This window comes from Streptomyces sp. NPDC015125, assembly GCF_043080045.1.
GTDB lineage: Bacteria > Actinomycetota > Actinomycetes > Streptomycetales > Streptomycetaceae > Streptomyces.
On sequence record NZ_JBIBVF010000010.1, the window covers coordinates 114,715 to 171,234 of the forward strand.

The 56,520-nt window shown below is 71.5% G+C and carries 54 protein-coding genes and 2 pseudogenes (2 of these 56 cut by a window edge); 41 read left to right on the forward strand and 15 right to left on the reverse strand.

Going from position 1 to position 56,520, the window contains the following annotated elements; translation table 11 throughout:
- From ACF088_RS22060 to tatC, 10 genes are all read left to right on the forward strand, one after another.
- Positions 1-534, forward strand: partial view of an MFS transporter gene (locus tag ACF088_RS22060; RefSeq protein WP_392377476.1) — the 3' end only. The gene continues 726 nt to the left of window position 1, outside the view; 534 of the gene's 1,260 nt are visible here — the last part of the coding sequence; the start codon falls outside the window, past its left edge; its stop codon occupies positions 532-534.
- A gap of 9 nt (positions 535-543) precedes the next feature.
- Complete coding sequence (gene pafA / locus ACF088_RS22065; protein WP_129297219.1) at positions 544-1,905, forward strand: Pup--protein ligase; 1,362 nt, start codon at positions 544-546, stop codon at positions 1,903-1,905.
- A 229-nt stretch (positions 1,906-2,134) separates the two neighbouring features.
- Positions 2,135-3,043, forward strand: coding sequence for an FKBP-type peptidyl-prolyl cis-trans isomerase (locus ACF088_RS22070; RefSeq protein ID WP_392377477.1), 909 nt, complete (start codon positions 2,135-2,137; stop codon positions 3,041-3,043).
- A gap of 57 nt (positions 3,044-3,100) precedes the next feature.
- Complete coding sequence (locus ACF088_RS22075; protein WP_392377478.1) at positions 3,101-3,475, forward strand: FKBP-type peptidyl-prolyl cis-trans isomerase; 375 nt, start codon at positions 3,101-3,103, stop codon at positions 3,473-3,475.
- A 229-nt stretch (positions 3,476-3,704) separates the two neighbouring features.
- Positions 3,705-4,673, forward strand: a complete 969-nt coding sequence (locus tag ACF088_RS22080; RefSeq protein WP_392377479.1) for a helix-turn-helix transcriptional regulator — start codon at positions 3,705-3,707, stop codon at positions 4,671-4,673.
- Positions 4,674-4,689: 16 nt separating this feature from the next.
- Positions 4,690-5,640, forward strand: coding sequence for a WYL domain-containing protein (locus tag ACF088_RS22085; protein ID WP_328388332.1), 951 nt, complete (start codon positions 4,690-4,692; stop codon positions 5,638-5,640).
- Positions 5,641-5,698: 58 nt separating this feature from the next.
- A complete protein-coding gene (locus tag ACF088_RS22090; RefSeq protein ID WP_392377480.1) occupies positions 5,699-5,959 on the forward strand; it encodes a hypothetical protein in 261 nt (86 codons plus the stop codon).
- Between the two features lie 16 nt (positions 5,960-5,975).
- Positions 5,976-6,179, forward strand: coding sequence for a hypothetical protein (locus ACF088_RS22095; protein WP_392377481.1), 204 nt, complete (start codon positions 5,976-5,978; stop codon positions 6,177-6,179).
- A 222-nt stretch (positions 6,180-6,401) separates the two neighbouring features.
- Positions 6,402-6,701, forward strand: a complete 300-nt coding sequence (tatA, locus tag ACF088_RS22100) for a Sec-independent protein translocase subunit TatA (RefSeq protein ID WP_392377482.1) — start codon at positions 6,402-6,404, stop codon at positions 6,699-6,701.
- 70 nt (positions 6,702-6,771) lie between these two features.
- Positions 6,772-7,737: a twin-arginine translocase subunit TatC gene (gene tatC / locus ACF088_RS22105; protein ID WP_392377483.1), complete on the forward strand. Its 966-nt coding sequence runs from the start codon at positions 6,772-6,774 to the stop codon at positions 7,735-7,737.
- A gap of 117 nt (positions 7,738-7,854) precedes the next feature.
- Here the strand turns inward: tatC and ACF088_RS22110 are convergent, their stop codons facing one another.
- Positions 7,855-8,205 (reverse strand): hypothetical protein, encoded by a 351-nt coding sequence (locus ACF088_RS22110; RefSeq protein WP_392377484.1) that lies wholly within the window; start codon positions 8,203-8,205, stop codon positions 7,855-7,857.
- Positions 8,206-8,409: 204 nt separating this feature from the next.
- On the opposite strand from ACF088_RS22110, the gene ACF088_RS22115 reads away from it, so the two are divergent.
- Both ACF088_RS22115 and ACF088_RS22120 read left to right on the forward strand, forming a co-directional pair.
- Complete coding sequence (locus ACF088_RS22115; RefSeq protein ID WP_392377485.1) at positions 8,410-11,226, forward strand: DEAD/DEAH box helicase; 2,817 nt, start codon at positions 8,410-8,412, stop codon at positions 11,224-11,226.
- A gap of 193 nt (positions 11,227-11,419) precedes the next feature.
- The gene (locus tag ACF088_RS22120; protein WP_392377486.1) at positions 11,420-11,776 is read left to right on the forward strand and encodes an L-rhamnose mutarotase; all 357 of its coding nucleotides are present in this window, start codon (positions 11,420-11,422) and stop codon (positions 11,774-11,776) included.
- Positions 11,777-11,804: 28 nt separating this feature from the next.
- Here ACF088_RS22120 and ACF088_RS22125 read toward each other — a convergent pair whose 3' ends face one another.
- Both ACF088_RS22125 and ACF088_RS22130 read right to left on the reverse strand, forming a co-directional pair.
- The gene (locus ACF088_RS22125; RefSeq protein WP_392377487.1) at positions 11,805-12,662 is read right to left on the reverse strand and encodes a siderophore-interacting protein; all 858 of its coding nucleotides are present in this window, start codon (positions 12,660-12,662) and stop codon (positions 11,805-11,807) included.
- 48 nt (positions 12,663-12,710) lie between these two features.
- On the reverse strand, positions 12,711-13,625 hold the full coding sequence (locus ACF088_RS22130; RefSeq protein WP_392377605.1) for a 5'-3' exonuclease H3TH domain-containing protein: 915 nt from the start codon (positions 13,623-13,625) through the stop codon (positions 12,711-12,713).
- A 227-nt stretch (positions 13,626-13,852) separates the two neighbouring features.
- On the opposite strand from ACF088_RS22130, the gene ACF088_RS22135 reads away from it, so the two are divergent.
- The 3 genes from ACF088_RS22135 (at position 13,853) to ACF088_RS22145 (ending at position 18,574) form a co-directional block, all read left to right on the forward strand.
- Positions 13,853-15,070 carry a glycine betaine/L-proline ABC transporter ATP-binding protein gene (locus tag ACF088_RS22135; RefSeq protein ID WP_392377488.1) on the forward strand — a complete coding sequence of 406 codons (1,218 nt, stop codon included), beginning with the start codon at positions 13,853-13,855 and terminating at the stop codon, positions 15,068-15,070.
- Positions 15,063-17,672: an ABC transporter permease/substrate binding protein gene (locus ACF088_RS22140; protein WP_392377489.1), complete on the forward strand. Its 2,610-nt coding sequence runs from the start codon at positions 15,063-15,065 to the stop codon at positions 17,670-17,672. The genes ACF088_RS22135 and ACF088_RS22140 overlap by 8 nt, the downstream gene beginning before the upstream one ends.
- Positions 17,673-17,836: 164 nt before the next feature.
- Positions 17,837-18,574 (forward strand): helical backbone metal receptor, encoded by a 738-nt coding sequence (locus tag ACF088_RS22145; protein WP_392377490.1) that lies wholly within the window; start codon positions 17,837-17,839, stop codon positions 18,572-18,574.
- A 30-nt stretch (positions 18,575-18,604) separates the two neighbouring features.
- On the opposite strand, the gene ACF088_RS22150 is transcribed toward ACF088_RS22145, so the two are convergent.
- A complete protein-coding gene (locus ACF088_RS22150; RefSeq protein WP_392377491.1) occupies positions 18,605-19,777 on the reverse strand; it encodes a TDT family transporter in 1,173 nt (390 codons plus the stop codon).
- An 86-nt stretch (positions 19,778-19,863) separates the two neighbouring features.
- Here ACF088_RS22150 and ACF088_RS22155 point away from each other — a divergent pair, with 86 nt between their 5' ends.
- The gene (locus ACF088_RS22155; RefSeq protein WP_392377492.1) at positions 19,864-20,796 is read left to right on the forward strand and encodes a LysR family transcriptional regulator; all 933 of its coding nucleotides are present in this window, start codon (positions 19,864-19,866) and stop codon (positions 20,794-20,796) included.
- A gap of 43 nt (positions 20,797-20,839) precedes the next feature.
- Here the strand turns inward: ACF088_RS22155 and ACF088_RS22160 are convergent, their stop codons facing one another.
- The 3 genes from ACF088_RS22160 to ACF088_RS22170 form a co-directional block, all read right to left on the reverse strand.
- Complete coding sequence (locus tag ACF088_RS22160; protein ID WP_392377493.1) at positions 20,840-21,538, reverse strand: gamma-glutamyl-gamma-aminobutyrate hydrolase family protein; 699 nt, start codon at positions 21,536-21,538, stop codon at positions 20,840-20,842.
- A 134-nt stretch (positions 21,539-21,672) separates the two neighbouring features.
- A complete protein-coding gene (gene eat / locus ACF088_RS22165) occupies positions 21,673-23,160 on the reverse strand; it encodes an ethanolamine permease (RefSeq protein ID WP_392377494.1) in 1,488 nt (495 codons plus the stop codon).
- 132 nt (positions 23,161-23,292) lie between these two features.
- Positions 23,293-24,024: a FadR/GntR family transcriptional regulator gene (locus ACF088_RS22170; protein ID WP_392377495.1), complete on the reverse strand. Its 732-nt coding sequence runs from the start codon at positions 24,022-24,024 to the stop codon at positions 23,293-23,295.
- Between the two features lie 73 nt (positions 24,025-24,097).
- Between ACF088_RS22170 and ACF088_RS22175 the strand changes: the two genes are divergently transcribed.
- The 4 genes from ACF088_RS22175 (at position 24,098) to ACF088_RS22190 (ending at position 29,062) form a co-directional block, all read left to right on the forward strand.
- Positions 24,098-25,465: a glutamine synthetase family protein gene (locus tag ACF088_RS22175; RefSeq protein WP_392377496.1), complete on the forward strand. Its 1,368-nt coding sequence runs from the start codon at positions 24,098-24,100 to the stop codon at positions 25,463-25,465.
- Between the two features lie 10 nt (positions 25,466-25,475).
- Positions 25,476-26,846 carry an aldehyde dehydrogenase family protein gene (locus ACF088_RS22180; RefSeq protein WP_392377497.1) on the forward strand — a complete coding sequence of 457 codons (1,371 nt, stop codon included), beginning with the start codon at positions 25,476-25,478 and terminating at the stop codon, positions 26,844-26,846.
- Positions 26,843-27,628 carry a 3-oxoacyl-ACP reductase gene (locus ACF088_RS22185; RefSeq protein WP_392377498.1) on the forward strand — a complete coding sequence of 262 codons (786 nt, stop codon included), beginning with the start codon at positions 26,843-26,845 and terminating at the stop codon, positions 27,626-27,628. Before ACF088_RS22180 ends, ACF088_RS22185 begins: the two co-directional genes overlap by 4 nt.
- Positions 27,629-27,751: 123 nt before the next feature.
- On the forward strand, positions 27,752-29,062 hold the full coding sequence (locus ACF088_RS22190; RefSeq protein ID WP_392377499.1) for a haloacid dehalogenase-like hydrolase: 1,311 nt from the start codon (positions 27,752-27,754) through the stop codon (positions 29,060-29,062).
- Between the two features lie 131 nt (positions 29,063-29,193).
- Here ACF088_RS22190 and ACF088_RS22195 read toward each other — a convergent pair whose 3' ends face one another.
- Entirely contained in the window at positions 29,194-30,489 is a 1,296-nt protein-coding gene (locus ACF088_RS22195; RefSeq protein WP_392377500.1) for an amino acid deaminase/aldolase, read from the reverse strand.
- A gap of 233 nt (positions 30,490-30,722) precedes the next feature.
- Between ACF088_RS22195 and ACF088_RS22200 the strand changes: the two genes are divergently transcribed.
- From ACF088_RS22200 to ACF088_RS22215, 4 genes are all read left to right on the forward strand, one after another.
- Positions 30,723-32,078 (forward strand): hypothetical protein, encoded by a 1,356-nt coding sequence (locus tag ACF088_RS22200; protein ID WP_392377501.1) that lies wholly within the window; start codon positions 30,723-30,725, stop codon positions 32,076-32,078.
- Positions 32,078-33,250: a type VII secretion-associated serine protease mycosin gene (gene mycP, locus ACF088_RS22205; protein ID WP_392377502.1), complete on the forward strand. Its 1,173-nt coding sequence runs from the start codon at positions 32,078-32,080 to the stop codon at positions 33,248-33,250. The genes ACF088_RS22200 and mycP overlap by 1 nt, the downstream gene beginning before the upstream one ends.
- A 77-nt stretch (positions 33,251-33,327) precedes the next feature.
- Positions 33,328-34,059, forward strand: coding sequence for an SseB family protein (locus tag ACF088_RS22210; RefSeq protein WP_392377503.1), 732 nt, complete (start codon positions 33,328-33,330; stop codon positions 34,057-34,059).
- Between the two features lie 116 nt (positions 34,060-34,175).
- Positions 34,176-34,937 (forward strand): MIP family channel protein, encoded by a 762-nt coding sequence (locus ACF088_RS22215; RefSeq protein WP_392377504.1) that lies wholly within the window; start codon positions 34,176-34,178, stop codon positions 34,935-34,937.
- Positions 34,938-35,024: 87 nt separating this feature from the next.
- Here the strand turns inward: ACF088_RS22215 and ACF088_RS22220 are convergent, their stop codons facing one another.
- Positions 35,025-35,405, reverse strand: a complete 381-nt coding sequence (locus tag ACF088_RS22220) for a DUF1844 domain-containing protein (protein ID WP_392377505.1) — start codon at positions 35,403-35,405, stop codon at positions 35,025-35,027.
- Between the two features lie 333 nt (positions 35,406-35,738).
- Between ACF088_RS22220 and infC the strand changes: the two genes are divergently transcribed.
- The 9 genes and pseudogenes from infC to ACF088_RS22265 all read left to right on the forward strand — a co-directional run.
- Positions 35,739-36,449, forward strand: coding sequence for a translation initiation factor IF-3 (infC, locus tag ACF088_RS22225; protein WP_129297245.1), 711 nt, complete (start codon positions 35,739-35,741; stop codon positions 36,447-36,449).
- Positions 36,450-36,576: 127 nt separating this feature from the next.
- Complete coding sequence (rpmI, locus tag ACF088_RS22230) at positions 36,577-36,771, forward strand: 50S ribosomal protein L35 (protein WP_006607578.1); 195 nt, start codon at positions 36,577-36,579, stop codon at positions 36,769-36,771.
- A gap of 105 nt (positions 36,772-36,876) precedes the next feature.
- Positions 36,877-37,260: a 50S ribosomal protein L20 gene (rplT, locus tag ACF088_RS22235; RefSeq protein WP_006607577.1), complete on the forward strand. Its 384-nt coding sequence runs from the start codon at positions 36,877-36,879 to the stop codon at positions 37,258-37,260.
- A 131-nt stretch (positions 37,261-37,391) separates the two neighbouring features.
- Entirely contained in the window at positions 37,392-38,246 is an 855-nt protein-coding gene (locus ACF088_RS22240) for a TrmH family RNA methyltransferase (RefSeq protein WP_392377506.1), read from the forward strand.
- 83 nt (positions 38,247-38,329) lie between these two features.
- A complete protein-coding gene (locus tag ACF088_RS22245; RefSeq protein WP_392377507.1) occupies positions 38,330-39,490 on the forward strand; it encodes an ATP-binding protein in 1,161 nt (386 codons plus the stop codon).
- A gap of 259 nt (positions 39,491-39,749) precedes the next feature.
- Positions 39,750-40,901, forward strand: a complete 1,152-nt coding sequence (gene pheS / locus ACF088_RS22250; protein WP_392377508.1) for a phenylalanine--tRNA ligase subunit alpha — start codon at positions 39,750-39,752, stop codon at positions 40,899-40,901.
- A complete protein-coding gene (pheT, locus tag ACF088_RS22255; RefSeq protein ID WP_392377509.1) occupies positions 40,901-43,426 on the forward strand; it encodes a phenylalanine--tRNA ligase subunit beta in 2,526 nt (841 codons plus the stop codon). Before pheS ends, pheT begins: the two co-directional genes overlap by 1 nt.
- A gap of 819 nt (positions 43,427-44,245) precedes the next feature.
- Positions 44,246-44,512: pseudogene (locus ACF088_RS22260) on the forward strand (SpoIIE family protein phosphatase); the annotation flags it as partial.
- Between the two features lie 77 nt (positions 44,513-44,589).
- Positions 44,590-44,769: pseudogene (locus ACF088_RS22265) on the forward strand (SpoIIE family protein phosphatase); the annotation flags it as partial.
- A 98-nt stretch (positions 44,770-44,867) separates the two neighbouring features.
- Here the strand turns inward: ACF088_RS22265 and ACF088_RS22270 are convergent.
- The gene (locus ACF088_RS22270) at positions 44,868-45,812 is read right to left on the reverse strand and encodes an oxidoreductase (RefSeq protein ID WP_392377510.1); all 945 of its coding nucleotides are present in this window, start codon (positions 45,810-45,812) and stop codon (positions 44,868-44,870) included.
- Positions 45,813-45,893: 81 nt separating this feature from the next.
- Between ACF088_RS22270 and ACF088_RS22275 the strand changes: the two genes are divergently transcribed.
- The 3 genes from ACF088_RS22275 (at position 45,894) to ACF088_RS22285 (ending at position 48,527) form a co-directional block, all read left to right on the forward strand.
- Positions 45,894-46,487, forward strand: coding sequence for a TetR/AcrR family transcriptional regulator (locus ACF088_RS22275; protein ID WP_392377511.1), 594 nt, complete (start codon positions 45,894-45,896; stop codon positions 46,485-46,487).
- Between the two features lie 123 nt (positions 46,488-46,610).
- Positions 46,611-47,948, forward strand: a complete 1,338-nt coding sequence (locus ACF088_RS22280; protein WP_392377512.1) for a transcriptional regulator — start codon at positions 46,611-46,613, stop codon at positions 47,946-47,948.
- Positions 47,949-47,996: 48 nt separating this feature from the next.
- On the forward strand, positions 47,997-48,527 hold the full coding sequence (locus tag ACF088_RS22285) for an NUDIX domain-containing protein (protein WP_392377513.1): 531 nt from the start codon (positions 47,997-47,999) through the stop codon (positions 48,525-48,527).
- 100 nt (positions 48,528-48,627) lie between these two features.
- Here the strand turns inward: ACF088_RS22285 and ACF088_RS22290 are convergent, their stop codons facing one another.
- On the reverse strand, positions 48,628-48,885 hold the full coding sequence (locus ACF088_RS22290) for a hypothetical protein (protein ID WP_392377514.1): 258 nt from the start codon (positions 48,883-48,885) through the stop codon (positions 48,628-48,630).
- Positions 48,886-49,257: 372 nt separating this feature from the next.
- The gene (locus tag ACF088_RS22295; protein WP_392377515.1) at positions 49,258-50,127 is read right to left on the reverse strand and encodes a 3-hydroxybutyryl-CoA dehydrogenase; all 870 of its coding nucleotides are present in this window, start codon (positions 50,125-50,127) and stop codon (positions 49,258-49,260) included.
- 168 nt (positions 50,128-50,295) lie between these two features.
- Here ACF088_RS22295 and ACF088_RS22300 point away from each other — a divergent pair, with 168 nt between their 5' ends.
- Complete coding sequence (locus ACF088_RS22300) at positions 50,296-51,525, forward strand: glycoside hydrolase family 10 protein (RefSeq protein ID WP_392377516.1); 1,230 nt, start codon at positions 50,296-50,298, stop codon at positions 51,523-51,525.
- Between the two features lie 141 nt (positions 51,526-51,666).
- Here the strand turns inward: ACF088_RS22300 and ACF088_RS22305 are convergent, their stop codons facing one another.
- Positions 51,667-51,876 carry a DUF1918 domain-containing protein gene (locus tag ACF088_RS22305; protein ID WP_392377517.1) on the reverse strand — a complete coding sequence of 70 codons (210 nt, stop codon included), beginning with the start codon at positions 51,874-51,876 and terminating at the stop codon, positions 51,667-51,669.
- Positions 51,877-52,089: 213 nt separating this feature from the next.
- Positions 52,090-53,124, reverse strand: a complete 1,035-nt coding sequence (locus ACF088_RS22310) for a DMT family transporter (RefSeq protein ID WP_392377518.1) — start codon at positions 53,122-53,124, stop codon at positions 52,090-52,092.
- On the opposite strand from ACF088_RS22310, the gene ACF088_RS22315 reads away from it, so the two are divergent.
- The 3 genes from ACF088_RS22315 to ACF088_RS22325 all read left to right on the forward strand — a co-directional run bounded on the left by ACF088_RS22315 (position 53,123) and on the right by ACF088_RS22325 (position 55,812).
- A complete protein-coding gene (locus tag ACF088_RS22315; protein WP_392377519.1) occupies positions 53,123-54,628 on the forward strand; it encodes a PLP-dependent aminotransferase family protein in 1,506 nt (501 codons plus the stop codon). The genes ACF088_RS22310 and ACF088_RS22315 overlap by 2 nt on opposite strands.
- Before the next feature lie 115 nt (positions 54,629-54,743).
- On the forward strand, positions 54,744-55,196 hold the full coding sequence (locus tag ACF088_RS22320; RefSeq protein ID WP_392377520.1) for a GNAT family N-acetyltransferase: 453 nt from the start codon (positions 54,744-54,746) through the stop codon (positions 55,194-55,196).
- 43 nt (positions 55,197-55,239) lie between these two features.
- Entirely contained in the window at positions 55,240-55,812 is a 573-nt protein-coding gene (locus ACF088_RS22325; RefSeq protein ID WP_392377521.1) for a histidine phosphatase family protein, read from the forward strand.
- Here ACF088_RS22325 and ACF088_RS22330 read toward each other — a convergent pair.
- Positions 55,766-56,239: a MerR family transcriptional regulator gene (locus tag ACF088_RS22330; protein WP_392377522.1), complete on the reverse strand. Its 474-nt coding sequence runs from the start codon at positions 56,237-56,239 to the stop codon at positions 55,766-55,768. The genes ACF088_RS22325 and ACF088_RS22330 overlap by 47 nt on opposite strands.
- Positions 56,240-56,456: 217 nt before the next feature.
- On the opposite strand from ACF088_RS22330, the gene ACF088_RS22335 reads away from it, so the two are divergent.
- Positions 56,457-56,520, forward strand: the 5' end (the start) of a protein-coding gene (locus ACF088_RS22335) for a hypothetical protein (RefSeq protein ID WP_392377523.1). It continues 653 nt past the right edge of the window; only the first 64 of its 717 coding nucleotides appear in the window; its start codon is at positions 56,457-56,459; the stop codon falls past the right edge of the window.

A 56,520-nucleotide genomic window follows, 5' to 3' on the forward strand; every position in this document is an offset into this window, starting at 1 on the left:
GGGGGGATGATCTCCAGCTGGCTGCTGTCCGCGCTGGGTGTCGGCGCACTGATCGGTGGCCTCGGCTACGGCGCGCGCGAGTGGCCGGGGCGGCCGGAGAGCCGGCTGCGGCTGCTGATCGGGCTGCTGGCGCTGGGCTATCTGCCGCTGGTGCTGGTGCCGGGGGTGGCCGGGATGACGGCGTTGACCGGGGTCGCGGGGGTGTTCCTGGCGCCGGCGCTGGCCTGTGCGTTCGTGGTGGTGGACCGTCATGCGCCCCGGGGCACGGTGACGGAGGCGTTCTCCTGGCTGGTGACGACGTTCGGTGTCGGATCGGCGCTGGGTGCTTCCGTGGTGGGTCCGGCGGTGGAGAGCGGTGGCGCGGTGGCGGGTTTTGCGGTGGCCGGCGCCGGTGGGCTCGCCGCGCTGCTCGTCCTTTTGTCGACGAAGCGATTTCTCGGGGATCCCGTGCTGCGCACGGCGGGTGCGGCCCCGGCGGAAAATGATCGAAACGGGGCCGTCGAACCCGGTTTCAGAGCAGGCCGTCAGGCGTAATGTTCAGTCATGGACCGCCGCATTTTCGGGCTGGAGAACGAGTACGGCGTCACGTGCACGTTCAGGGGACAGCGCCGACTGTCGCCTGACGAAGTGGCGCGGTACCTCTTCCGCCGTGTCGTGTCATGGGGCCGCAGCAGCAATGTCTTCCTGCGGAACGGCGCCCGCCTGTACTTGGACGTGGGTTCGCACCCGGAATATGCAACTCCCGAGTGCGACAACGTGACCGAGCTGGTCACGCACGACAAGGCCGGCGAGCGCATTCTCGAAGGCCTGCTCGTCGACGCCGAGCGCCGCCTGCATGAGGAGGGAATCGCGGGCGACGTCTATCTCTTCAAGAACAACACCGATTCGGCGGGAAACTCCTACGGGTGTCACGAGAATTACCTCGTGGCCCGTCATGGTGAGTTCTCCCGGCTCGCGGACATCCTCATTCCGTTCCTCGTCACCCGTCAGCTGCTGTGTGGCGCGGGCAAGGTGCTGCAGACTCCGCGGGGCGCCGTCTACTGCGTCAGCCAGCGCGCGGAGCACATCTGGGAGGGGGTCTCCTCGGCGACGACCCGTTCCCGGCCGATCATCAATACCCGCGATGAACCGCATGCGGATGCCGAGCGCTATCGCCGGCTGCATGTCATCGTCGGTGACTCCAATATGTCCGAGACGACCATGATGCTGAAGGTCGGGGCCACCGATCTCGTCCTGCGCATGATCGAGGCGGGCACGGTCATGCGGGATCTGACGCTGGAGAACCCGATCCGGGCCATCCGTGAAGTCAGTCATGACATCACCGGGCAGCGCAAGGTGCGGCTGGCCAGCGGGCGCGAGGCATCGGCGCTCGAGGTCCAGCAGGAGTACTACGAAAAGGCCGTGGATTTCTGCGACCGCCGCGGAATCCGTACGGGCACCGTCGAGCGGGTCCTGGAGCTGTGGGGCCGTACGCTCGAGGCGATCCGGGAGGAGGAGCTCGACCGTATCTCCACCGAGATCGACTGGGTGATGAAACATCAGCTGATCGAGCGGTATCGCACAAAGAACAACATCACCATGTCCCACCCCCGGGTGGCGCAGATAGACCTCGCGTATCACGACATCCATCGCCGCCGGGGGCTTTACTACCTCCTGGAGCGGAAGGGGCAAGCGGCGCGGATCTGCAACGACTTGAAGATCTTCGAGGGCAAGTCGGTGCCGCCGCAGACCACTCGCGCCAGGCTGCGTGGTGACTTCATTCGCCGGGCGCAGGAGCAGCGCCGTGATTTCACGGTCGACTGGGTGCACCTCAAGCTGAATGACCAGGCGCAGCGGACGGTGCTGTGCAAGGACCCCTTCCGTTCGGTGGACGACCGGGTGGAGAAGCTGATCGCAGGCATGTGACCGGATTCGGGAGTATGCCGCCGCCGGTGTCGGGTCGGGGCCCTGCGTCACGCACGGTAGGGACTTTGGCCTGGTCGAGTGGTGGCGTCCCAGGCGTGTGGTGCCGGTGAAGGGGCCGGTTGGATGGGACAGTGGCGGGGTCCGTGTGACACGGGCCCGCCATTGTTGTGTGGCGTGGCTAGAGTGGATCTGTCCATTCACTGATCGCAGCCCGTTTTGAGGGATATACGTGCGCCGACGCCCCATCGCAGCCCTGATCGCCGTGCCCCTGCTTCTCGTTTCTGCAGCGGCCTGCGGCAATGACGACTCATCCGAGGCCGGCTCCGTGCCGGCGGTGAGCGGCCAGGCCGATGCCAAGCCCAAGGTCGACAAGGGTGAGGGCGACCCTCCCAAGAAGCTTCAGGTCAAGGTCCTCAAAAAGGGCGACGGGCCCGAGGTGAAGAAGGGCGAGGCCCTCAACGCCAACTACCTCGGCCAGACCTGGGACGGCAAGGCCTTCGACAACAGCTGGGACCGTGGCGCGCCGGCCACCTTCGAGATCGGCAGCGGCAAGGTCATCAAGGGCTGGGACGAGGGCCTGGTGGGTCAGAAGCTCGGCAGCCGCGTCGAGTTGGTCATCCCGCCGGACAAGGGGTACGGGCCGCAGGCGCAGCAGAACATCCCGGCCAACTCCACGCTGGTCTTCGTCGTCGATCTCAAGAAGATCATGCCGAGCAAGATCGAGGGCAAGCCGGTCGAGCAGAGCGACGCCGATCTCCCCAAGGTCGGGACCAATATCGACGACAAGGCGCCGAAGATCACCCTGCCCAAGGGCCAGGACGCGCCGAAGGACGTCAAGAGCGAGACGATCATCCAGGGCAAGGGCGCGACGATCGGCGAGAAGAGCATCGTGCGTGCCAACTACACGGTGGTCACCTGGAAGGACGGCAAGACGATCGCCGACACCTGGGCGCCGGGGCAGCCCGGGGCGCAGGATGTGCCGGTCGCGCAGCTGCCGGGGTGGAAGGAAGGCCTCAAGGGCAAGAAGGCCGGCAGCCGGGTGCTGATCGTGGTGCCCAAGAGCAAGCTGACCGCTGAGCAGCAGAAGTCCATTGGCTCCGATCTCGTGTTCTCCGTGGACGTCCTCAGCGTCAGCTGACGCCGATCTGCGAGACTGGCGTCGTAATCGTAAAGATTCGTAAGTAGGAGCACATTCGTGAGCATCGACAAGCCCGAGATCGACTTTCCTGACGGCCCCGCTCCCACCGAGCTCGAGATCGTGGACCTGACGGAGGGCGACGGGCCGGTCGCCAAGGCCGGGGACACCGTCTCCGTCCACTACGTCGGCGTGTCGTTCAGCACCGGCGAGGAGTTCGACGCGAGCTGGAACCGCGGTAAGCCGCTGCAGTTCCAGCTGGGCGCCGGCCAGGTCATCGCCGGCTGGGACCAGGGCGTGCAGGGCATGAAGGTCGGCGGCCGCCGCCGGCTGACCATCCCCGCGCACCTCGCTTACGGCGACCGCGGTGCCGGCGGCGGCCGGATCGCCCCGGGCGAGACGCTGATCTTCGTCTGCGACCTGGTCTCCGTCTGAGACCGCTGCCGGTCGCGGTGCGCGACCGCTGCTGACGTTTCCGAGGGCCCGTGCCGCGATGGCACGGGCCCTCGGGGTCTCCCCGGACGGGTAGGCCCCCGCTCCCTTCCGTCCGACGGCCCCGCCCCGCGGCGGACCAAGGGCGCGAGGGCTGACCCGTCCGGCTTTTGCCCTGACCTCCCCGAGCGGTACGGTCAACGATCGGGGAGTTCAACGAGAAAGGGCGTCGATGGCCATTGCCAAGGCCGAGCGGCTGATGAATCTGGCGCTGTGCCTGCTGGGGACGCGACGCCCGCTGACCAAGCGTGAGCTGAGGTCGTCCATCGAGGCCTATATCGAGGCGGGCAGCGACGACTCGTTCAACCGCATGTTCGAGCGCGACAAGGACGATCTGCGCGAGCTCGGCCTGGTCATCGAGACCGTCGAAGGCATCGAGGGCGATATCGGCTATCTCGCCCGCCGCGACAGCAACCGTCTCCCCCCGATCACCCTGGATGCCGAGGAGGCCGCCGCCCTCGGGCTCGCCGCGAAGATCTGGCAGCAGGCCCGGCTGGCCGGTGCCGCCAGCGGCGCACTCCAGAAACTGCGCGCGGCGGGTATGCCACTGGCCGGGGACGGTGCGGACTACGACGCCGGGCAGCCGCACAGCGCCCTGGAACCCCGTATCCCCGCTCATGAGGCCTCCTTCGAACCGTTGATGCTGGCCTGCCGGGACCGCCGCCCGGTCGTCTTCGACTACCGCAAGTCGAACGCCGCCCGACCCGAGCAGCGGCAGGTCGAACCGTGGATCCTGGAGTGCTGGCGGGGCCATTGGTATGTCGCCGGCTGGGACCGCGAACGCAAGGCGGAGCGGGTCTTCAGGCTCTCCCGGATCACCGGCAAGGTCCGTTCCCGGCAAGGGGCGTTCACCGCGCCGGTGCCCGATCACGTCACCGTCCGCGAGACCGTCGAGAGCTGGGCCGGGGAGACCGCGACCGGCACCGCCAGGATCAAGCTCCGCGCCGAGCACGGCTATCCGCTGCGCGCCCGCGCGCTCGCCGTCCGCGAGCTGGGCGGCGGCTGGGACGAGCTGGAGATCCCCAACGGCCATGGCCTCGACGCCTGGCTGGTGGAGTTCGGGCCCGATGTGGTCGTACTGGAACCCGCGGAACTGCGCGCCGAGGTCATCGACCGGCTGCGTGCCGTGGCCAAGGGCTGAGAGGGATACGAGACCCATGGCGACGAACGCGATCGACCAGACCCGCCGGATGCTGTCCCTGGTGACCTATCTGCGGGAGCGGCCCGGCGCCCGCGTCGGTGATGTCGCCCGCGCCTTCGGCATCACCGAGGACGAGCTGATCGCCGATCTCGACATCCTGCCGATGTGCGGGACGAGCTTCCGTGGCGGCGACCTCCTGGACATCGACACCGACGGCGACCGCATCTGGTGGCACAACCCCGACGATGTCGCCGAGCCGCTGCGGCTGGCCGCCGACGAGGCGACGGCGCTGCTGGTCGCGGCACGGGCCGTGGCAACCCTGCCCGGGCTGCGCGAGGGCGACCGGCAGGCGCTGCTGCGGGCCACCGCCAAGCTGGAGGCGGCGGCCGGAGAGGCGGCCGGCGCCAGCGCCCGGCTGTCGGTGACCTTCGAGTCCGAGGGCGGGGTCTTCGCCGACGTGGACCGTGCCATCGCCGAGCGGCGGCGGCTGTGGCTGCGCTACTACTCCCCGGCCCGCGACGAGCTGACCGAACGTGAGGTCGACCCGATCCGGCTGTTCGCCGTCGGCCACACCTATATGGAGGCGTGGTGCCGGCTCTCCGAGGCCCGGCGTACCTTCCGGCTCGACCGGGTCGCGGAGATCAAGCTGCTGGACGCCCCCGCCGACCCGCCGCCGGTCGAGCTGCGCGACCTGTCGGAGGGACTGGTACAGCCCGCGGCCGAGGACCCCGAGGTGTCCATCGAGGTCGGGCCCGGCGGCCGCTGGGTCGCCGAGTACTACCCGCACGACAGCGCCGAAGAGCTCCCCGACGGCGGACTGCGCATCACGCTGCGCACCCCCGATCCGGCCTCGCTGCGGCGGCTGGCGCTGCGCCTGGGCCGGGACGGCCGGATCGTGGCGCCGCAGGAGCTCGCGGACAGTGCGCGGCAGGCCGCCGACCAGGCGCTCGCGGCGTACGGCGAGTGAAGGCGGCGCACCGGGCGGGGCACCGCCCTGCGCAGGGAGCCGGAGGCGGCAGCGAAGGATGACGACCACGATGGTGACCACCACCCTGGCGGGCATGACCGCGCCGGTGCTCTTCAAAGCGGCCTGCCCGGACTGCCGGGGCCGCTTCGAGCTGGCCTCGGACGCCTTCCGGCTGGCGATCGGCGCCAGCAGCCGCACCACCTTCTACTCCTTCACCTGCCCCGACTGCCGCCGCGCGGTGCGCAAACCGGCCGGTGAGCGGATCGTCGAGCTGCTCACCGGCGGCGGGGTCCGCACGCTGCGGCTGCACACGGGCTGACCGATAGGCTCGCCCCATGCTCTGGCCCATGATCGCAATCGCCCTCGGCTTCGCCGGGATCGCCGTGCTCGGTGTCCTGGCCGTCCGCGTCTTCGCCGAGGTGCGAAGGCTCGCCCGCCAGGTCGGAGCGAGTTCGGAGCGGATCCAGCGGGCCGCTGAGGATCTGGAGCGGGCGGCCGTTCCGCTCGCGTCCCGGATGCACGAGACCGGCAGGGACTGAAGGCGTAGCCCAGGGCGCCGGCCCTCTGCTGCTGGGGTGGGCGGAGAGGTACGCTGCATCAGCGGTTCAGACAGCGCGGCGGTCGAGGCAATCGCGAGTATGTGAGGGGATTGCCTGGCGTTCACCACCGAACGTTACGATCGCTAGTGCACCAGGACGCCAGTCGGACCCCTATCGGCAGGCACCACAGCAGACGCCGCCCCGGCGAGAAGGTAGTCGCAGATGCTCAGCAACCTGAGGGCCCCCGAGATCATCCTGATCCTCGTCGTGATTGTGCTGCTCTTCGGCGCGAAGAAACTTCCGGACATGGCGCGGTCGCTCGGCAAGTCGGCCCGCATCCTCAAGAGCGAGGCCAAGGCGATGAAGAAGGAGGGCGACACCGACGGCGGTGCCACGACCGGCACCACGTCCGAGGCGCCCGCCGACGCCGCACAGCAGGCTCCTCGGACGATTTCGGCAGCTCCCGGCGATGTGAGCAGCTCGCGCCCGGTGGCCGAGCCGCACCGCACCAACCAGAGCTGAGCCGAGCCGAACCGATCCAGCCGCACCGATCCGTTTCGGGACAGGCTGACGCACGAGACGAGGACGTGGGTTGCCCAAGTCTGCCCGCAAGCAGGAGAAGGACCCCGAGGGGCGGATGCCGCTCGCCGCGCATCTGCGTGAGCTGCGCAACCGGCTGCTGAAGTCGGTGCTGGCGATGGGTGTGGTCACCCTCATCGCGATGTGGCAGTACGACGCCATCGCCCATTTCATCACGGGGCCGGTGATCCAGATGGTCGGCTGTCCCCGCGGTACCACGGTCACCACCCCTCGCGATCACCCGTGTGCGCAGGTCGTGGCGAACGGCCTGCTGGCGCCGTTCACCATCCTGCTCAAGCTGTCTCTCACGACAGGGGTCGTCGGTGCCAGCCCGGTCTGGCTCTACCAGCTCTGGGCCTTCCTCGCGCCAGGTCTGCACAGGAACGAGAAGAAGTACGCGCTGAGCTTCGTCGGCGCCGGAGTACCGCTCTTCCTCGCCGGCGCCTACCTTGCCTACGCGGTGCTGCCGACCACGGCCGGTGCGCTGGTCGGCCTGACACCTGAGGACTGGGCCAACTTCTTCCCGGCCGACGATTTCTTCGACATCGTCACGCGCATGATCGTGGTCTTCGGTCTTGCCTTCGAGCTGCCGCTCCTCCTGGTGCTGCTCAACTTCGGCGGGGTGCTGACCGGCCGCCGGATCCTGAGCTGGTGGCGGTTCATGGTGCTGGGCATCACGGTCTTCGCGGCCATCGCCACCCCGACCGGTGACCCGCTGACCATGGGGGTGCTGGCCGTTCCGATCGTGGTGCTGTACTTCGGTGCCGTCGGCATCTGCCTGTTCAACGACCGCCGCCGCAAGCTGGGCAACCCGGACGCGGACCTGAGCGACGACGAGGCATCGGAGCTGGACCTGAAGCCGTCCGCGGTCGGGGAGGTCGAGTCGGTCGCCTCCGGCCGGATGCTGCCGGAGCAGGCGAGCGGCGAGGCGGAGAGCGGCGACACGGGCCGGCGCGGAGGATTCGACGACGTGACGTGACCGGCGGACGGCCGCGCGCCGGGCGCCCGTTGCGGTGGCCGGGAGCGGTGACGCACCAAGAAGGCGGGCCCCATCGGATCTCCGATGGGGCCCGCCTTCTTTCGCGGTCGGGCGGAGTCAGCAGCGACCGCCCTTGGCCGCCGCGAAGCTCATCGGCTCGTTCCAAAGGACGGTGTGACCGCCGCTGTTGGCGTTGACGTTGGCGCACCACTTGTTGTGGAACAGCGCGTTCGTCGTGCCCGCGATCGCAGACTTCTTGCCGCAGTTGTTGTGGTAGTACACCGTGTACGTCGCGGTGCCTTCGGCCCACGAATAGCTGAAGCAGCCGACCGTTCCGCGGTGCGTACTCTGCGCGCTCAGCTCCGTGGCGCTCGCCGGGCCTGCGGTGCTCAGTGCGAGGAAGGCGGCGGCCGCCGCGGCTATGCCGACGTGAGCTTGTTGAGACGCATGGTTCCCCCTCTTGACCACGCAGGCCCCCCGGCCCCGTGGTGGCAAACGAAAGGACAGGTCACCCCGCAGGGGGCGGAACCTGTCGATTTGGTCATGGTCATGATATCGCGCCTCATGAAAGCCAGGTCAAGAATGTTTCGTTCGGGGAGGTGCCTCCGCGGGTAAAGGGCCGCCATAAAGATCCGGTCGTTGTCAGTGGTGGCCGGTAGGCTCGTAAGCACGATGACCGAGGACATGTCCCCTGCTGAGCGCTATGCCGCCGCCAAGCTCCGGGCGGCCGAGCAGGCCACCGCACTCGCCCCTTTCCGAGAGATGTACGACTTCGGCCTGGATCAGTTCCAGGTCGAGGCGTGCCAGGCCCTGGAGGCCGGCAAGGGCGTGCTGGTCGCGGCCCCTACCGGATCCGGAAAGACGATCGTCGGCGAATTCGCCGTCCACCTGGCCCTGGAGCAGGGCCGAAAATGCTTCTACACCACGCCCATCAAGGCGCTGTCCAACCAGAAGTACCAGGATCTGGTCAAGCGTTACGGCGCCGAGAAGGTCGGTCTGCTGACCGGCGACAACAGCGTCAACTCCGAGGCCCCGGTGGTCGTCATGACCACCGAAGTGCTGCGCAACATGCTCTATGCCGGCTCCCGGTCGCTGGTCGGCCTCGGCTATGTGGTCATGGACGAGGTGCACTACCTCTCCGACCGCTTCCGTGGCGCCGTCTGGGAAGAGGTGATCATCCACCTTCCCGAATCGGTGACGCTGGTGTCACTGTCGGCGACTGTTTCCAATGCCGAGGAGTTCGGCGACTGGCTGGACACGGTCCGTGGTGACACGGCCGTGATCGTCTCCGAGCACCGCCCGGTGCCGCTGTGGCAGCACGTCCTCGCGGGCCGCCGGATATACGACCTGTTCGAGGAGCGGGACGGGCAGAGCGGCGGCCGCCGCGAGGTCAATCCCGATCTGGAACGACTGGCGCGGATGGAGAACAGCCGGCCGACGTTCGGCCGGGACAAGCGCCGGGGCCGCAATCTGCGCGAGGCGGACCGTGAGCGTGAGCGGCGCCAGCGTGCCCGGATCTGGACGCCCAGCCGGCCCGAGGTCATCGACCGCCTCGACAACGAGGGCCTGCTGCCCGCGATCACCTTCATCTTCAGCCGCGCCGGCTGCGAGTCCGCCGTCCAGCAGTGCCTGTATTCGGGCCTGCGGCTCAACGACCAGGAGGGCCGCGAGGAGGTCCGTCGCATAGTGGAGGCGCGGACGGCCGGCATCCCGGACGACGACCTCCATGTGCTGGGCTACTTCGAGTGGTTGGAGGGCCTGGAACGGGGCATCGCGGCGCACCACGCCGGCATGCTGCCGACGTTCAAGGAGGTCGTCGAGGAGCTGTTCGTCAAGGGCCTGGTCAAGGCCGTCTTCGCCACCGAGACGCTGGCGCTGGGCATCAACATGCCCGCGCGTTCCGTGGTGTTGGAAAAGCTCGTGAAGTGGAACGGCGAGCAGCATGCCGACATCACCCCCGGCGAGTACACCCAGCTGACCGGCCGCGCCGGGCGCCGCGGGATCGACATCGAGGGCCACGCGGTGGTGCTGTGGCAGCGGGGGATGAACCCGGGCGCGCTGGCCGGGCTCGCCGGGACGCGGACGTATCCGCTGCGGTCCTCCTTCAAGCCGTCGTACAACATGGCGGTCAACCTCGTCTCGCAGTTCGGCAGGCACCGTTCGCGGGAGCTGCTGGAGATGTCCTTCGCGCAGTTCCAGGCCGACAAGTCGGTGGTCGGGATCACGCGGCAGGTGCAGAAGAACGAGGAGGGGCTGGAGGGCTACCGCGGCTCGATGACCTGTCACCTCGGCGACTTCGAGGAGTACTCCCGGCTGCGGCGGGAGCTGAAGGACCGGGAGACGGAGCTGGCCAAGCAGGGCGCGGCACAGCGGAGGGTGGCGGCTGCGGCGGCGCTGGAGAAGCTGAAACCCGGCGATGTCATCCATGTGCCGACCGGCAAATACGCGGGCCTGGCGCTGGTCCTCGACCCCGGGATGCCCTCGGGGCGGACCAACGGCCATCGTGGCTTCGATGCGCAGGACGGCCCGCGTCCGCTGGTGCTGACCGCCGAGCGGCAGGTCAAGCGGCTGGCGTCGATGGACTTCCCGGTGCCGGTCGAGGCGCTGGACCGGATGCGGATCCCCAAGTCCTTCAACGCCCGCAGCCCGCAGTCGCGCCGCGATCTGGCGTCCGCGCTGCGGACGAAGGCCGGTCATGTCGTGCCGTCGCGGCACCGCAAGCCGCGCGCGGAGGCGGCCGACGACCGGGAGATCGCCCGGCTGCGTACGGAGATCCGGGCGCACCCCTGCCATGGCTGTGCCGAGCGCGAGGACCACGCCCGGTGGGCGGAGCGCTACCACCGACTGCAGCGGGACACCCGCCAGCTGGAGCGCCGGATCGAGGGGCGGACGAACACCATCGCCCGTACCTTCGACCGGATCTGCGCCCTGCTGACGGAGCTGGACTACCTCGAAGGCGACACGGTCACCGACGAGGGCCGCCGCCTGGCCCGGCTCTACGGCGAGCTGGATCTGCTGGCGAGCGAATGTCTGCGCGAGGGCGTGTGGGAGGGCCTGGGCCCGGCGGAGCTGGCGGCCTGCGCCTCGGCGCTGGTGTACGAGGCGCGGCAGGCGGACGATGCGGTGGCACCCAAGCTGCCGGCCGGCAAGGCCAGGGACGCACTGGGCGAGATGGTCCGCATCTGGGGCCGGCTGGACGCCCTGGAGGAGGACCACAAGATCAACCAGGCGGAGGGCGTCGGCCAGCGCGAGCCGGACCTTGGTTTCGCCTGGGCCGCGTACCGCTGGGCCTCCGGCTTCGGCCTCGACGAGGTCCTCCGGGAGGCGGAGATGCCCGCCGGCGACTTCGTCCGCTGGTGCAAGCAGCTGATCGATGTCCTCGGCCAGATCGCCGTGGCGGCCCCGCCCGGCGGCACGGTGGCGCGTACCGCCCGCAAGGCCATGGACGGTGTGCTGCGCGGCGTGGTGGCGTACTCGTCGGTGGGCTGAGCGGCAGGGCCGGTACCGGCCCGGCAGTGCGACGGCGCCGCACCCCCGTTCGGCGGGGTGCGGCGCCGGCTGCTGTCGGGACGGGGACGGACGCAGATGTCTGTGCCGTCATCAATTCCTGGCGCGAGGCGATGAGTTCGCGGCGGACCGGACGGCCGGGTGCGGCCGCCGGGGTGGTGGGAAGGATGCCGCCATGTGTGCCACAAGGAACGAGGGCGCCGCGGCCGTGCGGCGCTTCGGAAAACTCATCAGGCTGCGCCCGGAACACCGCGAGGAGTATCTGCGGCTGCATGCGGAGGTCTGGCCGGAGGTCCTGGCGATGATCACCGCCTGCCATCTGCGCAACTACTCGATCTTCCTTGAGGGCGAGGTGCTGTTCTCCTATGCCGAGTACGTCGGTGAGGACTACGCCGCCGATATGGCGAGGATGGCCGCCGATCCCGTGACCCGGCGGTGGTGGCAGCTCACCGATCCCTGCCAGGAGCAGACCGACGGCGCCGTACCGGGGGAGTGGTGGACTCCGATGCGGGAGGTCTTCCACCACGACTGAGCCGGGCCGGCGCCGCGGACGGGCGGGGTCAGGAGGCTGTTGCTGCGGCGGGCTCCTGCTCCGCCTCGACCTGCTGGTTCCAGTCGCGCTTGGCGGCCTGCCAGCCGTCCTCGTCGTGGCCGGTGCGCCAGTAGCCGGAGAGGGACAGGGCCTCACGCGGGATCGCGCGCTCGACGCGGAGCAGGTGGCGCAGCTCCTTCACGAACCCGGCCTCGCCGTGCACGAAAGCCTGGACCTGACCGGCCGGGAACTCCAGTGCCCGCACGGCGGCGACCAGTTCACGGCCGACCGGCGTGGCACCGCGGTACAGCCAGCTGACCCGGGCGCCGGACGGTACCTCCAGTTCCTGGCGCTCCTCAGGGCCCGCCACCTCGATGAAGGCGTGCACCGGCACACCCGCGGGCATCCGGGCCAGGGAGGCCGCGATGGCGGGCAGGGCGCTCTCGTCACCTGCCAGCAGATGCCAGTCGGCCCCGGACTCGGGGACGTAGGCGCCGCCCGGGCCGAGAAGGTGGATCTCCTCGCCCGGCTTCACCGCGGCCGCCCACGGTCCGGCCAGGCCCTCGTCGCCGTGCACCACGAAGTCCACGGTCAGCTCGCGGGTTTCGGCATCCCAGGCGCGGACGGTGTAGGTACGGGTGCTGGGCCACTGGTGGCGCGGGAAGTCGGCGCGGATCTGCGCGATGTCGAACGGCTCGGGGTAGTGCACGCCGGGCAGCGGAAAGACCAGCTTCACGTAATGGTCGGAGTACTCGCCCGCCGTGAATTCCGCCAGCCCTTCACCGCCCAGCACCACCCGGACCATGTGCGGGGTGAGCTGCTCGGTGCGCTGTACCCGGGCGCGGTGCAGGGTGGGCTTCTTGCGGGACGGACGCTCTGCTGCCACGGCAATCTCCCCTGATGCAATATTATTAGGTATACCTAACCTAACAGGTCATCGGCTGAGGGTGAGCAGCAGGCGCTGCAGGGCCCCGCCGAGGCCCCATTGGGCGGCCAGTGCCTCCAGGCGCTCGGGGTCGGCCGGTTCGGCCGGCAGGGTGTGGTCGAGGGCGGGGACGGGCACGTCGGTGGCCACCTTCACGACCTTGGGGGCGACGGCGACATAGGGGCGGGCCTCCAGCAGCCGCTTGCGCTGGGCGGGGGTCACCTTCGAGGCGGGATCGTCGGCGGCGGCCATGATGCCCGCCAGGTCGCCGTAGGCGTCCAGCAGTTTGGCGGCGGTCTTCTCGCCGATCCCCGGTACGCCGGGCAGGCCGTCGCTGGGGTCGCCGCGCAGCAGGGCCAGATCGGCGTAACCGGGGCCGTCCACACCGTACTTCTCGCGCAGCAGGGCCTCGTCGGTGATCTGGAGGGTGCCGACGCCCTTGAGCGGATACAGGATGCGGATGCCGCTCCGGTCGTCGACGAGCTGGAAGAGGTCGCGGTCGCCGGTGACGATGTCCACCGGACCCTTCGCCTGTGCGGTCAGGGTGCCGATGACGTCGTCGGCCTCGTAGCCGGCCGCACCGATGCGGGCGATGCCCAGGGCGTCCAGGACGTCCTCGATGACCGGGACCTGGGGCGAGAGGGTGTCGGGGATCTCCTCCTCGTCGGGCTCCACGGAGCCGGCCGGGGCCTCCTCGGCGACCCGGTGCGCCTTGTACGAGGGGATCAGGTCGACCCGCCACTGGGGGCGCCAGTCGAAGTCCATGCAGGCGACCAGGTCATCGGGGTGGTGGTCCTGGACGAGGCGGGCGATGAAGTCCAGCAGGCCGCGCACCGCGTTCACCGGGGTGCCGTCCGGGGCCTTGACTGATTCCGGTACCCCGAAATAGGCGCGGAAGTAGAGAGAGGCGGTATCGAGGAGCATCAGGCGTCGAGTCACATCCCGCATCTTGCCGTATGCCCCATACGTCACGCGGATGTGAGGTGAATCACTGCTTTGTTTGAGCCAGATAAAGAAGGGCAGGCGCGCAGCCGGAGTGGACCCGATCGAGATTCAACCTTTCGACCGGTAAAAGCGGGCGGAACCCGTGCCGCTCCGCGACCTGGCTACGGGGGTGGCAGGTCGTCCTCCGATCGACAAGAGAGGCATATGTGGCCAGGCTGCAAGCCGAGCACCTGTACAAAGTGTTCGGCAGACGACCCGAGGACGCGGTCCGGAAACTCGAAGCCGGCGCCGACCGGGAGGATCTCCGGGCCGAAGGCACCACCGCCGCGGTGATCGACGCCTCGATCGAGGTCGACGAGGGCCAGATATTCGTCGTCATGGGCCTGTCGGGATCGGGCAAGTCCACGCTGCTGCGCACGCTCAACGGGCTGCTGGAGCCGACCTCGGGGACCGTCCGCTTCGACGGCCAGGACCTGACGTCGCTCAGTGACAAGGAGCTGCGCAAGGTCCGTTCCCAGAAGATCTCCATGGTCTTCCAGCACTTCGCGCTCTTCCCGCACCGCAGTGTGCTGGAGAACGCCGCCTACGGCCTCGAAGTGCAGGGCGTACCGCGCGCCGAGCGCATCGCGCGCGCCACCGAAGCGCTCGAACTCACCGGGCTCAAGGGCTGGGAGAAGTCCTGGCCCGACGAGCTGTCCGGCGGTATGCAGCAGCGCGTGGGCCTGGCCCGTGCGCTGGCCACCAACGCCGATCTGCTGCTGATGGACGAGTCCTTCAGCGCACTCGACCCGCTGATCCGCCGCGATATGCAGGACCAGTTGCTGGAGCTGCAGAAGTCGCTGAAGAAGACCATCGTCTTCATCACCCACGACCTGAACGAGGCCATGCGGCTCGGCGACCGGATCGCCGTGATGCGCGACGGCCGGATCGTGCAGATCGGCAGCGCCGAGGACATCCTCGTCACGCCGGCCAACGACTATGTCGCCTCCTTCACCCAGGACGTGGACCGCACCCGGGTGCTGACCGCGGGCGCGATCATGTCCGAGGTCGGGACGGTGCTCGGCGCCACGACCCCGGCGGGCAAGAAGCTCACCACCGCGGCGGAGTTCCGGGCCGCCGCGCCTGCCACGGTCGGTGTCGACACCCCGCTGGTCGAGCTGTTCACGCCCTGCTCGACCAGCAGCGTTCCGGTCGCCGTAACCGATGAGACGGGCGAACTGGTCGGTGCCGTCACGGCCGAGCGGCTGCTCGCCGTCCTCGGCGAAGCCGCGGAGCAGAGCCCGGCCCCGGACGTCCCCGTCCAGGACGCGGGCGACGGCGGGACGGCCGCGGACGCGCCCCCGGCGGACAAGACCTCCGAGCACTCGTCCGGGAACACGTCCACGGACCACGACCCCGAGGACAAGGTGAGCGCCGGTGCCTAGGATTCCGATAGGCAGTTGGGCCGACAGCCTGGTCGAATGGCTGCGGGACCATGCCGAGTGGCTCTTCCACTTCGTCACGACCGTGCTGGGCGGCTTCTACGACGGCATCCTCACGGTCCTCTCCGGCCCCACGCCGCTGCTCCTGACGGGCATCTTTGCGGTGATCGCCTGGTGGCTGCGGGGGCTGCCGGCCGCCGTGCTGACGTTCATCGGCTTCGCGCTGATCGATTCGATCGAGCAGTGGCACCAGACCATGCAGTCGCTCTCGCTGGTGCTGGTGGCCTGCATCATCACGGTCGCGGTCGCGGTACCCCTCGGCATCTGGGCGGCCCGCAACCGTGCCGTCAGCGGAGCGGTGCGTCCGGTGCTGGACCTGATGCAGACGATGCCGGCGATGGTCTACCTGATCCCCGGCATCCTCTTCTTCGGCCTGGGCGCGGTCCCCGGCATCGTGTCGACCATCGTCTTCTCCATGCCGCCCGCGGTCCGCATGACCGAACTGGGCATCCGGCAGGTCGACGGTGAACTGGTCGAGGCCGCCGATGCGTTCGGTACCCATCCGCGGCGCACGCTCTTCCGCGTGCAGCTGCCGCTCGCGCTGCCGACGATCATGGCCGGTATCAACCAGGTCATCATGCTGGCGCTGTCCATGGTCGTCATCGCCGGCATGGTCGGCGGCGCCGGCCTCGGCGGCACCGTCTACCTCTCGCTCAGCTCGGTCGATGTGAAGCTGGGTGCGGAGGGCGGTCTCGCGGTCGTCATCCTCGCGGTGTACCTGGACCGGATGACCAGCGCGCTCAACCAGCGGGTCTCCCCGCTCGGCCGGCGCGCGCTGGCGAAGGCACAGGCCGCGCTCGGCGGTCTGAAGTTCCTCCACTGGAAGCCGGCGACCTCCGTGGCGACGGTCGCCGTGGTCGTGCTCGCGCTGGTCGCCGGCGGGATGAGCGTCTTCGGCAAGGACAGCGGCAGCGGCACGGGGGGCACCGACGGCAACGGCCGGCCGGTCAGCCTCGGCTACGTCAACTGGGACGAGGGCAAGGCCACGACCTTCCTGTGGAAGGAGATCCTCGAACAGCGCGGCTACAAGCCCAGGGCCCAGGCCCTGGACGCCGGCCCGCTCTTCACCGGCCAGGCCCGTGGTGACATCGATGTGCAGACCAACGCCTGGCTGCCGACGACCCACGCGGAGTACTGGAAGAAGTACAAGGACAAGCTCGAGGACCTGGGCGCCTGGTACGACAAGACCTCCCTGGAGATCGCGGTCCCGTCCTACATGAAGGACGTCAAGACCCTCGACGATCTCAAGGGCAAGGGCGGCACCTTCGGCGGCAAGATCGTCGGGATCGAGCCGGGCGCGGGCGAGATGAAGATCCTCAAGGACAAGGTCCTCAAGGATTACGGCCTGGGCGGTGAGTACAAGGTCGTGGAGTCGAGCACCTCGTCCATGCTCACCGAGCTGGACCGCTCGATCCACGACAAGAAGCCGATCGCCGTCACGCTGTGGTCGCCGCACTGGGCCTACGACAAGTACAAGCTGACCAAGCTCAAGGACCCCAAGGGCTCCTTCGGCTCCGGGGACAGCCTGCACATGCTGGGCCGCAAGGGCTTCTCGAAGGACGAGCCCCAGGTCGCCGGCTGGATGAAGAACTTCCACCTGGACGAGAAGCAGCTCACCAGCCTCGAAAGCGAGGTCAAGAACGCCGGTACGGGGCATGAGCAGGAGGGCGTGCGCGCCTGGCTCAAGCAGCACCCGGGCCTGGTCGACAAGCTGGCGCCGTCCGCCAAGGCCCAGTACGCCAAGGGCAAGGATGCGGGCAAGACCCCGACCATGGGCTACCCGGCGTGGGACGAGGGCATCGCCACCACCTACCTCTGGAAGAACATCCTGGAGAAGCGGGGCTACAAGCCGAAGCTCCAGAACCTCGATGTCGGCCCGATGTGGACCGGTTTGTCGACGGGGCAGATCGATGTCGAAACCGATGCCTGGCTACCGGTGGCGCAGAAGCAGTACTGGGACAAGTACAAAAAGGATCTCGTCGATGTCGGGGCCTGGTACGACAAGACCTCCCTGGAGATCGCCGTACCGTCCTACGTCAAGGGTGTGAAGACCCTGGACGATCTGCGCAAGCACAAGGACACCTTCGGCGGGAAGATCATCGGTATCGAGCCGGGCACCGGCGAGATGAAGCGCCTCAAGAGCGTGGTGTCCCCCGCGTACGGCCTGGACGGTTTCGACGTCACCGAGGCCGGGACCAGCGCCATGCTCACCGAGCTGGAGCGGGCCTACGCCAAGAAGGAGCCCATCGCGGTGGTCCTGTGGTCCCCGCACTGGGCGTACAGCAAGTACCACCTCACCAAGCTCAAGGACCCCCAGGGCACGTGGGGCGCCAACAACCAGATCAAGACGATCGGCAACAAGAGCTTCCCGGAGAAATTCCCGGAGTTCAACGGCTGGTTGAAGAACTGGAAGATGAACTCCGATGAGCTCGGCAGTCTGGAGAAGGACATTCAGGCGGCCGGCAAGGGCAACGAGAACAAGGGCGTCCAGAAGTGGATCGATGCCCATCCGGGCATCGTCGACAAGATGGCACCCGTGAAGTAGTCCTCACCGGCGCCCGCTTCACCGCGTCGAGCCCCGCCACCGGATCTTCCGGTGGCGGGGCTCGACTGTTTCCGGTCCGCGGGACGGAATGCGGTGCGCACGGATCCGGTAGTGCGTCGAGTGCGGTCCGGCCGGGGTGGGCCGGTCCGTGCGAGGCTGGCGTCATGACGATCCGCACTCCGCCGCGTCGCGTGGTCTCCCTCGTTCCCTCGCTGACGGAGGCGGTCGCCTGCACCGCGCCCGGCCTGCTGGTGGGGGCCACCGACTGGTGCAGCGAGCCGGCCGGGCTCGATGTCGTGCGCATCGGCGGCACCAAGAACCCGGACACGGAGCGGATCGCCGCCCTCGCCCCCGACCTCGTGATCGCCAACGAGGAGGAGAACCGGGAGTCGGACCTCGCTGCGCTGCGCGCCGCCGGGATCGCGGTGCTGGTCACCGAAGTACGGACCCTGCCGCAGGCGTTCCGGGAGCTGGAGCGGGTCCTCGTCCACGGCTGCGGGCTGGCCCGGCCCCGGTGGCTGGACGCCGCCGAGGCCGCCTGGCGTGAGCTGCCGGCGCGGGCGGCGGAGCGGACGGCGGTGGTGCCCGTCTGGCGGCGCCCGTGGATGGTGCTGGGCCGGGACACCTTCGCCGGCGACCTCCTGGCCCGCCTGGGCGTCCGCCATCACTACGCGGACCATGCCGACCGCTACCCCCGGGTCCCGCTCGACGGGCTTCTCGCCTGTGCCGCCGACCTCGTGGTGCTGCCCGACGAGCCGTACCGCTTCAGCGCCGAGGACGGTCCCGAGGCGTTCCCCGGCCTGCCCGCCGCGCTGGTCAGCGGCCGGTATCTGACCTGGTACGGGCCCTCCCTGGTGCGTGCTCCGGCCGAACTGGCCAAGGCCCTGGCCGCGGCCCGGTGAGGGAGCGGCGCACGACGGCCAGGGGGAGCCCTAAGCCGTGACCGGCCGGGGCGGTGCGAGCAGGCGTCCGCGGGCCAGGCCGGCGGCGGTGCGGGTGGCTGCCACCGCCACGGCGGTCACCAGGAGCGCGAACAGGCCCACCGCGAGCCAGTCGAAGGCGATCAGGCCGGTCCGCCGGGCCAGCCCCGCCGCGCCCGTGACGCAGGTCCCGAGGGGGAAGGTGAAGCCCCACCAGGTCATGGCGAATCCCATGCCGTTGCGGACGGCGCGCACCACCATCGCGATGGCGATCGCCAGCCAGAGGAGCGCAAAGCCCATGACCGGGACGCCGTAGAGCACCGCGAAGGCGCCCATGGCGTGCGCGGAGGAGGCGTCCACGACGCCCGGTGCGGCATGGGCGAGGTTGGCCACCGCGGTGGTGGACTGCCCCAGGGGGCCCAGGACGAGGAACAGCGTGGGGGTGAGCACGAGGGGGAGCGGGCCGTGGTGGATCAGCCGGGACAGCACGAGCGGCAGGACGAGCAGCGTGGCCAGCAGTGACATGCCGAACAGGGCGTAGCAGGCGAACAGCAGGGCCGCCCGCCACTGGCCGGCCGGCAGATACGGCACCAGGGCCGGGCCCAGTGCCGCCGACACCATGGGAGCGACCAGCGGCAGCAACCAGACGGGAGAGGCGCTGCCGGGCTCGATGCGGTGCCGGGTCACCATCAGGTACGGGATGCCGGCGGCGCAGGTGAGGCCGACGAGGGTGCCCAGGATCCACAGGGCGGCGTCGGCGGCCAGTGCGGCCGGTTCGCCGATGACCTCCCGGCCCACGGCGAGCGTGCCGCCGCCGACCGCCAGCAGGGCCATCGCCAGACATCCGTAGAACGGCGCGACGGCCGGGTCGAGCAGATGGCGGCGCGCCTGGTCGCCGTGGCGGGCCCAGTGCACCGCCCGCGCGGCCAGCAGGGTCAGCAGCATCAGCGCCGACAGCGCCCAGACGACCTGGTAGGCGGTGTGCAGGCCGGGGGTGGTGAGCGGCAGGACCGTGCCGGCGTTGGCGACGATCGCGGTGCCCATGACGGCGGCGTACCAGTTCGGCCCGAGATGGCGGACCGAGGGCGCGGCATCGGGGGTGCCGGGGCCGGGGCCGGCGTCGGGGTCGGCGCCACGGCCGTCGGGGGTGCCGGGGCGGGAAGGTGCTTGCGCGAGAGATGCCATGAGAACAGCGTCGGCGCCCGGAGCGGCCGCCACCAGGGACCTCGTGTCTATGAGGGCATAAGCTGGGGTTATGTGCAGGGGGACTTATGAGTGGTGAGGCCGGGCCCGCCGCCGTATCGCTGGCACACCGGGTCCCGGACCTCGGTGCGCTGGAGCTGCTGCTCGCCGTCGCCCGGCTCGGCAGTCTGGGGCGGGCCGCCCGCGCGCGGGGCATCTCCCAGCCCGCCGCCAGCAGCCGTATCCGCTCGATGGAGCGGCAGTTGGGAGTGGCGCTGGTCGAACGCTCGCCGCGCGGCTCCCGGTTGACGGACGCCGGGGCCCTGGTGACGGACTGGGCGCGCCGGGTGGTGGAGGCCGCCGAGGTCTTCGACGCCGGTGCGCAGGCGCTGCGGGGGCAGCGCGATTCACGGCTGCGGGTCGCGGCCAGCATGACCATCGCCGAGTATCTGCTGCCGGGGTGGCTGATCGCGCTGCGCGCGCAGCGGCCCGGGACCGCGGTATCGCTGCTTGCGGGCAATTCCGGCGCGGTGGCCGAGCGGCTGCTGGGCGGCGACGCGGACCTCGGCTTCGTGGAGGGGCTGCAGGTGCCGGCGGGGCTGGACGGGACGGTCATCGGACAGGACCGGCTGGTCGTGGTCGCCGCTCCGTCGCACCCCTGGGCCCGGCGCCGTGGGGAGCTGACCGCCGCCGAACTCGCCGCCACTCCGCTGATCCTGCGCGAGCGGGGCTCGGGGACCCGCCAGGTGCTGGATGCGGCACTCGCCGGGCACGGCGGGCTGGCCGAACCGCTCCTCGAACTCGCCTCGACCACCGCGGTGAAGGCGGCCGTGGTGAGCGAGGCGGCTCCGTCCGTCCTCAGCGAGCTGGCGGTCGGTGAGGAGCTGACCGCGCGTCGGCTGGTCGAGATTCCGGTGCGTGAGCTGCGGCTCGGCCGTGAGCTGCGGGCCGTGTGGCCCGCCGGTCAGCGGCCCGCGGGCCCGGCCCGCGAGCTGCTGGGGCTGACCCGCGGGACGCCCTGAGCGGGTCGGGTCCGCGGGCCTTCGGCGGCACGGTGCGTCCCCGTCACCCGGCGGCGGATGCCTCGCGCGCCGCCGCCACCAGGGCCTCCATCACCCGGGTGTCGTCCCCGGCCTCCGGGTGCCACTGCACCGCCAGGGTGAAGCCGTATGCGCCCGGGAGTTCCAGTGCCTCGATGGTGCCGTCCTCCGCGTAGGCGGACGGCACCAGCCCGCGGCCGATCCGGTCCACGGCCTGGTGGTGGTAGGTCGGCACGGAGACCGGCTCGGGCAGCGCCCGGCCCAGCAGCGTCCCGGGGACCGGTTCGATGTCGTGCCGGTCGAAGACCCCGGGGGCTCCGGCATGCCCGTCGAGGTGCTGGACGAGGGTGCCGCCCAGCACCACGTTCAGCAGATGGAGGCCGCGGCAGATGCCCAGCAGCGGTACGCCGCCCGCCAAGGCCGCCTCGATCAGGGCCAGTTCCCAGGCGTCCCGGTCAAGGGCGGGCGGACCGGTCCTGGGGTGCGGCTCCGCGCCGTAGCGCGCCGGCTGTACATCCGCGCCGCCGGCGATCACCAGCCCGTCCAGGCGGGCCACGGCCGCCGCGGCCGTGGCCGGATCGCCCGGCGGCAGCAGCGCGGCCAGTCCGCCCGAGCGTTGCACCAGCTTCGGATATCCGGCGGGTACCAGAGCGGCGGGCAGGGCCCACACCCCCCACCGGGCCTCTTCCTGGTACGTGCTGATGCCGATGAGGGGCTGGGACATGGGGTGCGGTCCTCCGTGGGTCGGTGGGTCGGTGGGTCGGGTGGGTGGCTGGGTGGGTGAGTGGGGGCGGTGCGGGGACGACGGGGCCGGCCGGGGAGGCCCGGCCGGCCATGCCTGCGTCCCGAGGGTGCCGGTCAGTCGCGTTCGAGCTCCGCCTCCGCTGCCGCCAGCGCCGCGAACTCCTCCTCGGGGGCCGCGGCCACCAGCCGGTGGCGGGAGTAGAAGGCGAAGTAGGCGAGCGCCACGACGTAGACGCCGAGAGCGATGAAGGCGGCTTCCTTGTCGACCAGGAACGTCGCCAGCAGCGCCGAGCAGGCCAGGACGAACGCGACGGACGAGGTCAGCATGCCGCCGGGGGTGCGGTAGGGGCGGGGCAGCCCGGGTTCGCGGCGGCGCAGCACGAGGTGCGAGAGCGCCATCAGCGCATAGGAGATGGTGGCGCCGAAGACCGCGACATTGAGCATCCGGGCGCCGTCGCCGGTGGCCGCGGCGAGCGCGAAGCCCAGCGCCCCGGGCACCAGCAGCCCGAGGTAGGGGGCCTTGCGGCGGCTGGTCAGGGAGAGGAAACGGGGCAGGTAGCCGGCCCGGGAGAGCGCGAAGAGCTGGCGGGAACCGGCGAAGATGAGGGAGAAGAAGGACGCCACCAGGCCCGCGAGCCCCGCGTAGTTGACGATGCGGCCGATGGCGGTCGGCCTGCCGTGCGGCTGCAGCGCCTGGACCAGCGGGTCGCCCACCGACTGGATCGCCGCCGAGCCGCGTGCCCCGGTGGCGGCGACAAAGGTGATCAGCGCGAGCACCAGCAGGATGCCCATCGCGGCGGCCATCGCCTTGGGCAGCGACCGGGCCGGGTCCTTGGTCTCCTCGGCCGCCAGCGGTACGCCCTCGACGCCGAGGAAGAACCACATGCCGAACGGGAAGGCCGCCCAGATCCCGAGGATGCCGAACGGCAGCCAGGAGTTGGCCCCGAACGCACCGGCCTTCACGGGGATGTCGTTGAGCGTGTCCACATGGAAGTCGGTCAGGGCGGCGATCGCGAAGACGACGATCGCGGCGACCGCTATGGCGGTGACGATCAGGCTGAAGCGCAGCGCCTCACCCACGCCCCACAGATGGATCCCGATGAAGATCGCAAAGCAGGCGAGATAGACCGGCCAGCTGGAGTGCAGACCGAACAGGCCGAGCGACTGGACGTAGTCACCGATGAAGATGGAGATCGCGGCGGGCGCCAGCACATATTCGATGAGGATGGCGGTGCCGGTCAGAAAGCCGCCCCAGGTGCCCAGGGCGCGCCGGGCGAAGCCGTAGCCGCCGCCGGCGGTCGGCAGGATCGAGGCCAGCTCCGCCAGCGCGAAGACCAGACAGGTGTACATCAGGCCCATCAGGACGGCGGCGATCGCCAGACCGCCGAAGCCGCCCTGCGCCAGACCGTTGTTCCATCCGGAGAAGTCGCCGGAGACGACATAGGCGACGCCCAGGCCGGTCAGCAGCAGGGGGCCCGCGCTGCCGCGGCGCAGCGTCCGCCGCTCCAGATAGGTGTCGTCGGACGATGCGCCGCCGCCCGGGGAGCTGCCGCCCGAGGGCGCGGTGGGCGGTGCGGTCTGCGATTCCGTGCTGTCGGCCATGAGCCGCTCCTGCCTCGCCGAGGGGATAACGAGCAAAGGTTTAGCCGCATACCTTTGCTGGCGGGTCGGCTCGGCGCAAGACCTGTACGTAAAAGAATGGTGAACGCGCGCGCACGGTCCCCGGGCGGGCGCTCAGGGTGACGGCGCGGTCAGGAATCCCCGCAGCAGCGCCGCGGTCCCGCAGCAGTGCTCGCGCATCACCTCGCGGGCACCGTCCGCATCGCCCTCCAGTACCGCCTCCACCAGCGCGGTGTGTTGGGTCTGCGAATGTTCCAGATTCCGGACGAGCAGCGGAATGCAGTCCAGGAGATCGTTCACCCGCGCCCGTACCGCCGCGTACTGCGCCGCCAGCGACGCCGACCCGGACAGCTCCGCGAGGGTCAGATGCAGCAGGGTGTCGCGCCGGCGGTAGTCGGCGAGCGGTGCGTCCTGGGTCGCGGCGAGTGCCGCGCGCAGCCGGCTGCTCTGCTGGCCGGACAGCCCGTGGGCCGCGCACAGCCCGGCCGCGCCCACCTCCAGCACCTCCCGGAAGCGCAGGGTGTCCTCGACGTCGATCTTCCCGGTCCGGCGCCGCAGCTCGGCCTCGTCCGGGTTCTCCGTACGCACCCGTACGAAGGTGCCGCCGTAGCGCCCGCGCCGGCTCTCCACCAGGCCCTCGTCCTGCAGCACCTTCAGCACCTCGCGCAGGGTGACCCGGCTGATCTGCAGCCGCTCGGCCAACTCGCGCTCGGCGGGCAGTCGTTCGCCCTGGGGCACCAGGCCGAGCCGGACGACCTGGAGTATCTGCTCCAGCGCCTCCTCGAAGCCGTTGCCCGCCCGCACCGGTCGCAGTACGGGTGCCAGCCGGTCCGCCGCACCGTCCATCGATACCCCTTCCCAATCAATGGTTCGTGTGCCTACCTTATGACCTCCGGATGCAGTGACAGGAGGCAATACCGTGGCAGACCGCACGCCCCCACTCTCCGTCGAGGAGCTCAGGGTCCTCGTCGACGCCGGGGAGATCGACACTGTCGTCCTCGCCTTCACCGATATGCAAGGCAGGCTCCAGGGCAAGCGGTTCGCGGCCCGATACTTTCTCGACACCGTCCTCGACCACGGTACGGAGGGCTGCAACTACCTCCTCGCCGTCGACGTCGACCTCAACACCGTCGAGGGCTACGCGATGTCCTCGTGGGAGCGCGGTTACGGCGACTTCGCCATGCACGGCGACCCCGGCACCCTGCGCCGCACTCCCTGGAACCCGGGCACCGCGCTGATCACCGCCGACCTCGCCTGGCACGACGGCTCGCCGGTCGTCGCCTCCCCCCGGCAGATCCTGCGCCGCCAGCTCGACCGGCTCGCCGAGCGCGGCTGGAGCGCCCACGCCGGCACCGAGCTGGAATTCATGCTCTTCAAGGACACCTACGAGGACGCCTGGTCGCGCGGCTACCGCCAGATGAACCCGGCCAACCAGTACAACGCCGACTACTCGGTCCTCGGCACCGGCCGGGTCGAGCCCGTGCTGCGCCGCATCCGCAACGAAATGGGCGCGGCCGGCATGACCGTCGAGTCCGCCAAGGGCGAGTGCAACCTCGGTCAGCACGAGATCGTGTTCGTCTACGACGAGGCGCTCACCACCTGCGACCAGCACTCCATCTACAAGACCGGTGCCAAGGAGATCGCCTCCCAGGAGGGCATGTCGCTCACCTTCATGGCGAAGTACGACGAGCGCGAGGGCAACTCCTGTCATATCCACCTCTCGCTGCAGGACGCGGACGGCCGCCCGGTGCTGGCCGACGACGACGGCCCGTACGGGATGTCGAAGACCATGCAGCACTTCCTGGCGGGCCAGGTCGCGGCGATGCGTGACTTCACGCTCCTCTACGCGCCCAACATCAACTCCTACAAGCGCTTCCGCCCCGGCTCCTTCGCGCCCACCGCCGTGGCCTGGGGCCCCGACAACCGCACCTGCGCCCTGCGGGTGGTCGGCCACGGCCGCGCCCACCGGCTGGAGAACCGCCTGCCCGGTGGCGATGTGAACCCCTACCTCGCGGTGGCCGGCATGGTCGCGGCGGGTCTGTACGGCATAGAGCACGAACTGGAACTCCCCGAGGCGACCACCGGCAACGCCTACACCGGCGATGCCGCCCATGTCCCCACGACGCTGCGCCAGGCCGCCGAGCTGTGGGAGCAGAGCCCGATCGCCCGGGCGGCGTTCGGCGACGAGGTCGTCGATCACTACCGCCACATGGCCCGCGTCGAACAGGACGCCTACGACGCCGCCGTCACGGACTGGGAGCGTTTCCGCTCCTTCGAGCGCATGTAAGGAACCGCACGTGTTGCACGAGCTGAAAATTCTCAACCCGGCGACCGAGGAGGTGGTGGCCACCGTCCCCACCACCTCTCCCGAAGAGGTCGACGCGGCGGTCCGCCGGGCCGCGGCCGCCCAGGAATCCTGGGCCGCGGTGGCACCCGGCGACCGCGCCCGCATCCTGCGCCGCTTCGCCGAGGTCGTCGACGCGCACATCGAGCCGCTCGCCGCCCTCGAACTGAAGGAGGCCGGCCACCCGCTGGGCAACGCCCGGTGGGAAGCGGGCAACGTCCGCGATCTGCTGCACTACGCGGCCGGGGGAGTGGAGCGCCTGACCGGCACCCAGATCCCGGTCGCAGGCGGCCTGAACCTCACCGTTCAGGAGCCGCTCGGCGTGGTCGCCGTCATCGCCCCCTGGAATTTCCCGATGCCGATCGCCGCCTGGGGCACCGCCCCCGCGCTCGCGGCCGGCAACGCCGTTCTCCTCAAGCCCGCCGAGACCACCCCGCTCACCGCACTCCGGCTCGCCGAACTCGCCCTGGAGGCCGGACTCCCCGAGGGCCTCTTCCAGGTCCTGCCCGGCGAGGGGCCGGTCACCGGCACCGCGCTGGTCGACCACCCCGGCGTCGCCAAGGTCGTCTTCACCGGCTCCACCACCACCGGCCGGCAGATCGCCGCCCGCTGCGCGGCGCAGACCAAGCGGCTCACCCTCGAACTCGGCGGCAAGAGCCCCAACATCGTCTTCGCCGACGCCGACCTCGAAGCCGCCGCGGCCGCCGCCCCCGGCTCCTTCCTCGACAACACCGGCCAGGACTGCTGTGCCCGTAGCCGCATCCTCGTCCAGCGGAGCGTCTACGACCGCTTCATGGAGCTGCTGGAGCCCGCCGTCAAGGCGTTCACGGTCGGCGACCCGGCCGACCCCGCCACCCGGATGGGCCCGCTGATCTCCGCCGCCCAGCGCGAGCGGGTCCGGTCCTTCGTCCCCGAGGACGCCCCGGCCGCCATCCGCGGCGAGGCGCCCGCCGGCAAGGGTTTCTGGTACCCGGCCACCGTCCTGGAAGGCCGCCCCGAGGACCGTACGGCCGTCGAGGAGATCTTCGGCCCGGTCGCCGTGGTCCTCCCCTTCGACGACGAGGCCCACGCCGTCCGGCTCGCCAACGCCGGCGACTACGGCCTGGCCGGCTCGCTGTGGACCCGTGACGTCGGCCGTGCCCTGCGCGTCTCGCGCGGCGTCGCGGCCGGCAACCTCTCCGTCAACTCCCACAGCGCCGTGCGCTATTGGACCCCCTTCGGCGGGTTCAAGCAGTCCGGCCTCGGCCGTGAGCTGGGCCCGGACGCACTGACCGCCTTCACCGAGACCAAGAACATCTTCATCAGCACCGAGGAGACCAAGTGACCGAGCAGACCGCAGTGTGCCGCCGCCTCGTCGGCCGTACCGCCGTGATCACCGGTGCCGGCAGCGGCATCGGCCTGGCCACCGCCCGCCGACTGGCCTCCGAAGGTGCCAACGTCGTCTGTGCCGACATCGACGAGACGGCGGGCAAGGCCGCCGCCGCCGAGGTCGGCGGCCTCTTCGTCCAGGTCGATGTGACCGACTCCGACCAGGTCGAGGCGCTCTACAAGACCGCTTTCGACACCTACGGCTCGGTCGACATCGCCTTCAACAACGCCGGGATCTCCCCGGACGACGACGACTCGATCCTCACCACCGGCCTGGACGCCTGGAAGCGCGTCCAGGAGGTCAACCTCACCTCGGTCTACCTCTGCTGCAAGCACGCGCTGCCCTACATGCGCGACCAGCGCCGCGGTTCCATCATCAACACCGCCTCCTTCGTCGCCGTGATGGGCGCCGCCACCTCGCAGATCAGCTACACCGCCTCCAAGGGCGGCGTGCTGTCCATGTCCCGCGAACTGGGCGTGCAGTTCGCCCGCGAGGGCATCCGGGTCAACGCCCTGTGCCCGGGGCCGGTCAACACCCCGCTGCTGCAGGAGCTGTTCGCCAAGGACCCGGAGCGCGCCGCGCGCCGCCTGGTGCACGTCCCCGTCGGCCGGTTCGCCGAGCCCGAGGAGATCGCCTCCGCCGTCGCCTTCCTCGCCAGCGACGACTCCTCGTTCGTCAACGCCGCCGAATTCCTGGTCGACGGCGGTATCGCGGGCGCCTACGTCACTCCCGTCTGATGCGTACCTCCCGCCCCTCGGGAACGGGCGGGAACCGAAGGTAAAGTCCGACCTCCACACCGGGACCGGCACCACCGCGTGCCGGTCCCGGCGTGCTTCCTGACCCTCACCACGGAGGACACATTGGGTACCACAGGCTCCAAGAGGTACGCCCTCGCCCTGGGACTCGCCGGGGCCGCCACCCTCTCGGCGCTCACGGCCACCGCCCCGGCCGCCGCTGCCGCCGCCGCTCCCGCCAAGGCCCCGGCACGCGCCACCTGTCCCCAGCTCTCCACGAGCATCACGTGGTACGGCCACAACCGCGCCAAGCTGCAGAAGATGATCGACGAGCGCGGGCGGTGCTCGCACCCGGACGGCCGGTTCGCGCACCGCCCGGTCGCCGCCTTCGACTGGGACAACACCGTCGTCAAGAACGACATCTCCGACGCCACCCTCGCCTGGGCGCTGCGGCACGACAAGATCCTGCAGCCCGGGAGCTGGCGGGACACCAGCCCCTGGCTGACCCCGGCCGCCGACCACGCGCTGACCAAGGCCTGCGGCACCGACGTCCCGGCCGGCCGTCCGCTGCGCACCGCCGAGAACACCGCCTGCACCGACGAGATCATGGAGATCCGCGGCGAGGCGAAGACCATGAGCGGCGCCGAGGCCTTCGCCGGCCACTGGAACCACCGCCGCACGGTTCCCGAATACGCCTGGGTGCCCCAGCTGTTCGCCGGCCTGCGTCCCGCCCAGCTCAGCTCGTACGCCAAGAAGGCCCGCGCCGAGAACCTCGCCGCACCGGTCGGCACCCAGCAGACCGTCGGCACCCACAAACTGGCCGGCTACATCCGCTACTACGACCAGCAGAAGGACCTGATCCGTACGCTGAAGGCGGCCGGCTTCGACGTCTATATCGTCTCCGCCTCCGCGGAGACCGTGGCCGAGGCCTGGTCCGGCGGCGTCGGCCTGGACGCCGCGCACACCCTCGGCGTCCGCAGCATGGTCCGGCACGGCAGGTTCACCACCGGCATCCGCGGCTGCGGCGATGTCAAGGACGGCCATGGCGAGGTCATTCCGTACATCGACGGCAAGCGCTGCTGGATCAACCAGGAGATCTTCAAGATCAAGGGCGCCAAGGCCTGGCGGCAGCAGGACCCGGAGCACCGCATCGCGCTCGGCGGCGGCGACGCCGACACCGACGTGACCTTCGTGAACGACGCCACCGGCGCGCACCTGGCCATCAACCGCAACAAGAGCGAGCTGATGTGCCGTGGCTACGACAACGCCGACGGCCGCTGGGTGGTGAACCCGATGTTCATCGACCCGCTGCCCCGCAAGTCCGGCGCCTACCCCTGCGCCACCGAGGGCCACAACAACACCGACGGCAGCTTCGGGCCGCTCCGCCGCCCCGACGGGAGCGTGGTGCCCGACCAGCAGGACCGCATGCACGGCTGACGCGCACCGGCCGCACCCCCCCGGGGTCCGTCCCCGGGCCCCGGCCGCGGGGCCCGGGACGGACCCCGTCCGCGAGCTTTTCCCGGACGGGCCTCCCGGACGGCCTCTTCCGCGTCACCGGCGCAGGCCGCCTACAGGAACGCGTGCCCCTCTCCCCGGTACGTCGGCACCGTCCCCACCACCCGTTCCCCGTCGATCAACTGCAGCTGATCGAACCGCTCGCACAGCTCACCGGCCTTCGCATGCCGGAACCACACCTTGTCGCCGATCCGCAGCCCGTCGGCGGCCGGACCCAGCAACGGTGTCTGTACCTCGCCGGGGCCCTCCTGCGGGTCGTAGCGCAGGCCGGCCGGCAGATACGGCACCGGCAGCCGGTCGGGACCCGCCACCCCCGACGCCGGATAGCCGCCGCCCAGCACCGTGACCACCCCGGGGCCCGGGCGGCGCACCACGGGCTGGGCGAACAGCGCCGCCGGACGCCCGCTGAACGAACGGAAGTTGTCGAACAGCCGCGGAACGTACAGCCCCGACCCGGCCGCGATCTCGGTGACCGCCGCCTCCGCCGCGGTGTGCTGCACACTGCCGGTTCCGCCGCCGTTGACGAACTCCAGGCGCGGTGCCACCGCCCGTACCGCCCGTACCGCCTCCCAGCGGCGCTGCGCCAGCTCCTTGCGTGCCGCCGCCTGCATCATCCGGATCGCCCGCGAGAACACCGGCTTACCGGCGACCTCGTCGCCCACACCTGCCACATGCCCCTCGTACGCCATCAGCCCCACCAGCCGGAAACCGGGGCGGCGCACCACCGTCCGGGCCAGCGCGGCCAGTCCGTCGGGCGTCCGCAGCGGTGAACGGCGGGCACCGACCCGCACCTTCCCGCCCAGCAACCGGTAGGAGGTGTCGAGTTCCAGGCACACCCGCACCTCCTCGCCCGCCCCGCCGGCCGGCCTCGCCGCATCGATCAGCTCCAGCTGCGCCGGGTCGTCGACCATCACCGTCACCGCGGCCGCGAGCTGCGCATCGCCGGTCAGCTCGGCGAAGCCCGCCCGGTCCACCGACGGATAGGCCAGCAGGATGTCCGTGCAGCCCGAACGCGCCAGCCACAGCGACTCGGCGAGCGTGAAGCTCATGATCCCTGCGAAGCCGTCCCGCGCCAGCACCCGCTCCAGCAGCGCCCGGCAGCGCACCGATTTGCTCGCCACCCGGATCGGCTTCCCCTTCGAGCGGCGCACCAGATCGGCGGCGTTGGCATCGAAGGCCTGCAGGTCGACGACGGCCAGCGGCGCGTCGAGATGGGCGGTGGCCCGGTCGAACGGGGTCTCTCCTGTGCCGGGGGGTCCCCCCTGTTCGAGCGGAGTCGAGAACCCGGGGGGAGAGCCGAGAGCTCGGGGAAGGCCTGTGTCGCCATACATATCTGTCTGCGGGGACATGGCCGCAGCCTGCCAGACCCTCCCCCCTACCTGAAGGGTGTGGGAGGTGTCCCCACCACTGGGTAGGGGGAGTTTGCGACAGAGCGGACATGGGTTGGAGCACCGACCGCGTCAGCGCTTACAGTGACTCGAACACCGCAACCAGCAGGTCAGCGGCGTGTTGTCCGGATACGAACCACCGTGCCCCGATTGCGGATCGGGCCCGGAGGTCAGCGGCGCAAGGGGGAGCGCGGGTGAGCACCGACGCGGAATTCGCCGATGCGCAACCCGTCCCGCCCATACCTCCGCAGCCGCCCCGGCGGCCCGCCGCGGCCGCCGCACCGGGGCCGGCCGACGACCCGCAGACGGCCGTGCTGCGCCGGGTGCCGCCCGAGCCGCCGATGCCGCCCGTGCCGCCGTCCGCGCCCGCCGCCCGGGCCGCCACCGGCCCGCACCCCGTCCCGCCCCGCCCTGCCGTCCCGCCCCGTGCGCAACCCCCCGCCGCCGGCGCGCCGCTGCCGCCCCGCCCGGACCGCGTTCCCGGCTCCCCGGTCCCCACCGGGCCGGCCACCACCGGCCCCTCGCAGCCCACCGCCTTCCGTGACACCGCAGCCTTCCACCTGGCCCGCAGCCAGGACCTGTGGACCGGCGCCGGTGAACCCGCCACCGGCCCGAGCGCCCCGCCGCGCCCCCGCCGGCCCGACTTTGCCGCCCCGCCCGCCGCGCCCGGCAGCATGCCGCCCGGGCCGGCCGCCGGGCGCCCGTCCCCGGTGCCGTGGCCCCGTACTCCCCGCCCTCACCAGGGAGTTGCGCACGGCCATGGCGCACCGGCCGCCCCCTTCCGCCGCCCCGGCGCCCGGGTGCTCACCGCCGCGGCCTGCCTGATCCTCGGTATCGGCCTCATCGGCGGTGCGGCGGCGGGGAGTTGGCTCACCGAGGATGCCTCCGGCGCCGCACCCACGGCCGAGGCCGTCTTCACCAAGGGCCGCGACGTCTGGCACGACACCCCCGTCGACACGCTCTTCCCCCGCACCGTCAAAGGCCTGGGCGCCGGCCCCGGCGGCGCCGACCGGACCTGGACCCGGACCGCCGTCGCCCCGGACACTGGCTGCACCGCCGCCTACGACCCGAAGCTCGCCGCGGCACTCGCCCCGGCGGGCTGTGTCCGGCTGGTGCGCGCCACCTATGTCGACGCCACCCGCAGCGCCGTCATCACGGTCGGTGCGCAGATCACCAAGGCCGATCCGGCCGGGATGATGGCTCTCAACACCCGCTTCAGCAGCAAGAATCTGGGCACCCGCACGGACCTGATGCCGCTGCCGTACGCGGCCAAGGGCACCGTGGCCGAGGATTTCGGGCGCGAGGGGCGGGTCAGCTGGACCGTCCGGGTGCTCACCGACATCCCGGCCGTCGTCTACGCCGTCTCCGGTTTCGCCGACGGCCGCACGTTCACCGAGCCGCAGCCCGCCGAGGCCGCGGTCCGGCCCGGTGCCACCACCGCGCCGGCCGAATCCGGTCTGGGCCACGACGCAAAGGACCTGGCGGACCGTGTCGAGGCGGACTTCCGCAAGGCGGCCGGCAGCCCGACACCGACAAGGCAGGCCTCGTGATGACGCAGTCCGTGCTGCGCGGCACCGCCCTCGCACTGGCCTCGGCGGTGCTCGCCGTCCTGCCCGCCGTCCCCGCCCGGGCCGATGCCGTCCGTGCCCAGGAGTGGGCCCTCCAGGCCGTCCACGCCCAGCAGGCCTGGCACACCACCAAGGGGGAGGGCATCACCGTCGCCGTCCTGGACACCGGTGTGGATGCCAACCACCCCGACCTGGAGGGACAGGTGCTGCCCGAGCAGGACCTGGTCGGCTTCGGTGCCGGGCCGGGAGACTCCACCTGGGCCCGGCACGGCACCGGCATGGCCAGCATCATCGCGGGTCACGGCCATGGTGCGGGCGGCCGCGACAACGGAGTGCTCGGGCTCGCCCCGGCCGCCAAGATCCTGCCGGTCCGGGTGATCCTCGAAGACGGCGACACCCAGCGTGAGCGGGCCCGCACCGAGAAGGCCGGTGCGCTCGCCGACGGCATCCGTTGGGCCGCCGACCACGGCGCCGACGTGATCAATATGTCGCTGGGCGACGACAGCGAATCCGCGCACCCCGAACCACGCGAGGACGCCGCCATCCAGTACGCCCTCGGCAAGGGCATCCCCGTCGTCGCCTCCGCGGGCAACGGCGGCGAGAAGGGCAACCACGTCTCCTATCCCGCCGCCTACCCGGGCGTCATCGCGGCCACCGCCGTCACCCACCTGGGGGGCCGGGCCCGGTTCTCCACCCGGCACTGGTACGCCACGGTCAGCGCGCCCGGCTTCGACATCGTCATGGCCGACAACGACGACGGCTACCTCTCGGGCTGGGGCACCAGCCCCGCCGCCGCGTTCGTCTCCGCAGCCGTCGCCCTGATCCGCTCCGCACACCCCGGCCTGAGCCCGGACCAGATCCGCCGGCTGCTGACCTCCACCGCCCAGGACAGCCCCGAGGGCGGCCGCGACGACGACTACGGCGCCGGCCTGATCGACCCCGCCGCCGCCCTCGACGCCGCGGCAGACCTCAAGCCCACCCCGCAGAAGCCGGCCCCGGCCGGCTACGCCACCCGCTACTTCGGCCCCGGCCCCACCGCCGACGAGGCCGAGGACACCCCCGCGGGCTGGCTGCCCTGGGCCGCCGGCGCTGCCGGCCTGGCCTTCCTCACGGCCGCCGTCGTCCTCTGGCGCCGCCGCCCCGTGCACCACTGACCGGCACCCGCCCACCGCGCGGGCACCCCACCGGACCGCACGTCAAAGGCCCCACCCCCGGCCGATACGCTCACCTCGTGCAGAAGAACATCCCGGACCCCGGTTTCTCCGACGACGACGGCTCCGCCGACCCCGCGCTCGCGGCAGCCCTGGCGGCGTACGGGTCGGACCGGGCCGCCGAGCCCCGGCTCCTGTCGGCGCTGGCCGGCGCGCGCGTCCTGGTGCCCGTGGTGGCCGTCCTCGGTGAGGTCGAGACCGGCCCCGACGGTCTGCGCCGCGAAAAGACCAGCGATATGGCCGTCCCCACCCTCCAGGCCCCCGACGGGCGCCGTGCCCTGCCCGCGTTCACCTGCATGGAGTCACTTCAGCGCTGGCGCGCCGACGCCCGTCCCGTCGCGGTACCGCTGCAGCAGGCGCTGCTCGCCGCCTCCCACGAGCAGGCCGACACGGTCGTCGTCGACCTGGCGGGCCCGGTCACCTACCAGCTCACCGGACCGGCCCTGCGCGCCCTGGCCGAGGGCCGGACGAGCGCCGACCCGCTCGCCGACCCGGCCGTCACCGACGCCCTGCGCGCCCTGCTCGACGCCGAGCCCGGGGTGCTCGTCGCCCGTCTCGCCCCGTCCGGCGAAACCGACGGCACCCTCGCCCTCGGCCTCGCCCCCGATGCCCCGGCCGCCGAGGTCGCCCAGCGGCTGGCCCGGGCGCTGGCCGCCGACGAGATCCTGCGCGCCCGGCTCGTGAAGGGCCTGGACCTGGCCCTCCTGCCGCCCGGCGCCACGACGGCCGGAGAGCCGCTCTACCGGCGCTGACCCACCACCGCCGGGGCCCGGGTGCGAGGACCGGGCCCCGGTCCGCCGACGGGCGGGTTCGTCTCCAGGGCCGCACAATGCGAGGAGAGCTCAAGATCCACGCGAGGAGAGCCCCCATGGAGAAAACGGAGATCTCGAAGGTACTGACCCGCACGGTCGTATCCGAGTTCCTCGGCACGCTGCTCCTGGTGTTCTTCGCCGTCGGCTCGGCCGTGCTGGCGGGCGAATACATCGGCACCTTCGGCATCGCCCTGGCCTTCGGCTTCACCATGGTGGCGCTTGCCTACGCCCTCGGCCCGATCTCGGGCTGCCATCTCAACCCCGCGGTGACGCTGGGCATGCTGCTGGCCCGCAGGCTCACGCTGCGGACGGCCGCCGAATACTGGATCGCCCAGGTGGTCGGCGCCATCGTCGGCTCGGCGCTGCTCTTCCTGGTGGCCCGGCAGGTCCCGGGGCTGCAGACCCATGCGTCCTTCGGCACGAACGGCTGGGGCGACCGCTCGGCGGTGCACCTCAACCTCGGCGGTGCGTTCGTCGCCGAGATGGTGATGACCTTCCTGCTGGTCTATGTGTGGCTGTCGGTCACCCACAAGGTGGCCGTGATCGGGTTCAACGGCATGGCGATCGGCCTGGCCCTGGCCACCGTCCACCTCATCGGCATCCCCTTGGACGGCACCTCCGTGAACCCGGCGCGCTCCATCGGCCCGGCGCTGTTCGCGGGCGGCGCGGCCATCACCCAGCTGTGGCTGTTCATCATCGCGCCACTGATCGGCGGAGCCATCGCGGCGGTGGTGCACCAGATCACCCACCCGCCGCACGAGCCGGTCCTCGTCGCCGACGACGCGGTGCCGCACGAACGCACCACGGAATCCGACTGACCGGCACACCGCCGCACGCCCGGCACACCGCGAGCCCCGGCCCTTCCCGGGCCGGGGCTCGTCGTCGGGGTATCTCCGTGCTGCGGCTCAGCCGTAGACCGGGCCGGTGAACTTCTCCCCGGGACCCTGGCCCGGCTCGTCCGGCACGACCGAGGCCTCGCGGAACGCCAGCTGCAGCGACTTCAGACCGTCCCGCAGCGGCGCCGCGTGGTACGAACCGATCTCGGTGGCGCTGGCGGTGACCAGCCCGGCCAGCGCCTGGATGAGCTTGCGCGCCTCGTCCAGGTCCTTGTGCGCCGCGCCCTCCTCGGCGAGCCCGAGATTGACCGCCGCCGAGCTCATCAGATGCACCGCGACCGTGGTGATCACCTCGACCGCCGGCACCTCGGCGATGTCACGGGTCATGGAGTCGAAGTCAGGGTTCGCCGCGTTCGGTGCGTCGGGCTGCTGCGGTGTCTGGTCGCTCATGTCTTGGGGCTTCTTCCTGCTGAGGGGTCGGCTCCAGCCTATGGGCAGGGGGCCCGGGCCCCGCGTCCGGGAGTGTCCTCCTGGACGCGGGCAGCGGCCGCGCCGGAACCGGAGTGGGTGCCACCCTCTTGACTCGTGTATTCTGGTGTTCCGACCGGCCGGACACGCATGTGACCGGCCCACAAGTGGAGGCTCCGATCTCCCACCCGGCCGACCTCAGGTTGGCGGGTCAACGGTCCGGCTGCGCCCCGCGGAGACTTCGCGACGGTGCTCCAGATCTATGTGGAGCCCCGCCTGTGTCCCGTCCGGGGCATTTTTCATGTACCTGCGCGGTTGGTCACACCGAAAAGACGTTACGCGGCAGTCCGCCAGGCCGTCGCGTGGTGCTACCGAGGAGGATCCATCAGCGCCGAGCCCCGCATCAACGACCGGATTCGCGTTCCCGAAGTGCGACTTGTCGGTCCCAGCGGCGAGCAGGTCGGGATTGTTCCGCTTGCCAAGGCCCTTGAGCTTGCTCAGGAGTACGACCTCGACCTGGTCGAGGTGGCGGCGAACGCTCGCCCGCCCGTCTGCAAGCTCATGGACTACGGGAAGTTCAAGTACGAGTCGGCCATGAAGGCCCGTGAGGCGCGCAAGAACCAGGCGCACACGGTCATCAAGGAGATGAAGCTCCGGCCGAAGATCGACCCGCACGACTACGACACCAAAAAGGGTCACGTCGTCCGGTTCCTCAAGCAGGGTGACAAGGTCAAGATCACGATCATGTTCCGTGGTCGCGAGCAGTCCCGCCCCGAGCTGGGCTTCCGGCTGCTGCAGCGGCTCGCGTCCGACGTGGAGGACCTCGGCTTCATCGAGTCGAATCCGAAGCAGGACGGCCGAAACATGATCATGGTCCTCGGTCCGCACAAGAAGAAGACCGAGGCGATGGCCGAGGCCCGCGAGGCGCAGGCCGCCCGCAAGGCGGAGCGCCAGGGCGGAGTCGCCGCGGACCAGTCCGTGGACGAGCCCGCCGAGGAGCCCACCGAGGAGCACGCCCAGGCGTGATCCCCGAGGCGTGCGCCCCGGAGCCCGTCCGGGGCACCGCGCCGCGGACACCTAACCGATACACATGACGCTCCCGCTTGCCGGATTCCTGCCTGCGGGAGCGCCACTGACGAGGAGAGAACGGCGCATGCCGAAGAACAAGACGCACAGCGGTGCCAGCAAGCGCTTCAAGATCACCGGCTCCGGCAAGGTGCTCCGCGAGCGCGCCGGCAAGCGCCACCTGCTCGAGCACAAGTCGTCCCGCGTGACGCGTCGCCTCACCGGCAACGCCGAGATGGCCCCGGGCGACGCCGCGAAGATCAAGAAGCTTCTCGGCAAGTGAGCCGCCGCGCCCCACTGAACAGGAGGGGGCGCGCGACTCGGACCGGGACTCAATCGATTCGGGCCGTGTGACGACAACCACGGCCCCGCTACAAGGAGTTAACAAGTGGCACGCGTCAAGCGGGCAGTCAACGCCCACAAGAAGCGCCGGGCGATCCTCGAGCAGGCCAGCGGCTACCGTGGCCAGCGCTCCCGCCTGTACCGCAAGGCGAAGGAGCAGGTCACCCACTCCCTCGTCTACAACTACAACGACCGCAAGAAGCGCAAGGGCGACTTCCGTCAGCTGTGGATCCAGCGCATCAACGCCGCTGCCCGCGCCAACGGCATGACGTACAACCGCTTCATCCAGGGTCTGAAGGCCGCCAACATCGAGGTGGACCGCAAGATCCTGGCCGACCTCGCGGTGACGGACGCCAACGCGTTCGCCGCGCTCGTCGAGGTCGCCCAGAAGGCGCTTCCGAGCGACGTCAACGCCCCGAAGGCTGCCTGAACTTCAGCCTGACGACGTTGTGACGCGGACCCGCAGGCCCCGGCCTGCGGGTCCGCCGCTTTTCCGGACCGGCCACGTCTCGTCCGAGGACCGGCCCCCACGCACCGAACCACAGAAGCGAGCCGCCGCCCATGGGCACCCCCGAGCTGATCTCCCCGCGTTCCCCGCGTGTCACCGCCGCCAGGCGGCTGGCCCGCCGTGCCTTCCGCGGCAAGGAGCGCCGGTTCATCGCCGAGGGCCCGCAGGCCGTACGGGAGGCGATCGCGCACCGTACGGGCGGGGTGCCCACACTGACCGAGCTGTTCGCCACGGTCGAGGCCGCCGAGCGGCACACCGAGATCGTCGAGGCGGCCCGCGCGGCCGGGGTGCGGGTCCACTTCGCCGACGACAGGACGGTCGCCGACATCTCCCAGACCGTCACCCCGCAGGGCCTGCTCGGCGTCTGCGGCTTCCTCGATTCGCCGTTCGAGGAGATCCTCGCCGCCCGCCCGCAGCTGATCGCGGTCCTCGCCAACGTCCGTGACCCCGGAAACGCCGGTACGGTGCTGCGCTGCGCGGACGCCGCGGGCGCGGACGCCGTGGTGCTGACCGACGCCTCCGTGGACCTGTACAACCCCAAGTCCGTACGGGCGTCGGTGGGTTCGCTCTTCCATCTCCCGGTCGCGGTGGGCGTACCGGTCGAGCGGGTGGTGAGCGGGCTGCAGGCCGCCGGCGTACGGATCCTCGCCGCGGACGGTGCGGGCGACCGTGACCTGGACGCCGAGCTGGACACCGGCTCGATGGGCGGGCCCACCGCCTGGGTCTTCGGCAACGAGGCCTGGGGGCTGCCGGCGGAGACCCGGGCGCTGGCGGACGCGGTGGTGCGGGTCCCCATCCACGGCAGGGCCGAGAGCCTCAACCTCGCGACGGCCGCCGCGGTCTGCCTCTACGCCTCCGCCCGGGCCCAGCGCAGCCCCGGCGGATGCCGCGCGGTGTCACCCGCCTGAGGGGCGTACTCCGGAACTCCGCGGCACTTCCGATCCGAGCTAGTAGGCTTGCGTGCTCGGGGGCCCGGAAGGGGGTAACGGGGATGGGTGTGAGGACTTCCGGCACCGCAGCCACCGCTGACAGCTACCCGTCCGACGGACCGGCAGGCGGGCCGTCGCCCGCGACTGCCGCGGGGCGGGACGCCGTGGAAGCCGGTCTCGGGCTGGATCCCGACGATCTGCCCGACGGCCTGGTGGTCGCCGACGAGACCGGCCGGGTGATCTGCTTCAACGCCGCGGCGGCCAAGATCACCGACATCCTCCCCGGGGACGCGCTCGGCCGCCCCCTGGAGCACGCCCTGCCGCTGCAGGACATCGAGGGGCGCCGCTGGTGGCGGCTCACCGACCCCTACGGCGGGCTCGCCATCCGCCGCGGCCAGCCCGAGCGCAACCTGCTGCTCGGCGGCCGCGAGGTGCTGGTCTCCGCCCGCTATGTCCGCAGCCGGCCGACGGGGCCCGTCCAACGGCTGGTGATCGCGTTGCGCGGCACCGAGGCCCGGCGTCGTACCGAGCTCAGCCACGCCGAGCTGATCGCCACCGTCGCCCATGAACTGCGCTCACCGCTGACCTCCGTCAAGGGGTTCACCGCCACCCTCCTCCAGAAGTGGGAACGCTTCACCGACGACCAGAAGCGGCTGATGCTGGAGACGGTGGACGCCGACGCCAACCGCGTCACCCGCCTGATCGCCGAGCTGCTGGACATCTCCCGGATCGACTCCGGGCGGCTGGAGGTGCGCCGCCAGCGGGTCGACATGAGCGCCGCGGTGCGCCGGCACGTCCAGGCGCAGACCACCGCCGGCCAGCGCCCGGACCGCTTTCTGATCCGGATGCTGGAACCGCTGCCCGATCTGTGGGCGGACCCGGACAAGGTCGACCAGGTGCTGGGCAATCTGCTGGAAAATGCGGTGCGCCACGGCGAGGGAACCGTCACCATCGAGGTCGGACCGGTAGCGGATACGACCAGCGGGGAAGGGACGAGCGTCACCGTGAGCGACGAGGGCCCCGGCATCCCGGAGGAATCGATGAGCCGCGTGTTCACCCGCTTCTGGCGGGGCAGCAAGCGCGGCGGCACCGGCCTGGGCCTCTATATCGTCAAGGGCATCGTCGAGGCCCACGGCGGGACGATCACGGTCGGCCGGGCGCCCGCCGGCGGCGCACAGTTCCGATTTAGCCTGCCCGTCGCGACCCCGGCCTTCATGGCCTGATGACCAGGAGGAGCCGCGAAGCGTCCTGCGAAGGGCGGTGGTGGCGACGGGTGGGAGGGCGCCCCGCGGGGGCGCGGACCGGCCGCGCGGCCCGTCCCCCTTAGACTTGACCTTTGGCACCTTTGGCGCACAGGCATCGCGGGCACACGCGGGCTCGGCATCCCACGTTCGTGATCGACGTTTGTCATCGACGTTTGTGATCGAAGAGCCGAGGCGACGCGAGCCAAGCCAAGCCAGTCCACCGGAAGCACGGGAAGAGATGTCCGCACCCAATAAGTCGTACGACCCTGTCGAGGTCGAAGCCCTGAAACCGGAAGAGATCGCCGCACGGCTGGACGAGGCGCTGGCCGCCATCGCCGCCGCGGCCGATCTTGAGGAGCTGCGTGAGGTGAAGGTCGCGCACACCGGCGACCGCTCGCCGCTCGCGCTCGCCAACCGTGAGATCGGCGCCCTGCCCCCGCACGCCAAGGCGGACGCCGGCAAGCGCGTCGGCCAGGCCCGTGGCCGCGTGAACCAGGCGCTCAAGGCCCGCCAGGAGGAGCTGGAGGCGGAGCGCGACGCCCGCGTGCTGGTCGAGGAGGCGGTGGACGTCACACTGCCCTACGACCGCACCCCGGCCGGCGCCCGGCACCCGCTGACCACGTTCATGGAGCGGGTCGCGGATGTCTTCGTGGCCATGGGCTACGAGGTCGCCGAGGGCCCCGAGGTCGAGGCGGAGTGGTTCAACTTCGACGCCCTGAACTTCGTGCCCGACCACCCGGCGCGCCAGATGCAGGACACCTTCTTCGTCCAGGGTGCGGGCACCTCCCAGACGGAGTCCGGGGGAGGCACCGAGGGCGATGAGAGCGGCGTCGTGCTGCGCACGCACACCTCGCCGGTGCAGGCCCGCACCCTCGTCGACCGTGAACCGCCGGTCTACGTCGTCTGCCCGGGGCGGGTCTACCGCACCGACGAGCTGGACGCCACGCACTCCCCGGTCTTCCACCAGATCGAGCTGCTCGCCGTGGACGAGGGGCTGACCATGGCCGACCTCAAGGGCACCCTCGACCACATGGTCCGGGCGCTGTTCGGCCCGGACATGAAGACCCGGCTGCGGCCGAACTACTTCCCGTTCACCGAGCCGTCCGCCGAGATGGACATGGTCTGCTACGTCTGCCGTGGCGAGTCCGTGGGCAACCCCGACCGTCCGTGCCGCACCTGCTCCAGCGAGGGCTGGATCGAGCTCGGCGGCTGCGGAATGGTCAACCCCAAGGTGCTCATCGCCTGCGGCGTCGACCCCGAGAAGTACAGCGGCTTCGCCTTCGGGTTCGGCATCGACCGGATGCTGATGTTCCGGCACAACGTGGAAGACATGCGTGACATGTTCGAAGGCGACGTCCGGTTCACCCGGCCGTTCGGGATGGAGATCTGATGCGGGTCCCGCTTTCTTGGCTGCGGGAGTACGTCGACCTGCCGGCGACGGAGACCGGCCGTGACGTACAGGCCAAGCTCATTGCCGTCGGCCTGGAGGTCGAGACCGTCGAGCGGCTCGGCGAGGGCCTCAAGGGCCCGCTCGTCGTCGGCCAGGTGCTGACCATCGAGGAGCTGGAGGGCTTCAAGAAGCCGATCCGCTTCTGCACGGTGGACGTCGGCCAGGCCAACGGCACCGGTGAGCCCCAGGAAATCGTCTGCGGTGCGCGCAACTTCGCCGTCGGCGACAAGGTCGTCGTGGTCCTCCCCGGCGCCGTGCTGCCCGGCGACTTCAAGATCGCCGCGCGCAAGACGTACGGCAAGACCTCGCACGGCATGATCTGCTCCGGTGACGAGCTGGGCATGGGCGACGACGGCACGCACGGCATCATCGTGCTGCCGCCCGAGTACGAGGTCGGCACCGACGCCATCGAGCTGCTGGAGCTCGTCGACGAGGTGCTGGACATCGCCGTCACCCCGGACCGCGGCTACTGCCTGTCGATGCGCGGGGTGGCCCGCGAGACCGCCACCGCGTACGGCCTGCCGCTGCGCGACCCGGCGCTGCTGGACGTGCCGCCGCCGAACTCCGCCGGCTACCCGGTCCAGGTCTCCGACCCCCTCGGCTGCGACCGCTTCACCGCCCGCACGGTCACCGGTCTGAACCCCGAGGCGCGCTCCCCGCTCTGGCTGCAGCGCCGGCTGCAGAAGGCCGGGATGCGTCCGGTCTCGCTGGCCGTCGACATCACCAATTACGTGATGCTGGAGCTCGGCCAGCCGCTGCACGCCTACGACCGCACCAGTGTGGACGGCCCGATCGGCGTCCGGCGGGCGGCCCCCGGCGAGAAGCTGACCACCCTGGACGGCACCAAGCGGGTGCTGGATGCCGCGGACCTGGTCATCACCGACAACCGCGGCCCCATCGGCCTCGCGGGTGTCATGGGCGGCGCCAACACCGAGATCGCGGCTGCGGTCACCGACGCCGGGACCGGTGAGCTGCGGGGCACCACCGACGTCGTGATCGAGGCCGCGCACTTCGACGCGCTCTCCATCGCCCGTACGGCCCGCCGCCACAAGCTGTCCTCGGAGGCCGCCAAGCGCTTCGAGCGCGGGGTGGACCCGGAGGCCGCGTCCGCCGCGGCACAGCGCACCGTCGATCTGCTGGTGCTGCTCGCGGGCGGCACCGCCGGGGAAGGCGTCACCGAGGTCGTCACGCCCCGCGGGCCGCGCACGATCACCCTCTCCGCCGACCACCCGGACAAGGTCGCCGGTGTCGCCTACGGCCGGGAGACCGTCGTCCGCCGCCTCCAGCAGGTCGGCTGCGACGCCTACGGCCAGGACGAGCTGGTCGTGACGGTGCCGTCCTGGCGGCCGGATCTCAGCGAGCCGAACGACCTGGCCGAAGAGGTCATCCGGCTGGAGGGCTACGAAAACCTGCCCTCCACCCTCCCGAAGCCGCCGGCCGGCCGGGGGCTGACCGAGCGTCAGCGGCTGCACCGCAGGGTCGGCCGGGCGCTGGCCGGGGCCGGCTACGTCGAGGCACTGAACTACCCGTTCACCGGCTCGCACGTCCTCGACCAGCTCGGCATCGAGCCCGATGACCCGCGCCGCGCGGCCGTCACCCTCGTCAACCCGCTCTCCGACGAGGAGCCCGACCTCCGTACGACGCTGATCCCGGGGCTGCTGCACGCGCTGCGCCGCAACTACGGCCGGGGCACGCACGATCTGGCGCTCTTCGAGACCGGACCGGTCTTCCGGGCGACCGGTGACGAGCAGCCGGCCAGCCGGCTGGTCGTCGACCGCCGGCCGACCGACGACGAGATCGCCTCGCTGGACGCCTCCCTCCCGCAGCAGCCGCGGCGCGCCGCCGTGGTGCTGGCCGGGGGCCGTGAACAGGACGGCTGGTGGGGCGGCGCACGTCCCGCGATCTGGGCGGACGCCATCGAGGCGGGCCGGACCGTCGCACGGGAGGCGGGGGTGGAGCTGATCGTCCGTCAGGACCAGCACGCTCCGTTCCACCCGGGCCGCTGTGCGGCGCTGCTCGCCGTCGCCGACGGCGAGGAGATCCTCGTCGGCAACGCCGGTGAGCTGCACCCGCGGGTCATCAAGACACTGGCCCTGCCGGAGCGCACCTGCGCGATGGAGATCGACCTGGACCGCCTGGAGCAGGCCGGAACCGGCCCGCTGCGCGCGCCGAAGATCTCGGCCTTCCCGGTCGCGACCCAGGACGTCGCCCTCGTGGTCGACGAGGCGGTCCCGGCCGCGGAGGTCGAGGGCGCGCTGCGCGACGGTGCCGGTGAACTGCTGGAATCGCTGCGGCTGTTCGACGTCTTCACCGGTGAGCAGATCGGCGCGGGCAAGAAGTCGCTGGCGTATGCGCTGCGCTTCCGCGCCGCCGACCGGACGCTGACCGCGGAGGAGGCCTCGGCGGCCCGTGACGCGGCGGTCGCGGCGGCCGTGGAGCGGGCGGGCGCGGTGCTGCGCGGCTGAGCATGGGCGTGGCCCGCGACGGCGCGCGGTGAAGGGTGAGGGCGCGGACGGTGAGACCGTCCGCGCCCTCGTCTTGTGCGCTGTGCGGCGGGCGGGTCCGGTGAGGACGGTGGGGCGGGCCGGAGGCGCTGCGGGGGTGACTCGTGGGCGTGACGCTGACCGCAGGGAGACGATCGGATCCGTACACCATCACTCCATCGGGTGACGGTGTACGCATCGTCGTCGGGTGGAAACGGAACGTCGCAAGAATCAACCCGGTTGCGGCGGCGCGTGTGAGCGCGGCGGGCCGGAGCGGCAACCGTCCGGCGCGCCGTCGTCTTCGTCCTGCCCGGCCTCTGGGTGCTCGGTGTGGTGGCCTGGGAGCTGTGCCGCCCGACCAGCGGCCACCTGCTGCAGCTGCTCGCCGCCGCTCCGGCCATCGCCTGTGCGGGCACCGGCCGTCGCCGGTGTGTGCTGCTCGGCGGGGTGTGTGCGCTGATCGCGCTGCTGCCGTTCGGTGCGGTGGAGCCCGGGGCCGCGGCGGGGACGCGCATGATGACCTGCGGTGCGATCCTCGCGGTGATCGGTGCCGGCTATCTGACGGCCGGGCGGCGGCTGCGGCTGGTGCGGGAGCTGGAGCGCACCCGGGAGGTTGCCGTTGCCGCGCAGCGGGTGGTGCTGCGGCCGCTGCCCCGGCGGGTCGACGGTGTGCTGTTGGCGGCCGACCACCTCTCCGCGAGCGAGGGGGCCATGGTCGGCGGGGATCTGTACGAGGTCGTGGGGACCCGGCACGGGGTGCGGGCGGTGATCGGGGATGTGCGCGGGCACGGCCTGGAGGCCATGGGCACGGTCGCCGCGATGCTCGGCAGCTTCCGCGAAGTGGCGCACGACGAACCCGAACTGGGCGACGTGCTGCGGCGGTTGGAGCGGTCGCATCGGCGGCAGCTGCGGGAACGGGCGCTCGTGGAGCGGCCGGTGGCCGGTGACCGGGACCCGGTGACCGGGTTCGGCGAGGAGTTCGTGACCCTGCTGCTTCTCGAAGTGGCGCGGGACGGGTCCGTCACGGCGCTGAACTGCGGGCATCCCTGGCCGTACCGGGTCGCCTGCCGGGCGGTCGCCCCCGTGGCGCGGGCCGAGCCGATGCCGCCGCTGGGGCTGTTTCCGCTGCCCGAGGAGCTGTCCGCGTGCGGTGCGGGCAGCTGCGGCCGGGGGAGGGGCTGTTCTTGCACACCGACGGGGCGGCCGATGCACGGGATGCCGCGGGGGAGTTCTTTCCGCTGGCCGAGCGGCTGCGCAGCAGTGTCGAGGCGGCCGCGGCGCCGTGCGGACCCTCGCCGGCGGGGGTGGTCGGGGAGGTGCGGGAGGCGCTGCTGCGGCATGCGGACGGGCGCCTCACCGATGACGTGGCGTTGGTGATGCTGAGCAACGACCGGGTGCGGGTGCCGGCCCGGCCGGCCCGGCGCTACGCCTCCCGGTGCCCGCTTTCCGCGGTGACCGGCCGGCCGTCCGGCGGGGGGAGGGCGACGCCGGTCAGTTCCTCGGACGCCTGCCACAGACGGCCGGCGCTCTCCGGGTCGCAGGCCGCGGCCGTCCTGCCGACCATCGCCGGTGCGCCGCGCAGCTCGCCGAGTCCCTCGGGGCCGAGGTAGGAGGCGCCGGGCAGGTCCTGGGTGGCGGCGTAGAGCGTGGGGAGCGCACCGGCCCTGTTGTCCTGTGCGATCACGCGGTTGCCCACCCGCATCACCGCGCGCCGCACCGCGCTGACGTCGGCGCCCTGGAGGTTGGTGGCAGCCCAGCCCGGGTGCGCGGCGAGGGCGCGCACCGGCGACCCCGCGGCGGTGAGACGGCGCTGAAGCTCCAGGGTGAACAGCAGGTTGGCCAGCTTGGACTGGCTGTAGGCGGTGATGGGGCGGTACTCGCCGGTCAGGTTCAGGTTGTCGAAGTGGATGCGGTTGCCGGGCATCCGGTGGGCTCCGGAGGCCACCGTCACCACGCGGTCGGTGACGTACGGCAGCAGCAGGTTGGTCAGGGCGAAGTGGCCGAGGTGGTTGGTGCCGAACTGCATCTCGAAGCCGTCCTTGGTGCGGGACTCCGGGATGTTCATGACGCCGGCGTTGTTGATCAGCAGATCGAGCGGGTCGTGCCAGGCGGCGGCGAAGGCGCGTACGGAGGCGAGGTCGGCCAGGTCGAGGCGGCGGACCTCGACGCTGCCCCGGGCGCCGCGCACGGTGTCGGCGGCGGCCTCGCCGCGGGCGGTGTCCCGTACGGCGAGGACGACATGGGCACCCGCCCGGGCGAGGGCGTCGACGGTGGCGATGCCGAGTCCGCTGTTGGCGCCGGTCACCACGGCGGTGCGGCCGGTCTGGTCGGGGATGTCGGTTGCGTTCCATTTCGGGGTGTGAGCCATGGCCCCAATGTAGGCAACGCCAACAATGATGTCAATGCCAACAATGTAGCCAGTGCATACACGGGGGATAGGATGGCGGTCATGCAGACTCGTCGTTACCACCACGGAGACCTGCGCGCCGCGCTGCTCGCCCGCGCCGAGCAGACGCTCCGCGAGAAGGGGCCGGGTGCACTGTCCCTGCGGGAGCTGGCCCGCGACCTCGGCGTCAGCCATGCCGCGCCGAGCCGGCACTTCAAGGACAAGCAGGCGCTGCTCGACGCGCTGGCGCTGGCCGGGTTCGAGCGGCTGGACGAGGCGCTGGCCGCATCCCGGACGGCGGCGGGCGAGACCTTCGCCGACCGGCTCGGCGGGCTCGTCCGCGCCTATGTGGACTTCGCCGTCGCCAACGCCGAGCTGCTCGACCTCATGTACACGGTCAAGCACGACCCGGCGGCGTCCGAAGCGCTGATCACGGCCGCGCAGCGGCTGGGGGCGATGGCGGTGGAGCTGGTCGCGGAAGGACAGCGCAGCGGTGAGGTGCGGGAGGGGCCCGTCGACGACATCGGGATGCCGGTGTTCACCACCCTGCACGGCTTCGCCAGCTTCGCGGTGAGCAGTGTGCTCTCCGCCGACGAGGTCGAGTCCGGTCGCGATGCGGTCATTGCGTACATGGTGCGGGGCTGCGCGCCGAGTTGAGGGCCGACGCCCTTCACACCCCGTGTGAGGGGCGCTTCACTACGCTCGACTGACGGAGTGGTGAAGTCGACAAGGCCATGAGCTGATGGTCCGTGGGCGGGCCCGGCTCACCGGGAGGCCGGTATGGAGCCCAACACCCTGCTCGACGCGATTCTCGACGAGGCCGGTATTTCGCATGCCGGGCTCGCCGCGCGCATCAACCGGCTCGGCCGCTGCCGTGGCCTGGCGCTGCGGTACGAACACACCGCGGTGGCCCGGTGGCTGAAGGGCCAGCGGCCGCGCGGGCAGGTACCGGACCTCATCTGCGAAATCCTCGGCGAACGGCTGCACCGGCCGGTCGGGCTCGATGACATCGGGCTCAGCGGTCCGGGGGCGGGGCGAGCCGCCGGCACCCCGCTCTCCGGTTTCGTCGAGCGGGCCACCGCGCTGTGGCGGTCCGATGAGCAGCAACGGCCGCACATCCTCGACGCACCGGCGCTCACCGGCACCTCCGCGGTCATCCCCGTATGGGAGTGGGAGAACCCGCCCGAGGACTCCGATGTCTCGCGCGACGGAGTGACGCGGGTCGGTAGGGCCGACATCGAGATGCTGCGCGCCGCGCGGACGCACTACGAGACGATGTACCGGAAGGCGGGTGGTATCGCTACCAGAGCGCGCATCGTGGGATTCCTCAATTCCGAGGCGGCGCCGCTGCTGCGGGGCAGCTACAGCGATGCGACGGGGCGTCAGCTCCACCGGGCGACCGGCGGGCTGGTCGCGGTCGCCGGCATCTGTGCGTACGACTCGGACGCTCTCGGGCTGGCCCAGCGCTACTTCCATCAGGCGCTGCGGCTGGCCAAGGCCAGCGGGGACCGCGGCCTCGGCGCATATGTCATCGCGCTGCTGGTCAACCAGTCCCTCTTCGTACGGGAATACCGCCAGGCGGTCGCCTTCGCGGAGGCGGCGCTGCGGGCCGCGGGTCCGCAGATCACCCCGGCGCTCTCCGCGGACCTCTACGCGATGCAGGCCAAGTCCTACGCCCGGCTCGGCGACGGCGCCGGCGCGCTGTCGTGCATCCGGCGTGCGGAGGCGGCCGCGGAGCGCATCCGGCCCGGACAGGAGCCGGCCGAGACGGGCTACGTCCAGCCCGGCCTGGTGAACGTACAAGTGGCGGAGGCGCTGCTGAGCCTCGGTGACCTGCGGGCCGCCCGGGAGCAGGCGGACGCCGCCGTCGACACCCCCGCACACGACCGCGGCCGGGTCCACCGGCTGGCCATGCTCACCCATATCGAGCTGCGCCAAGGCGATGCGGACCGGGCCGTGGCCAATGCCGCGCAGATGACGGAGCAGGCTCGGGGCATGGAGTCGCAACGGCTGCGGGACCGGCTGCGGGCGGTGCGCGAGCATCTGGCGGAGACCGGGAGCTCCGCGACGGACGAGGCTGCCGATCTCATCGACGAGGTGCTGCGCGTTCCGCTGTGACCGGGCTCGTGTCACCTTGCCGGCTCCTCAGCGGAAGGTGGCAGTTACGTGCGTTGGAACAATCTCAGCGAAAAGCCCGTCTATGCGAATCCGTGGTTCCGGGTCAATCTGGCCGATGTGGAACTGCCCGACGGCCGTCACCTGGATCACTATCTGATCCGGATGCGGCCCGTCGCCGTGGCCACGGTGGTCAATGAGGCCCACGAGGTGCTGCTGCTGTGGCGGCACCGGTTCATCACCGACACCTGGGGCTGGGAGCTGGCCGCCGGTGTCGTCGAGGACGGTGAGGACATCGCGGCGGCGGCCGCCCGGGAGATGGAGGAGGAGACCGGGTGGCGCCCGGGACCCCTCCACCACCTCCTCACGGTGGAGCCCTCCAACGGCCTCACCGATGCCCGGCATCACATCTACTGGTCCGAAGAGGGCGAGTACACCGGCCTGCCCCAGGACGGTTTCGAATCCGAGCGGCGGGAGTGGGTGTCGTTGAAGCTGGTGCCCGACATGGTGGCGCGAGGGGAGGTACCGGCCGCGGGCATGGCCGCCGCGCTGCTGATGCTGCATCACCTCCGCCTGGGCTGACCCGACCTGGTCTGACCTGACCTGACCCGACCTGACCTGACCCGACCCGGTCTGGCCTGACCTGGTCTGGCCAGACCGGCCGGTGACTGCGCCGCGGCAGTCACCGGCCGAGGGCCTGCCACAGTGCGACCATCAGCGCCGCGAGCCCCGTGAGCGCGGCGAGGGACGGCAGTGGCCAGCGGGTGTTCTCCAATCGTGTGACGCGGGCCTGCACATCGTCCGCGTCACGCGCTTGCTGCTCGGAGCGCTGGGCGAGCAGGGCGAGTTGGCCGTCGACCCGGGCGGTGCGGACGTCCAGGAGACGCCTCAGCTCGGCTAAGTCGGCGGTGATCAGATCGGGCTCGGGGTGGGCGGTCACGGTCCGCTCCTCATTCCTTCGGTCAGCGACTTCGTTGTCCGTACGGGCATCAGTCAACTGCCCTGCGGTGAAGGGCGGGAGCGTGTGCGGCGGGGATATGCGGGTCTGCGGTTCACACCCCGTGTGAGGTGACGGGGTGTGACGGGCGGGCATCCTGGGATGTCTTTCCGGCCGTTGCACCGGGAAGACACCCCCGTACGCACGGGGTGTGAATCGCGCACCCCGAACGGGGCGGTTCACACGCTCCCGCAGGCGCCCGCACGGGAGTTGACTCGACAGTGCCACGGGGGCCGACGCCGGCGGACGGGCGCCCGCCGGCCCGGGGTCCGCCCGCCGGTTTTCCCCCGAGCGGCGGGCGGACGCCCCGGGGGCTCAGTACGAGTAGAAGCCCGACCCGGACTTCCGGCCCAGCCGGCCCGCGTCGACCATCCGCGCGAGCAGCGGGGGAGCGGCGTACAGGGGCTCCTTGTACTCCTCGTACATGGAGGCGGCGACCGAGGTCACGGTGTCCAGGCCGATCAGATCGGCCAGTTTGAGCGGGCCCATCGGATGGGCGCAGCCCATCTCCATGCCGTTGTCGATGTCCTCGCGGCTGGCGATGCCCGACTCGAACATCCGGATCGCGGAGAGCAGATACGGGATGAGCAGGGCGTTGACCACGAAACCCGAGCGGTCCTGGGCGCGGATCGCATGCTTGCCCAGCACGTCCTGCACCAGGGCCTCGGCCCGCTTGATGGTCTCCTCGCCGGTGGTCAGGGCGGGAATCAGCTCGACGAGCTTCTGTACCGGAGCCGGGTTGAAGAAGTGGATCCCGATGACCTGGTCGGGGCGGGAGGTGGCGACCGCCAGCTTCACCAGCGGGATCGACGAGGTGTTGGACGCCAGGATGGCGTCCGGCCGGGTGATCACCTGGTCGAGGACCTGGAAGATCTCGGTCTTGACCTGCTCGTTCTCCACCACGGCTTCGATGACGAGGTCGCGGTCGGCGAACTCGCCGAGGTCGGTGGTGAAGCTGAGCCGGTCGAGCGTCGCATCGCGCTCCGCGACAGTGATCTTGCCGCGCTCGGCGGCCTTGCCGAGAGAGTTGGTCAAACGGGTACGACCCAGCTCCAGAGCTTCGCCGGTGGTCTCCGCGACCATGACGTCCAGTCCGGCGCGCGCGCACACCTCGGCGATGCCTGCGCCCATCTGGCCGCAACCGACCACTCCGACGCGTTCGATGTCGGTGGAAGTGTCCGTCACCTCGTGCCTTTCGCTGATCTTCAGGACCGGCGATACGCCGTTACGCCGTAAGGGTCCGGCGGCCGCCTCGGGCCCGACGTTACTCCGCGCGGTGCTGTGCCAAGGGCGGCGGGGCGGGCATTGTGAACCCTCAGGACAGGACGAACCGGACAACCTGGGGAATTCTTGATGAGGCATATCACACGCAGAGGGTTTGCGGTGGCCACGCTGGGCGCGGCCGCTTCGCTGCTCTCCACGGGGGCGGCGGCGACCGCGGACGGCCCGCCGCGACGCGAGATGCGGGGCATGTGGCTGGCGACCGTGGCCAACCTGGACTGGCCCTCCAGTGCGAAGCTCCAGCCCGCCGCGCAACAGCGTGAACTGCGCGCCCACTTCGACACGGCCGTCGCCCGCAAACTGAACACGGTGTTCTTCCAGGTGCGGCCCACCGCGGATGCCCTGTGGCCCTCCCCGTACGAGCCCTGGGCGCAGTACCTGACCGGACAGCAGGGCCGTGACCCCGGATGGGACCCGCTCGACTTCGCGGTCCGCGAGGCCCACCGGCGCAATCTCGAACTCCACGCCTGGTTCAACCCGTACCGGGTCGCCAACCACACCGACCCCGGGCGGCTCACAGCGGACCATCCCGCCCGCCGGCACCCCGACTGGGTCCTGCCGTACGGAGGCAAGCTCTACTACAACCCCGGCCTGCCGGAGGTGCGCGGCTTCGTCCAGGACGCGATGTTCGACGCGGTGCGGCGCTACGACGTCGACGGCGTCCACTTCGACGACTACTTCTATCCGTATCCGGTCGCGGGGCAGCACTTCGACGACGATGCGGCGTTCGACGAGTTCGGCAGCGGCTTCGGGAGCCGGGCGGCCTGGCGCCGGGACAACATCGACCGGCTGGTCTACGAGATGGCGGCCAGGCTCCGGGACGGGGGCGGTCGGGCCGGGCGCCGGGTGCGGTTCGGCGTCAGTCCGTTCGCGGTCTGGCGCAATCGCGCCACCGACCCGCAGGGCTCCCGCACCCAGGCCGGGGTGCAGACCTACGACGACCTGTACGCCGACACCCGCCGCTGGGTGCGCGAGGGCTGGATCGACTACATCGTGCCGCAGGTCTACTGGCCGCTCGGCTTCACGGCCGCCGACTACGCCGAACTCGTGCCCTGGTGGGCCCGGACCGTCAACGGCACCGGTGTGGACCTCTACATCGGCGAGGCCCTCTACAAGGCGGGCGACGCGCAGCCCGCCGCCTGGAAGGAGCCGGCCGAACTCTCCCGCCACCTCACCTTCGCCCGCGACTATCCGCAGGTGGGCGGCCATGTCTACTTCTCGGCGAAGGAGGTGGCCAAGGACCGGGCGGGCGCCATGGCAAGGGTGGTGCGTGACCACTACGCCGCCGCGGCGCGGACATAGCGGCGGTCCGCGCCGGCCGGGAGGGACCGCGCGGACCGGGAGGGACCGCGCGGACCGCGGCATATGAGGAGATGCCGGTACCGGGCCGCCGGGACCGCTGTCCGCCGGCCGGCACCGCTGTCCGCCGACCGGTGCCGGTGTCTACCGGCCGGTGCCGATGTCGGTGGCCCTGCCGTGCCGGACGACCGAGTCGGGGCCGGGGGACATGATCGCCTCATGTCCGTCCTCGCCGCGGACGCGGTAGGGCGGATCGCCGTTCGGGCCCAGTACTTCGACGATTTCGACGACCTTGTCGTGATGCCCGACAGTCCTGCCGTGCACCACCAGCCGGTCGCCCCTGTTTGCGTGCATCAGGGTCCTCCCCGCCTCGGGGCGGCCGTACGACCCGTAAGCCGACAGTGCGACGGCCGACGGTTGAACGGCCAATGTTTTCCACGGTTTACGGGCCTGGCGCGACCCGGACGGCGGTACCTGCCGTCGCGGCAAGTTTACGTCCGCGGGCCGCGGTCGCACCCCGGAAAGTGCGGGTTCATCCCTTTCCGGGGTCCCTGCTGAGCCTCGCGGTCATCCGCGGGTCCGCTGGGTGACCGCGATGCACGCCAGGACCGCCAGCGCCGCCGCGGGGGCAGCCGGCGGCAGGTGCTCGCCCAGCAGCAGCACGGACCACAGCAGGGTCAGCAGCGGCTGGGCGAGCTGCAGCTGGCTCGCCTTGGAGATGCCGATCGCGGCCATCCCGCGGTACCAGGCGACCATCCCGAGGAACTGCGAGCCGAACGCCAGCCACAGCAGTCCGCCGACCGAGTGGACCGTCAGCCGCAGCGGTTCCGCGGACAGTGCCACCGCCGCGCCCGTCGCCGTGACCGGAAGCGCCAGCACCAGCGCCCAGCCGATCACCTGCCAGCCCGGCATATGGCGGGCGAGCCGGCCGCCTTCGGTGTAGCCGGCCGCGCACACCAGCAGCGCCGCGAACAGCAGCAGATCCCCGCGGCCCGGCGCCCCGCCGCTCTGCTGCACCGCAAAGCCGATGACCACGACGGCGCCGACCAGCGAGGCGACCCAGAACGTCCGGGAGGGCCGGGCGCCGGTCCGGACGGCCGAGCAGGCGGCGGTGGTCAGCGGCAGCAGGCCGACGACCACGGCTGCGTGAGAGGTGGTGGAGGTCTGCAGCGCGAGCGTGGTCAGCAGCGGGAAACCGAGGACCACACCGCCCGCGACGACCGCGATGCCCGACCAGTGACGCCGCTCCGGAGGGCGTACCCGGAACACGGCCAGCGCGCCGCCGGCCAGCGCGGTGGCCAGCACGCTGCGCAGCATCACCACCGTCCACGGCCCCATGCCCTCCAGGCCCCAGGCGGTCGCGGGGAAGGTGAGCGAGAAGGCGGCGACGCCGAGTGCGGCGAGCAGGGCGCCCCGGCTGACGAGGGCGCTGCGGGCGGAGGCGGCGGCCTCGGGGGGCTCCGGGAGCCCCGGGAGCCCCGGGAGCCCCGGGAGCCCCGGGAGCCCCGGGGCCTCCTGGCTCTCCGGGACGGTGGCGGCCGGGGCGCCCGGGGCGCTGACCGCTATCGCCGCCGTGGCAGTAGCGCTATCGTTGTCTCTCATGCAAGAGCGTAGCAGCGGTGCCGAACTGGCCGCGACCCTCCGGATGGAGCTGAACCGCTACTCTCCAGGAGAGAAGCTGCCCTCAAGTCGTGCCCTCGTGGAGCGGCATCGCGTCAGTCCGGTGACCGTCTCCCGGGCGCTCGCCGAGCTGGCGGCGGAGGGCCTGGTCGTGACCCGGCCGGGCGCGGGGGCCTTCCGGGCCGAGCCGCGCAGCGAAGCGCCCCGGCCGATCGACACCTCCTGGCAGGAGATCGCGCTGAGCGCCGAGCCGGCCGGCGACCAGGTGCCGCGCAGTGTCGACGCCTCGGGTGTGCTCGCCACGCTCGCCACCCCGGCCCCCGGCGTCATCGAACTCGTCGGCGGCTATCTGCACCCCGATCTGCAGCCGGAACGCGCCCTCGCCGCCGCGCTGGCACGCGCCGGACGGCGGCCGGGCGCCTGGGGGCGGCCCACGATCGGCGGTGGGGCGGAGCTGCGGGCCTGGTTCGCACGGGAGATCGCCGGCCCCGGTGGCCCGCTCGCCGCCAGCGACGTCCTGATCACCGCGGGCGGCCAGAGCGCGCTGAACGCCGCCCTGCGCGCCCTCGCCGCGCCCGGCGCCCCGGTGCTCGTCGAGTCCCCGACCTACCCGGGCATGCTGGCCGCCGCCCGTGCCTCCGGACTGCGGCCGGTGCCCGTACCGATGGATGCGGACGGGGTCCGTACGGAGCTGCTCGCGGATGCCTTCCGGGCCAGCGGCGCGCGGCTGTTCGTCTGCCAGCCGCTGTTCCAGAACCCGACCGGCGCGGTGCTGGCCGACGATCGGCGGCGCGAGGTGCTGCGGGTGGCCCGCGCGGCCGGTGCCTTCGTGATCGAGGACGACTTCGCACGGCTGCTGGTCCACGGCGACGCCCCCGCGCTGCCGCCGACCCTGATGGCGGACGACCGGGACGGCACGGTCGTCCATGTCCGCTCGCTCACCAAGGCCACCTCGCCCAACCTGCGGGTGGGCGCCCTGGCCGCCCACGGCCCGGTCCTCGACCGGCTGCGCGCCATCCAGGTCGTCGACAGCTTCTTCGTGCCGGGCCCGCTCCAGGAAACCGCCCTGGAACTCGTCGGCTCGCCCGCCTGGCCCCGCCATCTCCGGCTGATCTCCCGCGAGTTGACCGACCGCCGGAATGCCCTGACCGCAGCCCTGCACCAGTACCTGCCGGCCCTCGCCGGGCCGGGCGGGGGGCACGGGGCGGCGTACGGCCACGACCCCGCGCCGGGCGGTCTCTACGTCCCGCCGGGCGGCTACCACCTCTGGCTGCGGCTGCCGGACGGCACCGACGAGGCGGCGCTGACCGGTGCGGCGCTGCGGGCGGGCGTCGCGGTCGCGGCCGGCCGGCCCTACTTCGCCGCCGAGCCGCCGGCCGCGCATCTGCGACTGAGTTTTGCGGCCGCGTCCGGCACCGCCGAGATCACGGAAGGCGTCCGCAGGCTTCGTACGGCCTGCGAGGAGCTGGGGGCCCCGGTGGGCTGAAGGAGCCCGGCGGGGGAGGGGCGCCGGCTCCCCCCTCGTGAAGATGGTGGGCCGCCGGCACCCTCCGCGCCGGTAGCGGCTCGACGCCGCCCCGCCCTTCTGCGAACCTCCCGGCATGAACGATCACGCCCTCGACGGCTACGAGATCTCCACGGACCCGGCGCGCCTGGACGCCGACCTGGTCCACCACTGGCTGTCCGCCGACGCCTACTGGGCCGTGGGCCGGTCCCGGGAGCTGCACGACCGCGCCGTCGCGGGCTCGCTCAACTTCGGTCTGTACGAGGCCGGTTCCGGCCGTCAGGCCGGCTACGCCCGGGTGGTCACCGACCACGCCACCTTCGCCTGGCTCTGCGATGTCTACATCTGCCGCGACGACCGCGGCAAGGGCCTGGGCACCGCCCTGGTCGAGGCCATCGCCGACCGGCTGGCGCCCTGCGGGCCGAGCCGTCTGACGCTGGCCACCAAGGATGCCCACGGCGTGTACGAAAAGGTCGGCTTCCGCCCCCTGGTGTCCCCGGAGCAGTGGATGACCCTCGGGCTGATCGACCCGGGTCCTGTCGAGATTTGATCAACAAGGGCCGTCGCGGCGTTACTGCTCTTACCATCGGCGGATGAGCGTCCGACTCAAGCTGCTCGCCGTGGGCCGCAGCTCCTCGCTGCTCGGAGCGCGGTTCGGCGACGACCGCCCGCTCGACGCCGTGGGATGGCGCGAGGCCGAGCGGGCCGCGCCCGTCCTGTGCCGGCTCGCCGCCGCCGAACTGCGCTACTGCTCGCCGTCCGCCCGCTGCCGGGACACCGGCGAGGCCCTCGGCCTGCGCCCGCTCGCGCAACCGGCGCTGCGCGACTGTGACATGGGGCGCTGGCACGGCCGCACGCTGGGCGAGGTGGCCGCCGACGAACCGCGCGCGGTGGAGGCCTGGCTGGCCGATCCGCGCGTGGCACCGCACGGCGGGGAGTCCCTGCTGGCCTTCATCACACGCATCGGCGGCTGGCTGGACACCCGGCCGGTCGAGGACGCCGACGGACTGCTCGCGGTCGCCGAACCCGGTGTCGTCCGCGCCGCCCTGGTCTATGCGCTCCAGGCACCGCCGCACACGTACTGGCGGATAGACGTCCAGCCGCTCTCGGTGACCACCCTCACCGGCCGGTCCGGCAAGAAGTGGGACCTCCAGCTGGAGGCGTGAGACGGCGGCGGAGCGCCCGGCCGGCTCCCGCCGCGCCGGCACCGGTCGCCCGCAGGGCGTCGAACAGGGCCGTGACCGTCGGTGTCCGTGCGGCGGCCAGTTCGCCGTCGAGATGGCGCAGGGTGTGCCGCAGCGTCTCCAGCGCCGCGATCGACGCCTCCACCCCGGCCAGGTGGTCCCGCACCACCCGGGCCGGATCGACCCCGCGGTCCAGGCAGACGCCGATGGACTCCAGCCCGAGCCCCAGGTTCCGCAGCGCGAGCACCTGATAGAGCCGTACGACATCGTCCTCCGTGTACTCCCGGTGTCCGCCCGTCGTGCGCTGCGAGGGGCACAGCAGCCCGATGGTGTCCCAGTGATGCAAGGTGCGTACGGTCAGTCCGCTCGCCTCGGCGAGGGCCCCGACCTTCCAGGTGGCGGCGTTCACGGGCCAACGATGCATCCTCACGCGGGGTGAGTTCAAGTGCCGGGGCCGCCCTCGGGCACCACCCGGAAAGCCCATCCGGCGCGTTCCGCCGTCCGGGGCGTACGCACCCTTGTGACCTGCGGGAAGAGGCGGCGGACCGGCGTCTCCCGCGGAAGTTGGCCCCGCCGGGGCACACCATCGAGGTGCGCACCGTCGGGCCGGACGCTTCTCTCGGGTTATGCCCATACGTCAGATTCCTCTGTACGCACTGGCGGCCGGCGCCCTGGCGGTGTCCGTCATGC

Excerpts from the sequence above, each read along its gene's own strand:
- pafA (WP_129297219.1), top strand. The coding sequence starts at position 544 with ATGGACCGCCGCATTTTCGGGCTGGAGAACGAGTACGGCGTCACGTGC.
- ACF088_RS22080 (WP_392377479.1), top strand. The coding sequence starts at position 3,705 with ATGGCCATTGCCAAGGCCGAGCGGCTGATGAATCTGGCGCTGTGCCTG.
- ACF088_RS22085 (WP_328388332.1), top strand. The coding sequence starts at position 4,690 with ATGGCGACGAACGCGATCGACCAGACCCGCCGGATGCTGTCCCTGGTG.
- ACF088_RS22090 (WP_392377480.1), top strand. The coding sequence starts at position 5,699 with ATGACGACCACGATGGTGACCACCACCCTGGCGGGCATGACCGCGCCG.
- ACF088_RS22095 (WP_392377481.1), top strand. The coding sequence starts at position 5,976 with ATGCTCTGGCCCATGATCGCAATCGCCCTCGGCTTCGCCGGGATCGCC.
- tatA (WP_392377482.1), top strand. The coding sequence starts at position 6,402 with ATGCTCAGCAACCTGAGGGCCCCCGAGATCATCCTGATCCTCGTCGTG.
- ACF088_RS22115 (WP_392377485.1), top strand. The coding sequence starts at position 8,410 with ATGACCGAGGACATGTCCCCTGCTGAGCGCTATGCCGCCGCCAAGCTC.
- ACF088_RS22120 (WP_392377486.1), top strand. The coding sequence starts at position 11,420 with ATGTGTGCCACAAGGAACGAGGGCGCCGCGGCCGTGCGGCGCTTCGGA.
- ACF088_RS22130 (WP_392377605.1), bottom strand. The coding sequence starts at position 13,625 with ATGCTCCTCGATACCGCCTCTCTCTACTTCCGCGCCTATTTCGGGGTA.
- ACF088_RS22145 (WP_392377490.1), top strand. The coding sequence starts at position 17,837 with ATGACGATCCGCACTCCGCCGCGTCGCGTGGTCTCCCTCGTTCCCTCG.
- ACF088_RS22150 (WP_392377491.1), bottom strand. The coding sequence starts at position 19,777 with ATGGCATCTCTCGCGCAAGCACCTTCCCGCCCCGGCACCCCCGACGGC.
- ACF088_RS22155 (WP_392377492.1), top strand. The coding sequence starts at position 19,864 with ATGAGTGGTGAGGCCGGGCCCGCCGCCGTATCGCTGGCACACCGGGTC.
- ACF088_RS22160 (WP_392377493.1), bottom strand. The coding sequence starts at position 21,538 with ATGTCCCAGCCCCTCATCGGCATCAGCACGTACCAGGAAGAGGCCCGG.
- eat (WP_392377494.1), bottom strand. The coding sequence starts at position 23,160 with ATGGCCGACAGCACGGAATCGCAGACCGCACCGCCCACCGCGCCCTCG.
- ACF088_RS22170 (WP_392377495.1), bottom strand. The coding sequence starts at position 24,024 with ATGGACGGTGCGGCGGACCGGCTGGCACCCGTACTGCGACCGGTGCGG.
- ACF088_RS22195 (WP_392377500.1), bottom strand. The coding sequence starts at position 30,489 with ATGTCCCCGCAGACAGATATGTATGGCGACACAGGCCTTCCCCGAGCT.
- mycP (WP_392377502.1), top strand. The coding sequence starts at position 32,078 with ATGACGCAGTCCGTGCTGCGCGGCACCGCCCTCGCACTGGCCTCGGCG.
- ACF088_RS22215 (WP_392377504.1), top strand. The coding sequence starts at position 34,176 with ATGGAGAAAACGGAGATCTCGAAGGTACTGACCCGCACGGTCGTATCC.
- ACF088_RS22220 (WP_392377505.1), bottom strand. The coding sequence starts at position 35,405 with ATGAGCGACCAGACACCGCAGCAGCCCGACGCACCGAACGCGGCGAAC.
- rpmI (WP_006607578.1), top strand. The coding sequence starts at position 36,577 with ATGCCGAAGAACAAGACGCACAGCGGTGCCAGCAAGCGCTTCAAGATC.
- ACF088_RS22240 (WP_392377506.1), top strand. The coding sequence starts at position 37,392 with ATGGGCACCCCCGAGCTGATCTCCCCGCGTTCCCCGCGTGTCACCGCC.
- ACF088_RS22245 (WP_392377507.1), top strand. The coding sequence starts at position 38,330 with ATGGGTGTGAGGACTTCCGGCACCGCAGCCACCGCTGACAGCTACCCG.
- pheS (WP_392377508.1), top strand. The coding sequence starts at position 39,750 with ATGTCCGCACCCAATAAGTCGTACGACCCTGTCGAGGTCGAAGCCCTG.
- pheT (WP_392377509.1), top strand. The coding sequence starts at position 40,901 with ATGCGGGTCCCGCTTTCTTGGCTGCGGGAGTACGTCGACCTGCCGGCG.
- ACF088_RS22270 (WP_392377510.1), bottom strand. The coding sequence starts at position 45,812 with ATGGCTCACACCCCGAAATGGAACGCAACCGACATCCCCGACCAGACC.
- ACF088_RS22275 (WP_392377511.1), top strand. The coding sequence starts at position 45,894 with ATGCAGACTCGTCGTTACCACCACGGAGACCTGCGCGCCGCGCTGCTC.
- ACF088_RS22280 (WP_392377512.1), top strand. The coding sequence starts at position 46,611 with ATGGAGCCCAACACCCTGCTCGACGCGATTCTCGACGAGGCCGGTATT.
- ACF088_RS22300 (WP_392377516.1), top strand. The coding sequence starts at position 50,296 with ATGAGGCATATCACACGCAGAGGGTTTGCGGTGGCCACGCTGGGCGCG.
- ACF088_RS22305 (WP_392377517.1), bottom strand. The coding sequence starts at position 51,876 with ATGCACGCAAACAGGGGCGACCGGCTGGTGGTGCACGGCAGGACTGTC.
- ACF088_RS22315 (WP_392377519.1), top strand. The coding sequence starts at position 53,123 with ATGCAAGAGCGTAGCAGCGGTGCCGAACTGGCCGCGACCCTCCGGATG.
- ACF088_RS22310 (WP_392377518.1), bottom strand. The coding sequence starts at position 53,124 with ATGAGAGACAACGATAGCGCTACTGCCACGGCGGCGATAGCGGTCAGC.
- ACF088_RS22320 (WP_392377520.1), top strand. The coding sequence starts at position 54,744 with ATGAACGATCACGCCCTCGACGGCTACGAGATCTCCACGGACCCGGCG.
- ACF088_RS22325 (WP_392377521.1), top strand. The coding sequence starts at position 55,240 with ATGAGCGTCCGACTCAAGCTGCTCGCCGTGGGCCGCAGCTCCTCGCTG.